The sequence below is a fragment of the Rhizobium sp. P1_E1 genome, from assembly GCF_056406015.1.
Map to the genome: position 1 here is coordinate 1 of NZ_JBFUAY010000004.1, position 56310 is coordinate 56310.

Annotated in this window: 54 protein-coding genes and 2 pseudogenes (1 of these 56 only partly in view); 32 read left to right on the top strand and 24 right to left on the bottom strand. The window is 61.5% G+C overall.

Going from position 1 to position 56310, the window contains the following annotated elements; genetic code table 11:
* Both AC1D1Z_RS03070 and AC1D1Z_RS03075 read right to left on the bottom strand, forming a co-directional pair.
* Nucleotides 1-530, bottom strand: a pseudogene (locus AC1D1Z_RS03070) (autotransporter outer membrane beta-barrel domain-containing protein); the annotation flags it as partial.
* 837 nt (nt 531-1367) lie between these two features.
* Nucleotides 1368-1841 (bottom strand): DUF2306 domain-containing protein, encoded by a 474-nt coding sequence (locus AC1D1Z_RS03075; protein WP_130652815.1) that lies wholly within the window; start codon nt 1839-1841, stop codon nt 1368-1370.
* Nucleotides 1842-1888: 47 nt separating this feature from the next.
* Here AC1D1Z_RS03075 and AC1D1Z_RS03080 point away from each other — a divergent pair, with 47 nt between their 5' ends.
* Together AC1D1Z_RS03080 and carB are read left to right on the top strand one after the other, a co-directional pair.
* Nucleotides 1889-2665, top strand: a complete 777-nt coding sequence (locus tag AC1D1Z_RS03080) for a LytTR family DNA-binding domain-containing protein (protein ID WP_130652816.1) — start codon at nt 1889-1891, stop codon at nt 2663-2665.
* A 269-nt stretch (nt 2666-2934) separates the two neighbouring features.
* Complete coding sequence (gene carB / locus AC1D1Z_RS03085) at nt 2935-6423, top strand: carbamoyl-phosphate synthase large subunit (protein WP_477849465.1); 3489 nt, start codon at nt 2935-2937, stop codon at nt 6421-6423.
* Between the two features lie 77 nt (nt 6424-6500).
* Here carB and AC1D1Z_RS03090 read toward each other — a convergent pair whose 3' ends face one another.
* Both AC1D1Z_RS03090 and AC1D1Z_RS03095 read right to left on the bottom strand, forming a co-directional pair.
* Nucleotides 6501-7955 (bottom strand): UdgX family uracil-DNA binding protein, encoded by a 1455-nt coding sequence (locus tag AC1D1Z_RS03090; protein WP_477849467.1) that lies wholly within the window; start codon nt 7953-7955, stop codon nt 6501-6503.
* On the bottom strand, nt 7955-9187 hold the full coding sequence (locus AC1D1Z_RS03095; RefSeq protein ID WP_028732917.1) for a putative DNA modification/repair radical SAM protein: 1233 nt from the start codon (nt 9185-9187) through the stop codon (nt 7955-7957). Before AC1D1Z_RS03095 ends, AC1D1Z_RS03090 begins: the two co-directional genes overlap by 1 nt.
* 253 nt (nt 9188-9440) lie before the next feature.
* Between AC1D1Z_RS03095 and greA the strand changes: the two genes are divergently transcribed.
* Nucleotides 9441-9917, top strand: a complete 477-nt coding sequence (greA, locus tag AC1D1Z_RS03100) for a transcription elongation factor GreA (protein ID WP_003541639.1) — start codon at nt 9441-9443, stop codon at nt 9915-9917.
* A 27-nt stretch (nt 9918-9944) separates the two neighbouring features.
* Entirely contained in the window at nt 9945-11003 is a 1059-nt protein-coding gene (locus AC1D1Z_RS03105) for a glycosyltransferase family 4 protein (protein WP_130652818.1), read from the top strand.
* Between the two features lie 73 nt (nt 11004-11076).
* On the opposite strand, the gene AC1D1Z_RS03110 is transcribed toward AC1D1Z_RS03105, so the two are convergent.
* The gene (locus AC1D1Z_RS03110) at nt 11077-12411 is read right to left on the bottom strand and encodes a dicarboxylate/amino acid:cation symporter (protein ID WP_477849471.1); all 1335 of its coding nucleotides are present in this window, start codon (nt 12409-12411) and stop codon (nt 11077-11079) included.
* A 224-nt stretch (nt 12412-12635) separates the two neighbouring features.
* Here AC1D1Z_RS03110 and AC1D1Z_RS03115 point away from each other — a divergent pair, with 224 nt between their 5' ends.
* Both AC1D1Z_RS03115 and AC1D1Z_RS03120 read left to right on the top strand, forming a co-directional pair.
* Nucleotides 12636-14504 (top strand): ATP-binding protein, encoded by a 1869-nt coding sequence (locus AC1D1Z_RS03115; protein WP_130652819.1) that lies wholly within the window; start codon nt 12636-12638, stop codon nt 14502-14504.
* A 4-nt stretch (nt 14505-14508) separates the two neighbouring features.
* Complete coding sequence (locus tag AC1D1Z_RS03120) at nt 14509-15855, top strand: sigma-54-dependent transcriptional regulator (protein WP_130652820.1); 1347 nt, start codon at nt 14509-14511, stop codon at nt 15853-15855.
* Nucleotides 15856-15887: 32 nt separating this feature from the next.
* Here the strand turns inward: AC1D1Z_RS03120 and AC1D1Z_RS03125 are convergent, their stop codons facing one another.
* Nucleotides 15888-16355, bottom strand: coding sequence for an Lrp/AsnC family transcriptional regulator (locus AC1D1Z_RS03125; protein ID WP_003541645.1), 468 nt, complete (start codon nt 16353-16355; stop codon nt 15888-15890).
* Nucleotides 16356-16586: 231 nt separating this feature from the next.
* On the opposite strand from AC1D1Z_RS03125, the gene trxB reads away from it, so the two are divergent.
* Entirely contained in the window at nt 16587-17561 is a 975-nt protein-coding gene (trxB, locus tag AC1D1Z_RS03130; protein ID WP_130652821.1) for a thioredoxin-disulfide reductase, read from the top strand.
* A gap of 22 nt (nt 17562-17583) precedes the next feature.
* Entirely contained in the window at nt 17584-18480 is an 897-nt protein-coding gene (locus AC1D1Z_RS03135) for a LysR family transcriptional regulator VtlR (RefSeq protein WP_018446649.1), read from the top strand.
* 26 nt (nt 18481-18506) lie between these two features.
* Here AC1D1Z_RS03135 and AC1D1Z_RS03140 read toward each other — a convergent pair whose 3' ends face one another.
* Nucleotides 18507-18815 carry a hypothetical protein gene (locus AC1D1Z_RS03140; RefSeq protein ID WP_130652822.1) on the bottom strand — a complete coding sequence of 103 codons (309 nt, stop codon included), beginning with the start codon at nt 18813-18815 and terminating at the stop codon, nt 18507-18509.
* A gap of 218 nt (nt 18816-19033) precedes the next feature.
* Here AC1D1Z_RS03140 and AC1D1Z_RS03145 point away from each other — a divergent pair, with 218 nt between their 5' ends.
* From AC1D1Z_RS03145 to AC1D1Z_RS03160, 4 genes are all read left to right on the top strand, one after another.
* Complete coding sequence (locus tag AC1D1Z_RS03145; RefSeq protein ID WP_018484589.1) at nt 19034-19327, top strand: ArsR/SmtB family transcription factor; 294 nt, start codon at nt 19034-19036, stop codon at nt 19325-19327.
* Between the two features lies 1 nt (nt 19328).
* Entirely contained in the window at nt 19329-20495 is a 1167-nt protein-coding gene (locus AC1D1Z_RS03150) for an MFS transporter (protein WP_130652823.1), read from the top strand.
* A 25-nt stretch (nt 20496-20520) separates the two neighbouring features.
* Nucleotides 20521-21645: an alkene reductase gene (locus tag AC1D1Z_RS03155; RefSeq protein WP_018243004.1), complete on the top strand. Its 1125-nt coding sequence runs from the start codon at nt 20521-20523 to the stop codon at nt 21643-21645.
* A gap of 74 nt (nt 21646-21719) precedes the next feature.
* The gene (locus tag AC1D1Z_RS03160; protein WP_477849480.1) at nt 21720-22520 is read left to right on the top strand and encodes an aminoglycoside phosphotransferase family protein; all 801 of its coding nucleotides are present in this window, start codon (nt 21720-21722) and stop codon (nt 22518-22520) included.
* On the opposite strand, the gene AC1D1Z_RS03165 is transcribed toward AC1D1Z_RS03160, so the two are convergent.
* Complete coding sequence (locus AC1D1Z_RS03165) at nt 22517-23539, bottom strand: NAD(P)H-binding protein (RefSeq protein ID WP_130652824.1); 1023 nt, start codon at nt 23537-23539, stop codon at nt 22517-22519. The genes AC1D1Z_RS03160 and AC1D1Z_RS03165 overlap by 4 nt on opposite strands.
* 94 nt (nt 23540-23633) lie before the next feature.
* Between AC1D1Z_RS03165 and AC1D1Z_RS03170 the strand changes: the two genes are divergently transcribed.
* On the top strand, nt 23634-24533 hold the full coding sequence (locus tag AC1D1Z_RS03170; protein WP_018243007.1) for a LysR family transcriptional regulator: 900 nt from the start codon (nt 23634-23636) through the stop codon (nt 24531-24533).
* 95 nt (nt 24534-24628) lie between these two features.
* Complete coding sequence (locus tag AC1D1Z_RS03175) at nt 24629-25144, top strand: GrpB family protein (protein WP_130652825.1); 516 nt, start codon at nt 24629-24631, stop codon at nt 25142-25144.
* A 2-nt stretch (nt 25145-25146) separates the two neighbouring features.
* Here AC1D1Z_RS03175 and AC1D1Z_RS03180 read toward each other — a convergent pair whose 3' ends face one another.
* Nucleotides 25147-25428 (bottom strand): DUF2188 domain-containing protein, encoded by a 282-nt coding sequence (locus tag AC1D1Z_RS03180; protein ID WP_017965291.1) that lies wholly within the window; start codon nt 25426-25428, stop codon nt 25147-25149.
* Between the two features lie 232 nt (nt 25429-25660).
* On the opposite strand from AC1D1Z_RS03180, the gene AC1D1Z_RS03185 reads away from it, so the two are divergent.
* The gene (locus AC1D1Z_RS03185; RefSeq protein ID WP_130652826.1) at nt 25661-26758 is read left to right on the top strand and encodes a calcium:cation antiporter; all 1098 of its coding nucleotides are present in this window, start codon (nt 25661-25663) and stop codon (nt 26756-26758) included.
* A 110-nt stretch (nt 26759-26868) separates the two neighbouring features.
* On the opposite strand, the gene AC1D1Z_RS03190 is transcribed toward AC1D1Z_RS03185, so the two are convergent.
* From AC1D1Z_RS03190 to AC1D1Z_RS03200, 3 genes are all read right to left on the bottom strand, one after another.
* A complete protein-coding gene (locus tag AC1D1Z_RS03190) occupies nt 26869-27738 on the bottom strand; it encodes a 3-deoxy-manno-octulosonate cytidylyltransferase (protein ID WP_130652827.1) in 870 nt (289 codons plus the stop codon).
* A 47-nt stretch (nt 27739-27785) separates the two neighbouring features.
* Nucleotides 27786-28691 (bottom strand): glycosyltransferase family 8 protein, encoded by a 906-nt coding sequence (locus AC1D1Z_RS03195; protein WP_130652828.1) that lies wholly within the window; start codon nt 28689-28691, stop codon nt 27786-27788.
* Between the two features lie 270 nt (nt 28692-28961).
* Entirely contained in the window at nt 28962-30164 is a 1203-nt protein-coding gene (locus AC1D1Z_RS03200) for a pyridoxal phosphate-dependent aminotransferase (protein WP_018243012.1), read from the bottom strand.
* A gap of 384 nt (nt 30165-30548) precedes the next feature.
* On the opposite strand from AC1D1Z_RS03200, the gene AC1D1Z_RS03205 reads away from it, so the two are divergent.
* The 3 genes from AC1D1Z_RS03205 (at nt 30549) to AC1D1Z_RS03215 (ending at nt 34956) form a co-directional block, all read left to right on the top strand.
* On the top strand, nt 30549-32936 hold the full coding sequence (locus AC1D1Z_RS03205) for a marine proteobacterial sortase target protein (protein WP_130652829.1): 2388 nt from the start codon (nt 30549-30551) through the stop codon (nt 32934-32936).
* Nucleotides 32926-33645 (top strand): class GN sortase, encoded by a 720-nt coding sequence (locus AC1D1Z_RS03210; protein ID WP_130652830.1) that lies wholly within the window; start codon nt 32926-32928, stop codon nt 33643-33645. Before AC1D1Z_RS03205 ends, AC1D1Z_RS03210 begins: the two co-directional genes overlap by 11 nt.
* Before the next feature lie 168 nt (nt 33646-33813).
* Nucleotides 33814-34956, top strand: a complete 1143-nt coding sequence (locus AC1D1Z_RS03215; RefSeq protein WP_477849486.1) for a PQQ-dependent sugar dehydrogenase — start codon at nt 33814-33816, stop codon at nt 34954-34956.
* A gap of 4 nt (nt 34957-34960) precedes the next feature.
* Here AC1D1Z_RS03215 and AC1D1Z_RS03220 read toward each other — a convergent pair whose 3' ends face one another.
* Nucleotides 34961-35431: a hypothetical protein gene (locus AC1D1Z_RS03220; protein ID WP_026230701.1), complete on the bottom strand. Its 471-nt coding sequence runs from the start codon at nt 35429-35431 to the stop codon at nt 34961-34963.
* A 100-nt stretch (nt 35432-35531) separates the two neighbouring features.
* Between AC1D1Z_RS03220 and AC1D1Z_RS03225 the strand changes: the two genes are divergently transcribed.
* From AC1D1Z_RS03225 to AC1D1Z_RS03235, 3 genes are all read left to right on the top strand, one after another.
* Complete coding sequence (locus tag AC1D1Z_RS03225; RefSeq protein WP_130652832.1) at nt 35532-36422, top strand: DMT family transporter; 891 nt, start codon at nt 35532-35534, stop codon at nt 36420-36422.
* Between the two features lie 487 nt (nt 36423-36909).
* Nucleotides 36910-37125, top strand: a complete 216-nt coding sequence (locus AC1D1Z_RS03230; RefSeq protein ID WP_003561293.1) for a cold-shock protein — start codon at nt 36910-36912, stop codon at nt 37123-37125.
* Between the two features lie 141 nt (nt 37126-37266).
* Nucleotides 37267-37722: a BA14K family protein gene (locus AC1D1Z_RS03235; RefSeq protein WP_183619175.1), complete on the top strand. Its 456-nt coding sequence runs from the start codon at nt 37267-37269 to the stop codon at nt 37720-37722.
* A 60-nt stretch (nt 37723-37782) separates the two neighbouring features.
* On the opposite strand, the gene AC1D1Z_RS03240 is transcribed toward AC1D1Z_RS03235, so the two are convergent.
* Nucleotides 37783-38649 (bottom strand): oxidoreductase, encoded by an 867-nt coding sequence (locus AC1D1Z_RS03240; protein ID WP_130652834.1) that lies wholly within the window; start codon nt 38647-38649, stop codon nt 37783-37785.
* Nucleotides 38650-38682: 33 nt separating this feature from the next.
* Between AC1D1Z_RS03240 and AC1D1Z_RS03245 the strand changes: the two genes are divergently transcribed.
* Nucleotides 38683-39141: a winged helix-turn-helix transcriptional regulator gene (locus tag AC1D1Z_RS03245; protein ID WP_018243020.1), complete on the top strand. Its 459-nt coding sequence runs from the start codon at nt 38683-38685 to the stop codon at nt 39139-39141.
* Between the two features lie 101 nt (nt 39142-39242).
* Here the strand turns inward: AC1D1Z_RS03245 and AC1D1Z_RS03250 are convergent, their stop codons facing one another.
* The 3 genes from AC1D1Z_RS03250 to AC1D1Z_RS03260 are packed head-to-tail and all read right to left on the bottom strand — an operon-like array spanning nt 39243 to nt 41837.
* On the bottom strand, nt 39243-40619 hold the full coding sequence (locus tag AC1D1Z_RS03250) for an ATP-binding protein (RefSeq protein WP_047618532.1): 1377 nt from the start codon (nt 40617-40619) through the stop codon (nt 39243-39245).
* A gap of 24 nt (nt 40620-40643) precedes the next feature.
* Entirely contained in the window at nt 40644-41345 is a 702-nt protein-coding gene (locus AC1D1Z_RS03255; RefSeq protein WP_003581129.1) for a response regulator, read from the bottom strand.
* Entirely contained in the window at nt 41346-41837 is a 492-nt protein-coding gene (locus AC1D1Z_RS03260; protein ID WP_026230704.1) for a MarR family winged helix-turn-helix transcriptional regulator, read from the bottom strand.
* A gap of 328 nt (nt 41838-42165) precedes the next feature.
* Here AC1D1Z_RS03260 and AC1D1Z_RS03265 point away from each other — a divergent pair.
* Nucleotides 42166-42369, top strand: a pseudogene (locus tag AC1D1Z_RS03265) (branched-chain amino acid aminotransferase); the annotation flags it as partial.
* 148 nt (nt 42370-42517) lie between these two features.
* Here the strand turns inward: AC1D1Z_RS03265 and AC1D1Z_RS03270 are convergent.
* Nucleotides 42518-42787 (bottom strand): hypothetical protein, encoded by a 270-nt coding sequence (locus AC1D1Z_RS03270; protein ID WP_003541697.1) that lies wholly within the window; start codon nt 42785-42787, stop codon nt 42518-42520.
* Between the two features lie 182 nt (nt 42788-42969).
* Nucleotides 42970-43587 (bottom strand): DUF1236 domain-containing protein, encoded by a 618-nt coding sequence (locus tag AC1D1Z_RS03275; RefSeq protein WP_047618539.1) that lies wholly within the window; start codon nt 43585-43587, stop codon nt 42970-42972.
* Nucleotides 43588-43875: 288 nt separating this feature from the next.
* Between AC1D1Z_RS03275 and AC1D1Z_RS03280 the strand changes: the two genes are divergently transcribed.
* The gene (locus AC1D1Z_RS03280; RefSeq protein WP_047618542.1) at nt 43876-44571 is read left to right on the top strand and encodes an MBL fold metallo-hydrolase; all 696 of its coding nucleotides are present in this window, start codon (nt 43876-43878) and stop codon (nt 44569-44571) included.
* Between the two features lie 113 nt (nt 44572-44684).
* Here AC1D1Z_RS03280 and AC1D1Z_RS03285 read toward each other — a convergent pair whose 3' ends face one another.
* The 4 genes from AC1D1Z_RS03285 to AC1D1Z_RS03300 form a co-directional block, all read right to left on the bottom strand.
* Nucleotides 44685-45026: a tRNA-binding protein gene (locus AC1D1Z_RS03285; RefSeq protein ID WP_047618545.1), complete on the bottom strand. Its 342-nt coding sequence runs from the start codon at nt 45024-45026 to the stop codon at nt 44685-44687.
* 10 nt (nt 45027-45036) lie between these two features.
* Nucleotides 45037-45864, bottom strand: coding sequence for a pyrroline-5-carboxylate reductase (proC, locus tag AC1D1Z_RS03290; RefSeq protein ID WP_018243027.1), 828 nt, complete (start codon nt 45862-45864; stop codon nt 45037-45039).
* Nucleotide 45865: 1 nt separating this feature from the next.
* Nucleotides 45866-46366 (bottom strand): type III secretion system chaperone family protein, encoded by a 501-nt coding sequence (locus AC1D1Z_RS03295; RefSeq protein ID WP_003541709.1) that lies wholly within the window; start codon nt 46364-46366, stop codon nt 45866-45868.
* 389 nt (nt 46367-46755) lie between these two features.
* Nucleotides 46756-47016: an accessory factor UbiK family protein gene (locus tag AC1D1Z_RS03300; protein WP_003541711.1), complete on the bottom strand. Its 261-nt coding sequence runs from the start codon at nt 47014-47016 to the stop codon at nt 46756-46758.
* Nucleotides 47017-47217: 201 nt separating this feature from the next.
* Between AC1D1Z_RS03300 and lgt the strand changes: the two genes are divergently transcribed.
* The 6 genes from lgt (at nt 47218) to AC1D1Z_RS03330 (ending at nt 53200) form a co-directional block, all read left to right on the top strand.
* A complete protein-coding gene (lgt, locus tag AC1D1Z_RS03305; protein ID WP_047618549.1) occupies nt 47218-48066 on the top strand; it encodes a prolipoprotein diacylglyceryl transferase in 849 nt (282 codons plus the stop codon).
* A gap of 19 nt (nt 48067-48085) precedes the next feature.
* Entirely contained in the window at nt 48086-49186 is a 1101-nt protein-coding gene (locus AC1D1Z_RS03310; RefSeq protein ID WP_018243029.1) for a class I SAM-dependent methyltransferase, read from the top strand.
* A 111-nt stretch (nt 49187-49297) separates the two neighbouring features.
* Nucleotides 49298-50092: a peptidoglycan editing factor PgeF gene (pgeF, locus tag AC1D1Z_RS03315; RefSeq protein WP_018243030.1), complete on the top strand. Its 795-nt coding sequence runs from the start codon at nt 49298-49300 to the stop codon at nt 50090-50092.
* 5 nt (nt 50093-50097) lie between these two features.
* Complete coding sequence (locus AC1D1Z_RS03320) at nt 50098-51249, top strand: M24 family metallopeptidase (protein ID WP_018243031.1); 1152 nt, start codon at nt 50098-50100, stop codon at nt 51247-51249.
* Between the two features lie 91 nt (nt 51250-51340).
* Complete coding sequence (locus AC1D1Z_RS03325; RefSeq protein WP_018243032.1) at nt 51341-52162, top strand: hypothetical protein; 822 nt, start codon at nt 51341-51343, stop codon at nt 52160-52162.
* Between the two features lie 105 nt (nt 52163-52267).
* Nucleotides 52268-53200, top strand: coding sequence for a ribose-phosphate pyrophosphokinase (locus tag AC1D1Z_RS03330; protein ID WP_018073974.1), 933 nt, complete (start codon nt 52268-52270; stop codon nt 53198-53200).
* Between the two features lie 222 nt (nt 53201-53422).
* On the opposite strand, the gene AC1D1Z_RS03335 is transcribed toward AC1D1Z_RS03330, so the two are convergent.
* Nucleotides 53423-54970, bottom strand: coding sequence for a hypothetical protein (locus tag AC1D1Z_RS03335; protein ID WP_047618557.1), 1548 nt, complete (start codon nt 54968-54970; stop codon nt 53423-53425).
* A gap of 403 nt (nt 54971-55373) precedes the next feature.
* Here AC1D1Z_RS03335 and AC1D1Z_RS03340 point away from each other — a divergent pair, with 403 nt between their 5' ends.
* Together AC1D1Z_RS03340 and AC1D1Z_RS03345 are read left to right on the top strand one after the other, a co-directional pair.
* Entirely contained in the window at nt 55374-55982 is a 609-nt protein-coding gene (locus AC1D1Z_RS03340) for a 50S ribosomal protein L25/general stress protein Ctc (RefSeq protein ID WP_018243034.1), read from the top strand.
* Between the two features lie 184 nt (nt 55983-56166).
* On the top strand, nt 56167-56310 hold the 5' end (the start) of the coding sequence (locus AC1D1Z_RS03345) for a putative bifunctional diguanylate cyclase/phosphodiesterase (protein ID WP_047618560.1). Its footprint extends 2208 nt past the window's final position; 144 of the gene's 2352 nt are visible here — the first part of the coding sequence; its start codon is at nt 56167-56169; its stop codon lies off the right edge, out of view.

A 56310-nucleotide genomic window follows, 5' to 3' on the forward strand; every position in this document is an offset into this window, starting at 1 on the left:
CCGCCACCCGTGACGGTCAGACCGCCGACGCCGGTGAACCCGGACGCTGCGTCGGTGCCCAGCGCGAAGCCGGCGGTGTCAATCGTCAGCCCGCCGGCGAGCAGATTGAGCTCAGTACCGTTGAAACTGTTGATGAAGGTGGCATTATTGGCCCCCGCGCGCAGAATTCCGTTGTCAAAATTGGCCTGGCTCCCGCCGGGGCCGCCCCGAAGGGACAGCGTCTGCAACGTGCCGCCGCCGCTGATGTTGAGTGTGCCCGACGACACGGCATTGCCACCCAGCACCGTATTGGACCCCGTGGTGACTTGTCCGTCGTTCTCAACGTTGAGCGTGCCGATGCCGAAAAAGCCGACATAAAAAGTTCCGCTTGGTATGTTCCATTGCGATCCAGGGCCGGTGACAGTGACGGTCCCGGCGCTTCCGGCTGGTACCCCAAGCCGGGAGCTGCCCGTGCTGGTCAGACGGCTGCCGTTCTGGATCGTCAAAGTCCCAGGCACAGTAGCGCTCTGGCCGACATTTATAGTACCCACCGAGACGCTGACCGGGCCGGTGACACCGAGGATTGCCGGTGTATTGCCCGGTGCACCCGGCGTACTGATGTTGACGGTTGCACCGGCACCAGGAACGGTGCCTCCCGACCAGTTACTCCCGTCCGTCCAGTCGCTGCTTGTCAGTCCGTGCCAGTCAGCGGTTTGAGCCGCCCCGGCGGATAGGACCACAAGCGCCGCCGCCGATACAGTCGAGAGGTACCGGTGTCGCCGAACTGACCACCGACGCCTTCCCGCGCCACTTACCGCAGTTCTCCTGTTAAATAAGACACCCGCCCGCATTATATCGCCCCTCAAAATACCCTTAGAGATTGACTCTAAACGGGATTCAACCGCAATTAACAACCCAGTCGCGAAAAGAACTAGCGGGTGTTCAGAAATTGTCACAGGCGCGGGTGAAAAATGACACCGGACCGCTCGGCAAGCGGCCGCGAGTTCAGCCGCCATTATCTTGGTGAGCTAAGGTCGTGGGCCCCGACCAAGCGAAAGACTGGCGCGCCCTAGTCGTCTTTTGCCCGCGCTTCAAGGCCTCGTCTTCGGGTCGCTTGAATCTCAAGGGTTTTCTATAAGTGGGGCCGCATTTTCTGCCAATTGAATTTCCGTCCCACTTTCGTTGACCGCATCCCTTAGTTTTCAATGGCTTGCGATTTGAACGCTTGGGCCGGTCAGCCGCTGGCCGCCGTTTAGTGCCGAGATCTTGCGCGCAAACTCTCCGCTCGCTTCCGCCGCTTCCCCCCAAAACCCCTTACAGATCAGACGGTCCCGCGAATTCCCGGTAATTCCCAGATAATACCGGTTAGTGCCATGTGCTCTTGCGGGTTACATCACCGCCGCAGCAAGGGCAGCCGGCCATTCCGCTCCGGTGAAGACGACCGCATGCATGATCCGGCCAGGCACGAAAGTGAACAGGCCGGCAAGGACGATGCCGCCGAAATAAAGGCCGGCGACGATGCGTTTGTGCAGACGGATATCGCCGCGGCGGGCCGCCGCGATCGCATTCCAGCTGCCGAACAATGTTGCGATCGACAAAAGATGGATCGGGCTGAACCCGTAGAAGAGATCGAGTTGGTGAATGAAGAAACTTGATATTGCCGTTACAATCATCAGCACCATCCAGATCCTGCCGAGCAGCCGGTGCAGCGGCGTGCCCTTGGGGCGCAGCAGGATATAGGCGCCGAGAAGGGCCGCCGGCGTAACAGCGGCGACATGGATCTGAACGGCGAGCGGGGCATCGAAGAGCGGTTCGAGGGTCATGAGCGGCATCCGGTTGAATTCGATCGCTCTTTCCGCCAAGACTTCATCTGCCTCAATCCGAACCGCGCGAACGGCAGGAAAACTTCGTGATTCACCCCTTCTTGCAATCCACGCTTCGCGAATTGCAGGTCTTTCTCCACTCCCGGCGCTTCTGGGGAACCTTTGCCGCGATCGTCCTGCTCTTTGCCTTCACCGGCCCCTACGGCACGATGCAAAGCATGGCCTTCGGCGAACGCCTCGCCTATTGGCTGAGCCTGCATGCCCTTGCCTGGGTGATCGCCATCCTCTACGCGGTCGCGGCCGAAAGACTGCTGCGGGAGGTGATCGTTTCCATGTTCGCCCGCATGATGACGGGTTCGCTCGCCGCCGCCCTGCCGATCGGCTTTGCCATCGGCCTCGTCGACTATGTCTTCACCGGCGAAACGACCACGCTGCAAAGCGGCCTGCAGCACGCGCTTTTTGCGGTGCCGCTCTGCGCCGTCTTCTGCCTTTTGACCTATATGGCGATGAGCCAGAAAATCGCCGAAGCCGCAGCACCTCACGAAACCAGCCCCGGCGCCTCGATCCTCGACCGGCTGAAGCCTGAAAACCGTGGCTCGCTGCTGCGCCTTTCCGTCCAGGATCACTATACCGAGGTGGTGACCGGCCGCGGGCGCGAACTGGTGCTGCTGCGTTTTGCCGACGCGCTGAAGGAAACCGCCGCAACGCCGGGCCTTCGCGTTCATCGCTCGCACTGGGTGGCCGACGCCCATGTCGAAAGCCTGAAACGCGACAATGGCAGGCTGCTGATCCTCACCCGCGACGGCACGAGAATCCCGGTTAGCCGCAGCTATGCCGAGGATGTGCGCCGCCGCTTCACCTAAAGAAGACGCGCCAAACACTTGACGGGACTCCCGCTTTCGCTCTTCCGGAAGCAGGGCGGCGGCGAAATCCGGGTTGCGGTCGTGTCTGATGGAAAATAGTCTTTCGCGCCGTGTTGGATTCCTGTCGATTCCGCGATTTATGGGGTTCCGTTTGCAAATACATTTGCCTATAAGCCGCTTCTAGCCTGAAAAGACCCAGCATGCGCGACCCGACCCGGTGATCTCCCACCCTGGCCGGCTTTCTGCGCAGCCAGAAAACGGAAGCACTCATGCCGAAGCGCCAAGATATCAAATCGATCCTCATCATCGGCGCGGGACCGATCGTCATCGGCCAGGCTTGTGAGTTCGACTATTCCGGCACCCAGGCCTGCAAGGCGCTGAAGGAGGAAGGCTACCGCGTCATCCTCGTCAACTCCAACCCGGCGACGATCATGACCGATCCGGGCCTTGCCGACGCCACCTATGTCGAGCCGATTACCCCCGAAGTCGTCGCCAAGATCATCGCCAAGGAGCGCCCGGATGCGCTGCTGCCGACCATGGGCGGCCAGACGGCGCTGAACACCGCGCTTTCGCTGAAGCGCATGGGCGTGCTCGACCGTTACAATGTCGAGATGATCGGCGCCAAGCCCGCCGCCATCGACATGGCCGAGGACCGCGCGCTGTTTCGCGAGGCGATGGCCCGTATCGGGCTGGAAACCCCGCGCTCGATGCTGGCGAACGCCACCGACATCAAGGACCTCGACCGCAAGACGCACGAGGCCGAGCGCAACAAGCTGCGCGAAAGCCTCTCCGGATCCGATCTCGACAAGGCGCTGGACGAGCTGGAAAACCAGTGGAACCTCGGCGAGAGCGACCGCAAGCAGCGTTATATGAGCCATGCCATGGCGATTGCCGCCCAGGCGATCGACCATGTCGGCCTGCCTGCCATCATCCGCCCCTCCTTCACGCTCGGCGGCACCGGCGGCGGCATCGCCTACAATCGCTCGGAATTCTTCGAGATCGTCGGCGGCGGCCTCGACGCCTCGCCGACCACCGAAGTGCTGGTCGAGGAATCGGTGCTCGGCTGGAAGGAATATGAAATGGAGGTCGTCCGCGACAAGGCGGACAACTGCATCATCATCTGCTCGATCGAGAACATTGATCCGATGGGCGTCCACACCGGCGATTCGATCACCGTCGCGCCGGCGCTGACGCTGACGGACAAGGAATACCAGATCATGCGCAACGCCTCGATCGCGGTGCTGCGCGAAATCGGGGTCGAGACCGGCGGCTCGAACGTCCAGTTCGCCGTCAATCCGAAGGACGGCCGTCTCGTCGTCATCGAAATGAACCCGCGCGTCTCGCGCTCGTCGGCGCTCGCCTCGAAGGCCACCGGTTTCCCGATCGCCAAGATCGCCGCCAAGCTCGCGATCGGCTATACGCTGGACGAACTGGATAACGACATCACTGGCGGCGCAACGCCTGCCTCCTTCGAACCGTCGATCGACTACGTCGTCACCAAGATCCCGCGTTTCGCCTTCGAGAAATTCCCCGGCGCCTCGCCGGTGCTGACGACCGCGATGAAATCGGTCGGCGAAGTCATGGCGATCGGCCGCACCTTCGCCGAATCGCTGCAAAAGGCGCTGCGTGGCTTGGAAACCGGCCTGACGGGCCTCGACGAGATCGAGATCCCCGGCTTTGAAGAGGGCGAATCCAGCCAGAACGCCATCCGCGCCGCAATCGGCACACCGACGCCCGATCGCCTGCGCATGGTCGCCCAGGCGCTGCGCCAGGGCATGAGCGAAGCCGAAGTCCACGAGGGCTGCAAAATCGATCCCTGGTTCATCGCCGAACTGAAGGCGATCGTCGAGATGGAGGCCCGGATTCGCGAGCACGGCCTGCCTGATGATGCCGCTAACCTGCGCATGTTGAAGGCCATGGGCTTTTCCGACGCGCGCCTGGCGACGCTAACCGGCAAGCGCCCGAAGGAAGTCGCCGAATTCCGCAACAGCCTGAACGTCCGGCCTGTCTTCAAGCGCATCGATACCTGTGCGGCCGAATTCGCCTCGCCGACCGCCTATATGTATTCGACCTATGAGACGCCTTTCGTCGGCGCCGCTCGCTCCGAAGCTGAAGTGTCGGACCGCAAGAAGGTTGTTATCCTTGGCGGCGGCCCGAACCGTATCGGCCAGGGCATCGAGTTCGACTATTGCTGCTGCCACGCCGCCTTCGCGCTCAAGGATGCGGGTTATGAGGCGATCATGATCAACTGCAACCCGGAAACCGTCTCGACCGACTACGATACGTCGGACCGCCTCTATTTCGAGCCGCTAACGGCCGAAGACGTGATCGAGATCCTGCGGGCAGAACAGGAAAAGGGCGAAGTCGTCGGCGTCATCGTCCAGTTCGGCGGCCAGACGCCGCTGAAGCTCGCCGAGGCCCTCGAAAAGAACGGCATCCCGATCCTCGGCACCGCGCCCGACATGATCGACCTTGCCGAGGACCGCGACCGCTTCCAGAAGCTGTTGATGAAGCTCGACCTCAACCAGCCGAACAACGGCATCGCTTATTCGGTCGAGCAGGCCCGCATGGTTGCCACCGAAATCGGCTTCCCGCTGGTCGTGCGTCCCTCTTACGTGCTCGGCGGCCGCGCCATGCAGATCCTGCATTCGGAAGGCCAGTTGCAGACCTACCTGCTCGATACCGTGCCTGAACTCGTGCCTGAGGATATCAAGCAGCGCTATCCCAACGACAAGACCGGCCAGATCAACACCCTGCTCGGCAAGAACCCGCTGCTCTTCGACAGCTATCTCAGCAACGCCATCGAAGTCGATGTCGACTGCCTCTCCGACGGCACCGATGTCTATGTTGCCGGCATCATGGAGCATATTGAGGAAGCCGGCATCCATTCCGGCGACAGCGCCTGCTCGCTGCCGCCGCGGTCGCTGTCGGTCGAACTGCTCGACGAGCTGGAGCGCCAGGCCAAGGCCATGGCCAAGGCGCTCAATGTCGGCGGCCTGATGAACGTTCAGTTCGCCATCAAGGATGGCACCGTCTACGTTCTCGAAGTCAATCCGCGCGCCTCGCGCACCGTGCCCTTTGTCGCAAAGACCATCGGCGCGCCGATCGCCAAGATCRCCGCCCGCGTCATGGCCGGCGAGAAACTCGATGCGACCTTCGCCGCCTATGGGCAAAAGCCCGATCCGCGCAAGCTGAAGCACATCGCTGTCAAGGAAGCCGTCTTCCCCTTCGCCCGCTTCCCCGGCGTCGACACGCTGCTCGGCCCGGAAATGCGCTCGACGGGTGAAGTCATCGGCCTCGATACCGATTTTGCGCTGGCTTTCGCCAAGTCGCAGCTTGGCGCCGGCGTCGAGCTGCCGCGTGACGGGACGGTCTTCGTCTCCGTCCGCGACGCGGATAAGCCGCGCGTGCTGCCGGCGATCCGCATCCTCGTCGAGCAGGGCTTCAAAGTGCTGGCGACCGGCGGCACTGCCCGCTTCCTTGGCGAAAACGGCATCACCGCTACCAAGATCAACAAGGTGCTCGAAGGCCGTCCGCACATCGAGGACGCGATCCGCAACCGCCAGGTCCAGCTCGTCATCAACACCACCGATGGCAACAAGGCGATCTCGGACTCCAAGTCGCTGCGCCGTGCGACGCTGATGCAGAAGGTGCCCTACTACACGACGATGGCAGGCGCAGAGGCCGCCGCCCAGGCGATCAAGGCGCTGAAAGCCGGCAATCTGGAAGTGCGGCCGCTGCAGAGCTATTTCGCCTGAGATACGGAACGCCATCGCTCGATGAGCGATGGCGCCAGCCTTGCCGCTGAGGCATCGCCGGAGGCTTCGGAATCAGTTTATGCAGCCGCCAGCATAAGGCGCTGAATTGTCAGCATATCTTCGCGAAATCGTGCCAGTTCATCCGCTTTCAGCCGCTCGTCGGGAATACGCAGCAGATAGGATGGATGCACCGTCACGAAGAGCGTTCGCCTCTCGTCGATCGCGACCGCTTTCCCCCTGACATCCTGCAGCCGCTGTTTCGTATCGGTCAGCGCCGCGAGCGCAGTCGCCCCCATCGCAACGACCAGCTTCGGCTTGATCAGCGCCATCTCCAGATCGAGCCACCAGCGGCAATGCTTCACCTCGCCCATATTAGGCTTCTGATGGATGCGACGCTTGCCGCGCGGCTCATATTTGAAATGCTTGACGGCATTGGTGACGTAAAGCGATGAGCGGTCGATGCCCGCTTCTTTGATCACTTGATCGAGGAGCCTGCCGGCAGGACCGACGAAGGGGCGCCCTGATATATCCTCCTGGTCGCCCGGCTGCTCGCCGACGAACATCACCTCGGCATCGCGCGGCCCCTCCCCGAATACGGTTTGCGTCGCCTTCGCATGAAGCGGACAACGGGTGCAGACGGCAGCTTCCGCGCGCAGTGCTTCCAGCGTGCCCGCCGGCGCTTCGGGCGCGGCAGGAATAGTGCGCGCGGCTTCCTGCAGGCGATCGTGAAAGGGCAACGATTGGGTCGCCTCCCRCGCGGCCATGGCCCGCACCTTGCTCTCCGCCGATGCGATCAGCCCGGGGATGAGATCGGCTTCCGCCAGGTTCTTCCAGTATTTTTTCGGCATCTCCGCCTGCATCGCCTTCAGCTTCAACCGCGCCGGATTGAAAATGCTGGCGTAGTAGGTGCGCCAAAGTTCATCGGCAGCATCGGTGAGATTGGGTTTTTCGCACGGCTCGTCGCTCATCGTCAGCCGCTCGCCGTCCCAGGCGGCCGAACCCTTGGGCGTGGCGATCAGCCAGTCCATGTCGGTGAAGCGCCGTTGGAAGAAGGGCGCTGTGCGCCTGACGATATGATGATCCGGCTCGAACCAGGCGAGGAATTTTCGACGGTCCGCCGATACCGCACCGACCTCCTTGAAGCGGACGAAGGCCGTCATCTTGTGCGCGTCGCGTCGAACGTTTTTCGCCATCAGCCTGGCATGGGCAACGTCCTCGTCGGAAGCCACTTCCAGCAGTTGCCGGTCCAGTTGCAGCCGCCAGAGCAGACGGTAAAGCAGGGAAAAGCGCGCCGGGTCGGTATGGCAGAGAACTGTCTGCGCGAGCTCGATGAAGGCGGGCGGCACCGTCATCGGCTTACGTGCCGTGACAGGCGCCGGCGGCATGGCGTCGCGTTGAAACGCAAGGTCCGCCTCCGCGCCTTTTTCGCGCCAATCGATCTCTTCCGGCAGGATGCCCGCAGCCGCGAAAGCGCGCGCGGCGTCACGCCATTCGGCAAGCTCCCCTCGTCCTGCAAGCACGACCCGGCGCATCACAGCAACGACAATTGTTCAGGTTGCGGTTCGAACATGGCGCGAAGGTCGGGGCGCTCGATCAATCGGCGCGGCGACCAGCCTTCCGCCGAGATGAAGGATTGGACCTTCTTGATCGAAATGCCGAGCCGCTGGAGATCGTCCAACCGCAACCGGCGAAACCGCCGAGCCGAAACGATCGCTTTGACCGTCTTGGTGCCGAGCCCCGGCACGCGCAGCAACCGTTCACGCTCGGCCCTGTTGATATCGACGGGAAACTCGGCCCGGTTGGCGAGCGCCCAGGCAAGTTTGGGGTCGAGCGTGAGATCGAGCATGCCACCCGCCTGGTTCGCGGTGATCTCGTCGATGCCGAAACCGTAGAATCGGTAGAGCCAATCGGCCTGATAGAGCCGGTGCTCGCGCATCAGCGGCGGCTTGATCAGAGGCAGATTTTTCGACGAGTCCGGGATGGGGCTGAAGGCGGAATAATAGACGCGCTTCAGGCCGTAGCTGCTGTAAAGCCGGCCGCTGGTCGCAAGAATCGTCGCATCGTTCGCCCCGTCGGCGCCGACGATCATCTGCGTGCTCTGGCCGGCCGGCACGAAACGCTGACGCTTCTTCGTCCGCAGCGTCGGTTCGCTGGCGGCCTCGATCTTCAGCCTCAGATCTCCCATCGATCGCCGGATATTGGCAGGCTTCTTTTCCGGCGCGAAGCGGGTGATGCCGTTATCCGTCGGCAACTCTATATTGAGCGACAGCCTGTCGGCATGAAGCCCCGCCTCCTCGATCAGACGCGGTGACGCCTCGGGGATCGATTTCAGATGGATATAGCCACGGAAATTATGGGTCACACGCAGTTCGCGGACGATGCGGACCATCTCTTCCATCGTGTAATCGGACGAACGAATGATGCCGGAGGAAAGGAACAGGCCTTCGATATAGTTGCGGCGGTAGAATTCCAGCGTCAGCCAGATGACCTCCTCGGGCGTAAAGCGCGCCCGTTCGACATTGCTCGACGAGCGATTGACGCAATAGGCGCAGTCGTAGATGCAGAAATTGGTCAGCAGTATTTTTAGAAGCGAAATGCACCGCCCGTCCGGTGCATAGGCATGACAGATGCCGGATCCCTCGGTCGAACCGAGCCCGCCACTTGCCCGGGAATCACGTTTCACCGTGCCGCTGGAAGCGCAGGAAGCGTCATATTTCGCGGCATCGGAAAGGATGGCCAAGCGTTCTGTGAGCGACTTCTTCATTAGTATGTTCACTATATGTTCTCTTGTGCGGAGTCAATCGGGACGATCGGATTTCTGCCCATTCTCAAGGCGCACCACCTGATATCGGGGCGGGCGGCGTTTCTCTTATGCGAATTTTCTGGAAATCGGCCGTGGCGATCTGCTATAAGCGTCCGACTAAGATTGTGGCACGGTTCCGAAGCTCCCCTTCGGGACCTGTTTTCTTTTGTGTTCGCCGCTGATTGTGCGGATACGAGGATTGAAGGACAGAAAAATGGTTGAAAAGGTACCGATGACACCGGGCGGTTTCGTCAAGCTGCAGGAAGAGCTGCGCTGGCGCCAGCAGGAGGAGCGCCCCCGAATCATCGAGGCGATCGCCGAAGCCCGTGCTCATGGCGACCTTTCCGAAAACGCCGAATACCACGCCGCCAAGGAAGCCCAGAGCCACAATGAAGGCCGCATCAGCGAGTTGGAAGACCTGACGGCGCGCGCCGAGGTCATCGACCTCACCAAGATGTCGGGCGACAAGATCAAGTTCGGCGCCAAGGTGAAGCTCATCGACGAGGACACCGAGGAAGAAAAGACCTACCAGATCGTCGGCGACCAGGAAGCCGACGTCAAGGCCGGCCGCATCTCCATCTCCTCGCCAATCGCCCGTGCGCTGATCGGCAAGGAAGTCGGCGATTCCATCGAGGTCAACGCGCCGGGCGGCTCCAAGGCCTACGAAATCCTCCAGGTTTCCTGGGGCTGATCGCCCGCGAGCCGCGAGACCCCTCCCTTGCCTGATATCCGTGACGTCGAGATCATTGCGCCCAATTTCAAGCGCCGGCTCTCCGGCGTCACGTCGACGATCGTCCAGCTCATCCCGTGCCAGATCCGGCTCGGCATCAAGATCGCGACACTCGGCCCCGGCCTGCCGGAGGACCTGCCGAAACTGAAGTGGCGGCAGCTCCTCGGCCTTTGGCGCCCGCCGGCGCGCCCGCGCCGGCGTGTCTGGCACGCTCGCCGCAACAACGAGATGGCCGTCGGCATCCTGCTTCGCCATCTCACGCGCATGCCGCTGAAGCTTCTCTTCACCTCGGCCGCGCAACGCCGCCACACCGCCTATACGAAATGGCTGATCCGTCGCATGGACGCCGTTATCGCGACCAGCGACCGTTCCGGCTCGTTCCTCGAGGTGCCGCACACGGTCATCCAGCACGGCGTCGACCTTGCTCTGTTCCATCCGCCGGAAACCGCAGAGGACGGCATCGCCGCCACCGGCCTGCCCGGCCGCCATCTCGTCGGCTGCTTCGGCCGTGTGCGCCATCAGAAAGGCACTGATCTTTTCGTGACGGCGATGATCGAACTCCTGCCGCAGCATACTGAGTGGACGGCAGTCGTCTCCGGCCGCGTGACGGCGGAGCACGTGGCATTCGCAGACAAACTCAAGGCGGACGTCGCCGCCGCCGGACTGAGCGACCGTATCCTCTTTCTCGGCGAAGTGCCTGACATCAAGATCTGGTATCGCCGCCTGACGCTTTATGTCGCCCCCTCCCGCAACGAGGGCTTCGGCCTGACGCCGCTCGAAGCCATGGCCTCGCGAACCGCGGTGGTGGCATCGGATGCGGGCGCCTATGCCGAGCTCATCGTCACGGGCGAGACAGGTTCGGTCGTCGCCGCCGGCGATGGCGAGGCGCTGACGCGGGCAATCGCGCCCTATATCGCAGATCCCGTTCTGGCGCTCGCGCATGGCGAGAATGCGCTGCGGCATGTCAGGGCGAATTTCGCGCTGGAGAAGGAAGCAAGTGCGATCGGCGCCGTTTATAACAGTCTTCTCGGCGACAATCGCAGCTGAAGCCGAAAAGAGAAACGGCCCGTTGGATGACGGGCCGCTGCAGGGTTTCTAAGGATAAGGGGATAGCGGCTGACTATTCGGCCGGCTGCAGCCCGGCAGCCGAAGTATCCTCTCCGGTCTGGCCGCCCAGTGCTGCGGCGAGTTGCACCGTATCCAGCTCGTTTTCCCAACGTGCCACGACGATCGTCGCCACCGCATTGCCGACGAGGTTGGTCAGCGCCCGGCATTCCGACATGAAGCGGTCGATGCCGAGAATGAGTGCCATGCCAGCGACCGGCACGGATGGGACGACGGAGAGCGTTGCGGCAAGTGTGATGAAGCCGGCGCCGGTGATGCCTGCGGCACCCTTCGAGCTCAGCATCGCCACCAGCAGCAGCAGGATCTGGTCACCCCAGGAGAGATGGATGCCGGTTGCCTGAGCAATGAACAGCGCTGCCAGCGTCATGTAGATGTTGGTGCCGTCAAGATTGAAGGAATAGCCGGTCGGGATGACGAGGCCGACGACCGAGCGCTTGCAACCGGCCTTTTCCATCTTGTTCATCAGCCCCGGAAGTGCGGCTTCCGAAGACGAGGTGCCGAGGACCAGCAGCAGTTCTTCCTTGATGTAGCGCAGCAGCGCCACGATCGAGAAGCCGTTGTAGCGGGCAACAGCACCGAGAACGATGAAGACGAAGAGCAGAGACGTGATGTAGAAAGTGCCGATCAGCATGGCAAGGTTGGCGATCGATCCGACGCCGTACTTGCCGATGGTGAATGCCATGGCGCCGAAGGCGCCGATCGGGGCAGCCTTCATGAGGATGGCGACGAGCTTGAACACGGGAGCCGTCAGGGAATTGAGGAAGTTGACGACCTGCTCGCCCTTTTCGCCGACCATGGCGAGCGCGATGCCGAAGAGCACCGAGAAGAACAGAACCTGCAGAATATCGCCATCGGCAAAGGCGCCGACAATCGTCGTCGGGATGATGTTGGTGAGGAAGCCGACGATGCTCTGCTCATGCGCCTTGGCGGCAAAGGTGGCGACGGCGGCCGGATCCAGCGAGGCCGGATCGATGTTCATGCCGGCGCCTGGCTGGACGACATTGGCGACGATCAGGCCGATGATGAGCGCCAATGTCGAGAAGGTCAGGAAGTACAGCATCGCCTTGCCGGCGACGCGGCCGACCTTCTGCAGGTCGCTCATGCCGGCAATGCCGGTCGCAACCGTCAGAAAGAKCACCGGCGCAATGATCATCTTGACGAGCTTGATGAAGGCATCGCCGAGCGGCTTCAGCTGGGTGCCGAGTTCGGGATAGAAATGACCGAGAAGGATACCCGCAGCGATGGCCACGAGAACCTGAACGTAAAGATGGCTATAAAAGGGCTTCTTGCCCTTGCTGCCTGCGACTGCATCGAGTGGTGCTGCGATCATGATGTCCTCCTAGTGGCTCGTCCGGAACGAACTCCGGCCTCCCGAGCCGTTCGCTTCAAGTCCAACAGCTCAGCCGTTGTTGCCACCTCCTTCGCAATCGCCGTGCCAGTTTTAAGCCGCCAACCAACCGATTGAATTTATTAATGAAAAATTTACGAGACTGCTGACAACTCATTAATCAATGCGGAAATCCGCACAAATCCATTTGCGTTTCGTGCAGAACAATGCACAAATCCGCCATGTCCGTGTCGCAGAAATTGTGGCCTTCCCTGCCCCTGCAACACCGCATCCGCCGGATGTGGTGGGCCTATGCCGCGCTCGCCTTCCTCGCCGTCGTCGCAAGCCTTTGGACCAGCGGCGAGATCGGCCAGCACCGGGCGGAGGCTGCCCTCGAGGAGCAGGCCCGCATGGATGTGACGCTGAATGCGGCGTTGCTGCGCACGGTCCTCGAAAAATACCGGGCGCTTCCCTTCGTGCTGTCGCAGGACACCGCGCTCGCCGCGGCGCTGGTGGGAAACGATGCCGGCACGTTCGAGCGGCTCAGTCAGAAGCTGGAAATGCTGGCGGCGGGCACGAAGGCCGCCGTCATCTATGTCATCGACAAGGACGGCATCGCGGTTTCGGCCAGCAACTGGCGCGAGCCGACGAGCTTCGTCGGCAATGACTACCGCTTCCGGGAGTATTTTCAGGGGGCGGTCGAACGAGGACAGGCCGAGCACTTCGCGCTCGGCACGGTCAGCAAGAAACCGGGTCTTTATATCTCGCAGCGGATTTCGGGCAGCAATGGCTTGCTGGGTGTCGTCGTGGTCAAGGTCGAATTCGACGACGTCGAGGCGGATTGGAACGCCTCCGGCACCCCGTCCTACGTCGTTGACGAGCGTGGCATTGTCCTCATCACCAGTCTTCCATCATGGCGGTTCATGACGATCGGCCGGATCGCCGAAGACCGGCTGACAGCGATCCGCGAAAGCCTCCAATTCGGCGCTGCGCCACTTCAACCCCTGCCCCTCGACATGGTCCGAAACCTCGGCGAAGGGCTCGATGTCGTCGAGATCGTCATGCCCGGCGATGCCGGGAAAACCAGGTTTCTCGATGTCGCAACGTCGGTGCCGGCGACCGGATGGCATTTGCAGCATCTGGTGGCGCTGGGGCCGTCCGTCGATGCGGGGATTCGCGAAGCCCGCATGCTGGCATTGCTCATACTCTTGCCACTGCTGGCCGGAGCAGCCTTCCTCTTGCGCCGCCGCCATACGATCGCCCTGCGGATCTCGAGCGAACAGCAAGCACGAGAGGAACTGGAACGGCGGGTAGTCGAGCGGACGCTGGATCTCAGCCAGGCGCGGGACCGGCTGCAGGCTGAAATCATCGGCCACAAGAGCACCGAGCAAAAGCTGCAGGCGGTGCAGCAGGATCTGGTGCAGGCCAATCGGCTGGCCATCCTGGGCCAGGTGGCCGCCGGCGTCGCTCATGAGATCAACCAGCCGGTGGCGACCATCCGTGCCTATGCGGATAACGCCCGCACCTTCCTCGATCGCGGCCAGACTGCGCCTGCCGGCGAAAATCTCGAAAGCATTGCGGCGCTGACGGAGCGCATAGGTTCGATCACCGAGGAGCTGAAGACCTTTGCCCGCAAGGGCCGCGGCAGCGCCGAACCAACAGGATTGAAGGACGTCATCGAGGGCGCGGTGATGCTGTTGCGCAGCCGGTTTGCCGGCCGCATGGACACGCTCGACATCGACCTGCCGCCCGACGAACTGCAGGTGATGGGAAACCGGATTCGTCTCGAGCAGGTCCTCATCAACCTGCTTCAGAACGCCCTGGAGGCGGTGGCGCCGAAGGCCGGAGAGGGTCGCGTCGAGATCAGAACATCAACTGACGCGGGGATGGTAACGGTGACAGTCGCCGACAACGGCCCCGGCATTCCCCCGGAAATCCGTAAAGGCTTGTTCACGCCGTTCAATACCTCGAAGGAAAGCGGTCTCGGCCTTGGCCTCGTCATCTCCAAGGATATCGTCGGCGACTACGGCGGCCGGATGGACGTTGCAAGCGACAGCGGTGGTACCCGGTTCATCGTTCAGCTGAGGAAGGCTTGAGGTCATGGACACACTGATGCCCGTTGCGCTGATCGACGACGACAAGGATCTGCGCCGTGCCACCGCGCAGACGCTCGAACTCGCCGGATTTTCCGTTTCCGCCTACGACGGTGCGAAAGCCGCGCTGGCGGACCTGCCGGCGGACTTTGCCGGCCCCGTCGTCACCGATATCCGCATGCCCGAGATCGACGGACTGCAGTTCTTCGCCACGCTGCAAGGGATGGACGTCGACCTGCCGGTGATCCTGATGACCGGCCACGGCGATATTCCCATGGCCGTTCAGGCGATCCAGGACGGCGCCTATGATTTCATCGCCAAGCCCTTCGCAGCCGATCGGCTCGTGCAGAGCGTGCGTCGCGCAAGCGAAAAGCGTCGGCTTGTTCTGGAGAACCGCATGCTGCGCAAAGCAGCCGAAGATGCGCAGGAGAATTTGCCGCTGATCGGCCAGACGCCTGTGATGGAAAACCTCAGAAACATTCTTCGCCACATCGCCGATACCGATGTGGATGTGCTCGTCGCCGGCGAAACGGGCAGCGGTAAGGAAGTGGTCGCCCAGATCCTGCATCAATGGAGCCACCGCCGGAAGGGCAATTTTGTGGCGCTGAACTGCGGCGCCCTGCCCGAAACCGTCATCGAAAGCGAGCTGTTCGGCCACGAGGCCGGCGCCTTTACCGGCGCCCAGAAGCGCCGCACGGGCCGCATCGAACATGCAAGCGGCGGCACGCTGTTCCTCGACGAGATCGAAAGCATGCCGGCCGCTACGCAGGTCAAGATGCTGAGGGTGCTGGAGATGCGCGAAATCACGCCGCTCGGCACCAATGAGGTGCGCCCCGTCAATCTTCGCGTCGTCGCGGCTGCCAAGATCGACCTCGGGGATCCCGCGGTTCGCGGCGATTTTCGCGAGGATCTCTATTACAGGCTGAATGTCGTGACGATCTCCATTCCGCCGCTGAGAGAACGGCGGGACGATATTCCGCTTCTGTTTTCCCACTTCGCCGCTCGCGCCGCGGAGCGCTTCCGTCGCGATGTCCCGCCGCTTTCACCTGATGTACGGCGACATCTGGCCTCGCACACATGGCCAGGCAATGTCCGCGAGCTCTCGCATTATGCCGAACGCGTGGTGCTTGGCGTGGAAGGCGGCGGAGCGGCAGCGGTCCCTCCTCAGCCGACGGGTGCGACACTCCCCGAACGGCTGGAACGCTACGAGGCGGAGATCATCCGCGACACGCTGTCAGCCAATGACGGCGACGTGCGCCGCACCATCGAGGCGCTCGGCATTCCGAGAAAGACGTTTTATGACAAACTTCAGCGCCACGGCATCAACCGGGGCGGCTATAGCTCGCGCAAGTAATCCGTGACGACGATTAACCTGCCAAGGTCGTTTTAGACTTCGACCAGTCCCAGCTTCTTCACCTGCCGGATCGTCAGCATGGTGCGCACGGTATCGACATGTTCGTTCGCCGTCAGCACCTCGATGACGAAATCCTGAAAGCGGGTGAGGTTCTCCGCCACGCAATGCAGCAGGAAATCGCTGTCGCCCGAGACCATCCAGGCCTGGCGCACCAGCGGCCATTCGGCGGTGGCAGCGGCGAAGGCCTTGAGATTGCCTTCCGACTGGTGCTTGAGGCCGACCATGCAGAAAGCGACGAGGTCGAAGCCGAGCTTCGGGCTGTTCAGCATCGCGTGGTAGCCCTCGATGATGCCGGCTTCCTCGAGCTTGCGCACACGGCGCAGGCAAGGCGGCGCCGAGATGCCGACGCGATCGGCGAGCTCCACATTGGTCATGCGGCCATCGGCCTGCAGTTCCCGGAGGATCTTTATATCGATGACGTCGAGTTCCGCACGCCCCACATCATTGCCTTTCTTTAATTCTCCGCGGGGAGCTTCTATATAAAGCCGCGGAATACGCAAGAAAGTTTCACGCCGATGACGGATTCTTGCACATCTGGGCGATTTGCCTTGTTGGTAACGCAAGGCTGCCCTTGAATAAAAGCATTGGACGTTCATAAATGGCGCATGGACCGCGAAACGGCCGCAATCGCCACTTAGCCGCCGCCCTCCTGCCAGTCGAAAGGAAATGACATGCCCGCCCGCCACACCAAGGTGCTCATCATCGGTTCCGGACCCGCAGGCTATACTGCCGCGGTCTATGCCGCGCGCGCCATGCTGAAACCGGTTTTGATCGCCGGTCTCGAACAGGGCGGACAGCTGATGATCACCACTGATGTCGAGAACTATCCGGGCTTTGCCGATCCGATCCAGGGTCCCTGGCTGATGGAACAAATGCTGCAGCAGGCAAAACATGTCGGCGCCGAAATCGTCAACGACCTCGTGACCGAAGTCGACATGAATCAGCGTCCGTTCGTCGCCCGCACCGACAGCGGCCAGGTCTGGACCGCCGATACGCTGATCATTGCCACCGGTGCCAAGGCCAAATGGCTCGGCATCGAGAGCGAGCAGCATTTCCAGGGCTTCGGCGTTTCGGCTTGCGCCACGTGCGACGGTTTCTTCTATCGCAACAAGGACGTGATCGTGGTTGGCGGCGGCAACAGCGCCGTCGAGGAGGCGCTCTATCTCTCCAACATCGCCAAGTCGGTTACATTAGTGCACCGGCGCGACTTCTTCCGAGCCGAGAAGATCCTGCAGGAACGCCTGTTCTCCAAGGAGAATGTCAAGGTGCTGTGGAATACCGAAGTGGCCGAAATAACAGGCACACCGGCCAAGCCGCCAATGCCGCAATCCGTATCCGGCGCGCGCCTGCGTGACGTCAGAACCGGCACGATCACCGACATGGTGATCGATGGCGTCTTCGTCGCGATCGGCCATGCGCCGGCAACCGAACTCTTCAAGGAAAAGCTGAAGCTGAAGGACAATGGCTATCTCTGGACCGCGCCGGATTCGACCGCGACCAGCCTGGACGGGGTCTATGCCGCGGGCGACGTGACGGATGATACGTTCCGCCAGGCGATCACTGCCGCCGGCCTGGGGTGCATGGCTGCACTTGAAGCCGAGCGATATCTGACGGGCCACATGCCCGTCGCCGTGGCCGCGGAGTAAGATCGGCATGAGGGGTGGGGGAATGCCATTGGATTGGGACAAGCTGCGTATTTTTCACGCAGCTGCCGAGGCGGGTTCGTTCACGCATGCGGCGGATAAACTGCATCTGTCCCAATCCGCCATCAGTCGCCAGGTCAGCGCGCTGGAGCAGGATGTCGGCACCAAGCTGTTTCACCGCCATGCACGCGGCCTGATTCTGACGGAACAGGGCGAACTGCTTTACCGCACCGCCCATGACGTGCTGCTGAAGCTCGAAACCGTGAAGATGCAGCTCACCGAGACGACCGAGACGCCATCCGGCAAGCTGCGCGTCACGACGACGGTCGGTCTCGGCCAGGGCTGGCTGACCGACAAGATCCAGGAGTTCCTGCAGCTTTATCCCGATGTGCAGATCCAGCTGATCCTCGACAACGAGGAAGTGGATGTGAACATGCGTCATGCCGACTGCGCGATCCGCCTGCGCCAGCCGCAGCAATCCGACCTCATCCAGCGCAAGCTCTTCACCGTGCACATGCACGTCTATGCGGCCCCGTCCTACATCAACCGCCACGGCGAGCCGCAGAAGGTCGAGGATCTCGACAATCACCGCATCATCACCTTCGGTGAGCCGGCGCCGAGTTACCTGCTCGACGTCAATTGGCTTGAGGTCGCCGGCCGCTCCTCCGACAACAAGCGCATCCCGCATCTGCAGATCAACAGCCAGACCTCGATCAAGCGCGCCGCCCTGCTCGGAATCGGCGTCGCCTGCCTGCCGGATTACATCGTCGGTCGCGACCCCGGCCTGATTCAGCTGGCGATCAATGCCGACGTCCCCTCCTTCGACACCTATTTCTGCTATCCAGACGAGATCAAGAACGCCGCCAAGCTGAAAGCCTTCCGCGATTTTATCGTCAGCAAGGCCAGAAACTGGAACTTTTGAGCCCGGTTTTATTGATGAATCGTCGACTATGCAGAACGTGCATGACTGGCATGCACAAATGAGGGTTGCCGTTTGCCCAATAAACCACCATATCGCACATAGCTGATGCACATGGTGGCTTTTCCTCCCAGTTCCACCGCATTAGCTGTTCCCCTCTGGAGGTTTTTGACCTTCACACTTATAAGGGCCCTGGTTTTCCAGTGGCCCTCTTTTTTTGCCCTTACTTCCTCGATAAATGCCGCACCGCAAAAAAATTGTGCGGCGCATAGCAGACATGCACAAAAAAGCATTGAAACCTGCTCAAGGAAGCACCATATCTCTCTGAGCTGATGCATCTTGTGGTTTCTCTCCCAGTACCACCGCATTAGCTGTTCCCCTCTGGAGGTTTTTGACCTTCACAATTACAAGGGCCCTGGTTTTCCGGTGGCCCTCTTTTTTTGCCCAAAATTTGCGCACTCACTAAAAACCACGGCCTCACGCCTCCGTGATTTGCATATCGAAACCTGCCGATCATTATATCGATTAAACACGATTTATAGTTCGGCGAATGACGATGGACAAAGACGAAATTATCAAGGCCCTCGCCCATCCCACCCGGATGGACATTCTGAGCTGGCTGAAAAACCCCGAGGAACACTTCCCCTCGCAGGAGCATCCTTTCGAAATGGGCGTCTGCGCCAGCCAGTTCGAGCGCTGCGGCCTGTCGCAGTCGACCGTTTCGGCCCATCTCGGCACGCTGCATCGCGCCGACCTCGTCACCACCAAACGCGTCGGCCAGTGGATCTTTTACAAGCGCAACGAAGAAACGATCGCCGCCTTCCTCAAGCAACTGACGCAGGATCTTTAGAATGCCCCTCGCCCTCCTCGTCCTCGCCTTGAGCTCGTTTGCGATAGGCACCACCGAATTCGTCATCATGGGTCTGTTGCCGGAGGTGGCTGCCGATCTCTCGGTCAGCATCCCGCAGGCCGGGTGGCTGGTCACCGGTTATGCCCTGGCGGTCGCGATCGGCGCCCCTGTGATGGCCGTTTCGACTGCGAAGCTGAAGCGCCGTACCGCCCTGATTGCGCTGATGGCATTCTTCATCGCCGGCAACCTGCTTTGCGCTCTGGCGAGCGATTATTGGGTGCTGATGATCGCCCGAGTCGTTACGGCACTCTGCCATGGCGCCTTCTTCGGCATCGGCTCGGTGGTTGCCGCCGGCCTCGTCGCCGAGGATCGCAAGGCCCGCGCCGTCGCGCTGATGTTCACCGGCCTGACACTTGCCAATGTTCTTGGCGTGCCGCTCGGCACCGCGATCGGCCAGGCCTATGGCTGGCGCGCCACCTTCGGCGTTGTCACCGTCATCGGTATCGTCACCATATCAGGCCTGATCGCCATCCTGCCCAGGGATAAGCAGCAAAAGAACGGCAGCATCCTGCGTGAGATCGCAGCCCTCAGGAATGGCCGCCTGTGGCTGGCACTCTCCACCACCGTCTTCTTCGCCGCCTCTATGTTCGCTCTCTTCACCTATATTGCGCCGCTGCTGCGCGACGTCACCGGCGTTTCGCCGGAAGGCGTCACCTGGACGCTGTTTCTGATCGGCCTTGGACTGACCATCGGCAACCTCGTCGGCGGCAAGCTTGCCGACTGGCGGCTCGGCGCGACGCTTGCCGGCGTCTTCGCCGCGATCGCCACGACCTCGATCGCCTTCAGCTATACGAGTCGCTTCTTCATCCCGGCTGAAATCACCCTCTTCCTCTGGGCGATGGCAAGCTTTGCCGCCGTGCCGGCGCTTCAGGTCGGCGTCGTCGGCTTCGGCAAAGACGCTCCGAATCTCGTCTCGACGATCAACATCGGCGCCTTCAACACCGGCAATGCGCTCGGCGCTTGGGTGGGCGGCGTGGTCATCGACGCCGGTTTCGATCTCACCCGCGTTCCGCTCGCCGCAGCCTTGATGGCCCTGATAGGCCTCGGCGCGACGGCACTCACCTATCTCTCCGCCAGGGGCCGGGCCGCCCTCGCCCCTGCCGAGTGATCCTCCCGCAAAAGAAAGGACCATCATGGCCAAGCTTTTCGAACCCACGAAAGTCGGCGACATATCAGTCAAGAACCGCATCGTCATGGCGCCACTCACCCGCAACCGATCGCCGGGCGCAATTCCCAACGACCTCAACGTCGAATATTACCGCCAGCGCGCCACATCAGGCCTGATCATCACCGAAGCAACCGCGATCACCCATCAGGGCCAGGGTTATGCCAACGTGCCTGGTCTCTACACCAAAGAGGCTCTCGACGGCTGGAAGCGCGTCACCGACGCGGTCCATGCATCAGGCGGCAAGATCGTCGTCCAGATGTGGCATGTCGGCCGCATCTCGCACACGACATTGCAGCCGAACGACGGCAAGCCGGTTTCATCGACCAATCGTGTCGCCAAGGCCAAGACCTATCTGGTCAATGCCGACGGCACCGGCAGCTTTGCCGACACCTCCGAACCACGCGCGCTCGAAACCGCMGAAATCCCCGGCATCATCGAGGATTACCGCAAGGCCGCACGGGCGGCGATCGACGCCGGCTTTGACGGTGTCGAGATCCACGGCGCCAACGGTTACCTGCTCGACCAGTTCATCCGCGACGGCGTCAATGACCGTACTGATGCATATGGCGGCTCGATCGAAAACCGCACCCGCCTGACTTTCGAAGTCGTCGATGCCGTGGTGAAGGAAATCGGCGCCGGCCGCACGGCGATCCGCATCTCACCGGTGACGCCGTCCGGCGAAAGCTACGATTCCAACCCGCAGGCGACCTTCACCCATGTCGTCGAGGGACTGGCCAAACACGACCTGGCCTATATCCATGTCATCGAAGGCCAGACCGGCGGCGAACGGGACTATAAGCAGGGCGACAATCCCGCCTTCGATTACAAGGGACTGCGCCAGACTTACGAAAAGGCTGGCGGCAAGGCCGACTGGATGGTCAACAATGGCTATGATCGCGATCTGGCGATCGACGCCGTCGCAAGCGGCCGCGCCGATCTCGTCGCCTTCGGCAAGCCTTTCATTGCCAATCCCGATCTCGTCGAGCGCCTGGTACACAATCTGCCGCTCAACACGCCCGACCAGTCGACCTTTTACGGCGGCACCGGCAAGGGCTATATTGACTATCCCGTCCTCGAAAAAGTCGCCTGAACCTTTCACACGCGAATGGGAATCCCGCCGAAAGGCGGGATTCCCATTTTCACGACCTCTCAGTAAGTTGCACCATGTTTAGTCCCCATCTTGATCGCTGGTCGCTGATATCAGACGGTGAACCCATCATCACCCATTCCAGCCGCCTGCTGCCGGTCCGCTGGCAGGGCAGGCCAGCCATGCTGAAAGTGGCGGCCGATATCGACGAACGTTATGGCGCGCTATTGATGCAATGGTGGGACGGCGACGGCGCAGCCTATGTCTACGCCCATGAGGGCGACGCCGTGCTGCTGGAAAGGGCGACGGGAAAACGCTCATTGCTTGCCATGGCGATGAACGGCGAGGACGACGAGGCAAGCCGCATCCTCTGCCGGACAGCGGCACGGCTGCATGCGCCGCGCGAAAAACCGCTTCCCGATCCCATACCCCTCACCCGCTGGTTCCRCGATCTGGAGCCGGCAGCAGGCAAGCATGGCGGCACGCTTACCGATTGCTCGGCGATCGCCAACACCCTCCTTGCCGATCAGCGTGAAGTCACCATCCTCCACGGCGACATCCACCACGACAATATCCTCGATTTCGAGGCACGCGGCTGGCTGGCAATCGATCCGAAGCGGCTCCATGGCGAACGCGGCTTCGATTTCGCCAATATCTTCGCCAACGAGGAACTGCCAACGATCACCGATCCCGCCCGTTTCCGCCGCCAGCTCGCCATCGTCTCAGCAGAGGCGAAACTGGAGCCGAAGCGGCTGCTGCGATGGATCGCCGCCTATTCCGGTCTTTCCGCCGCCTGGTTCCTCGGCGATCCGAATATTCAGCAGGCAGAGACAGCCCTGACGGTCGCCCGGATCGCGCTGGCCGAACTCGAGAGCTAACCCGCGTTCTGCGACGGGTGCCCGATAAGGGCGGCCGCGGCTTGACGGTGCGGTTCGGGCAGGCAGCCAAGCGCCACGAGCGAAGCCCTGACCGCCTCGTCGATCGGCGTCTGCGGCTCCTTGCCGAGTTCGGCCGTAAGCCTGGTATTCCGCATCCGCACCGGCACCTTCCAGAGATAGCGCATCTCCTTGATCTCCCGCATCACGGGAACGAAAGGAGCGGTCAGCGGCACGATCCACCAAGGGAAGTTGCCGATCTTCGCCCTACCGCCGACGACGCGCTTGATCGCTTCGGCCATCTGCATGCCGTCCGCATCCCAGAAGCCCTCCATGTGATAGACGGCGAAAGGCGGCAGTCGATCGGCCCGCTCGACGAGTTGGGCAATGGTTTCTGCCATGTCGGGCAGGTAGGCCCATTGATGGCCGATGCCACGCCGTGCCGGGTTCCTGATCGTGCCGACCGGCTTGCCTGGGGTCACGAGGCCGGACGAAAACCAGCTATTGGCCGTCGTGCCTGGACCGAAGAAATCCCCTCCCCTGACGATGATGGCGCCGGCGCCGGACTGCGACGCCGCCTTCAGCCGCTTCTCCATTTCGACGCGGATCGCCCCCTTCTTCGTCACCGGATTCTGTGGGCTTTCTTCCGTCGGCGCCGGCTGGGCATCGGGACCAAAATTATAGACGTTGCCCGGCAGCACGACGCGCACGCCGACTACGCGAGCAGCGGCGATGGTATTGTCGAGCATCGGCAGCACCAGCGTTTCCCAGTCGCGATAACCGGGCGGATTGACAGCATGGACGATCAGGCCGACGCCTTCAGCCGCCCTCAGGACGTCGCCGGCATTCATCGCATCGCCCTGCACCCATTCGAAAGCCGGCTCGTTCCTCGACGCTTTGGCGGCGTCACGGTTCAGCGCCCGGATGCGCCAGCCGCGCGCAAGCAGCTTGCGGGCAACCGCGCCGCCGATACCGCCTGTGGCGCCGAGAATGAGGGCCGTCGTCTTCATTTTGCTGCTCATGACAATCATCTCCTTCGATCGGATGAGAGGATCATGCCCCCAGAAGGGAATAAACGAAATTGACGAAATAAATGCATCTGCTATACAAAAATATATGAGCGTCGAACCAAGCTGGGATTTCTACCGCAGTTTCCTGACCGTGCTCCAGCAAGGGTCGCTGTCAGCCGCCGCCCGCGAACTGGGGCTGACTCAACCGACCATAGGCCGCCATGTCGACGCCCTGGAACTGGCGATCGGCGCCGAACTCTTCACCCGCTCACCGAACGGCCTGCTGCCGACCGACGCCGCACTGGCGCTCAAGCCCTATGCCGAAACGCTGGCGGCAACCACCGCCGCCCTTTTGCGCACAGCATCCGGCCAGCGCGATTGCGTGACGGGAACGGTCAGGGTCAGCGCCAGCGAGGTCATCGCCGTCGAAGTACTGCCTGCGATTCTCGGACCGCTGCAGGAGACTTATCCGGAACTTCAAATCGAGCTCTCGGCTTCCGATACGATCGAGGACCTGGTGAACCGCGAAGCCGATATTGCCGTGCGCATGGCCGAACCGCAGCAGGACGCACTCGTCGTGCGCCGAATCGGCGATATCCCGCTCGGCTTTCACGCCCATCGCCGCTATCTCGAACGATACGGCATTCCGCAGACCCTGGCTGACCTCGCAAACCACCGGCTCATCGGCTTCGACCGGCAGACGGCCTATGTCCGCATGGTGATGAAACGTTATGCGGTGCCTGGCATCGAGTTCTCCTTCCGCTCCGACAGTAACCTTGCCCAACTTTCGGCGATCCGTGCAGGCGTTGGCATCGGCATCTGCCAGACAGGGCTCGCGCGTGAAAATCCAGACCTTGTTCACATCCTGCCTGATGCCTTCAGCATTCCGCTCGGCACGTGGGTGGCGATGCATGAGAGCCTGAAGTCTTCGCCGCGCTGCCGCGCTACCTTTGATGTATTGGTCAAGGGACTTCAGGACTATCACCGATATTCGACCAGCGCATAATCGCGAAAATCAGAATCGATTTTCGCAAAGAATCATGCGCAAATTTCGAAGCGATAGAGCCTCCTTAACGCGTCGAGCACCACAGCGGGATGAAAATGATAACGCACAGCCCGGTTGAACTCGTGCCTCACGATCCGCAATGGCCGCAAGCCTTCCAGCGCATCCGCAACAGGCTGCTGACCTTGCTGCCGCAGGCGCTCTCCATCGATCACATCGGCAGCACGTCCATACCGGGCATGACAGCCAAGCCGCTTATCGATATCGACATTGTTCTTCCCGACCTCGGGCATATCGAGGGCGCCACACGCGTGCTCCTGGTAGAAGGCTACGAGCCACGCGGCAACCGCTATGACGACGAGGTTTGGGCTTTTCTATCGAGAGGTTCAGTGCCGGCGGAACGGGTCTACCTTTGCCCTTCCGGCAACGGCACGCATCGAAACAGGCTGGCTTTCCGGGATTATCTCATCGCGCATCCGCAAGCGGCGGCCGATTATACCGCGCTCAAACGCAGGCTGGCAGCCGAATTCAGGATGGACGGCGACCGCTACACTGCGCATAAGCGCGAATTCGTCGATGCGATCGTCGCGCGGGCATTGACGGGCGATGCTTAGCTTCAAATGCCTTGCGAGGCCTCGGCCGTACGGTCCTTCCACAGACCGTCCACCACTTCGGTTTCCGGCCGGTCGCCGCCCTCGGCATATTCCTCATGCCATTTGCCGTTCTCGTCCTGCCAACTGATCTCGGCGGAATCGCCGCCGACCTGCTGTTCGGCCGCGACGATGCGCGCAGCTTCGAGCGCCTCGGCATGGGTCGGGAATGCCTCGGAATAGACACCTCCCAGCCTGTAGGCCCAGCCGCCGTCATGTGGCACGACTTCGTAGACCACCTTGATCATGCATCCGTCTCCTCATCTTCTTGTTGCGCATTCGCACGCTTCCGGACAGGATCCGGATCATCGCGGCCGCTTGACGAGAATTCGAGGACGCCGCGATCTGCTTTCCGGCCCCGATGACGTTCAGTATTCCATTAAACGCCGAAGACTGCAAATGGCACTCGACCGGAGCTCGCTTGATAGGCGAAATCAGCGACTTAGATAAAAATGCGTGAATCTGGACAGGAGGTGAGGCTTGAGGATCGCGTCACGCTTTAAAGAAGAAAAGTTTCTGGTCGCCGCACTTGTCGTTGCAGCGATCGCCTATCTCTTGGAACACGCCGTGATTGGGATGGGGCGCGGGGTCGCGCTGATCGCAGCCGTCGTCCTGGTCGGCACCATCGTGCTCGCCTCGATCCGCGTCGCCCATCATGCCGAACTGCTCGCCGTCAAGGTCGGTGATCCCTATGGCACGATGATCCTGACGCTCTCGGCTGTTGCCGTCGAAGTCATCATCCTCGCCATCATGATGGGCGGCGAGAGTTCGCCGACGCTGGTGCGCGACACGATCTACTCGGCCCTGATGCTCGATATCAACGGCATTCTCGGCCTTGCCGCCCTGCTCGGCGGCCTCAAGCACGGTGAACAGCCCTATAACGACAATTCCGGCAAGACCTACGGCGTGATGATCCTCACCGCCATGGGCATCTCGATGATCGTGCCGGAATTCGTGCCGAGCGACAAATGGCACTATTATTCCGCCTTCACCATCGTCGCGATGATCGCGCTCTACGGCCTCTTCCTGCGCATGCAGGTTGGCCAGCACAGCTATTTCTTCAGCTACAGCTACCCGCGCTCCGAACGGAAGAAAGAAACTCCGGACGAGCATGGCGCCGACGAGTCGACTGCAATCTCGATCGCCACCATTCTCGTCGGCGTCGTCATCATCGGCCTGCTGGCGGAGTTCATGGCGGCCTTCATGACCGAAGGCCTGCGCGACAGCGGCGCGCCGATCGCCGTGACCGCCGTCGTCGTCGCAGCGATTTCGGCGGCCCCCGAGATCCTGACCGCATTAAGGGCGGCACTCAGGAACCGCATGCAGGCGACGGTCAACATCGCCATGGGCGCCTCGCTGTCGACGGTCATCCTGACGGTGCCCGTCATGGAGGCGATCGCGCTCTATACTGGCCAGCCCTTCATCATGGCGATGACCCCGGTGCAGACGGTGATGGTGGCGATCACGCTGATTGCCGCCGCGATCAACCTCAACGACGGCGAGACCAACGCCATCGAGGGCATGACGCATTTCATCCTCTTCGCCACCTTCGTCATGCTGACGGCGCTGGGACTTTGAGGGCTCCCCTTCTCCCCGACAGGGGAATGGAGAGCAGCCATCCGCGCGCGGAACGTTAGCTCAAAGACAGCTTTCTCGACAGCCTCGCCTTTGGGGAGGGCTTTCGACAGTCATTCCTTCGACTTTTCGAGGAAACGCTGCTTGCGGGTTTTCGGCTTGAAGCGCCGGAAGAAACCCTCAATGGCGCGGATCGATTTGGTGACGGACATCAGCCTGTCGATCTGGCCGTTCGCATTGTGGAGCCGTTCCGACAGAACTTCAGCCGCAGTCATCGCGATCTCGATCGGCGGCACCTGTGGGAAGCGTTTGGCGAGTGCCGCATAGGGGCCGGCGTCCACGCCGCCCATCATCGAGATCGTGCCCATCCTGGCAAAGAGACGCAGGAAGATCTGCTCGAACGTCCAGTCGTGCACGTCGAAGACCTTCCACTTCTCGCTCCTCTTGGCCGAAAAGCCGGCGAGCAGGATCTTGCCCGGCAGTTGCAACTCGGCAAGCCAAAGCGCCATCGCAAAGCCGCTCGTCGCGATTTTGCCTGTCGGATAGAGGTCGCCGAGCACTTGCGTCAGATCGAGATGGCGGGTTCTGGCGCCCTTGAAGCCGCTCGCGTCACTGAAGTTCTCCTCCGGGGAGACGCGAATGTTGACGACGCCCAGAAAATCGTCGCCGGCAAAGAAACGCAGGACATCCACCACCTCGCGCCGGTGAACGATATTGGCGCCCATCACGCCGCTGCGGGCAATCAGCACCGCATGGCCGGCGAAGGGTTCGTCGAGCACCTTATAAACATTGTTGAAGAACACGTAGAGCGCTGTCTCCGGCAATTCGCTTCGCAGCCGTCCGAAATCGACCGCCTCGCTGTTTGCCACCAGCACGACGTGGGAATAGGGGGACAGCAACGCCTTCCACGCCTCCGGCATCAGGACGTTGAAGCCGCCATCTGCGGCGGCGGCACTCTGCGTATCACTGGGGATTGCTTCCATACCGGCTCACATGCACTTTCCAAGGACGATGCGCTCTGCCCGCCTTACTAGCTGTTGCTGAAATAGGCGCGCGTTCGTGCCAGCCGCGTCAGCCCGCCGATGCGCTTTCCCAAATGCGAGAAGAAACCCGCAACTCGACCCGCCATTGACGGCTGCCCGCAGAAAGAGGCCCACGGTGTGTTGCTGAGATCCTCGATATAGTGCTTGGCCATCCGCCGGTGCACCCAGGGCACGGTGGCCTGCCACGGCTTTTTCCGGCCGGTGAAATGAAGGATCGCCGGCCGGTCGACGAAGGGCAGCAGGCCCGTCTGCGTGTTCCAGCGCGGACCGAGCACCAGCCAGTCGCCGTCGAAGATGACATTCAGCGCATCCTGGTCGTTATTCTCGAAAAGATGCGACCGCTCCTCGAAGATCTCCCGTGTCCTCGCAAAAAGCTCCCTCTCCCGGCAGGCCGACCAGTCGAACAGCAGCACGCCGGCATTGAAATAGCGGCCGCCCTCGCGCATGCCGATCTTCCGCTGCCGGGCACCGGCCTTTTCAGGAAAGGCCATGACATAATCGTCGACCGCAGCCAGCGCTTTGCCTTGAAAATTTCTCGTGAAGAGTTCGTCGACCGGCGAAACCGCCAGCACATCGGCGTCGAGATAGAGCAGGCGCTCGATATGATCGGGTATATGCAGATCCATGTAGAGTCGCGCCAATGTCGCGCCCGACCAGCGGCCCCGCGCCTGCAGCGCCGTATCCGGCGTATTGTAGGGCAGCACCCTGATCGCCATGTCATGCAGCCGCGCGAAATTTCCCACCTCGGCGATCTCGTTCGGCTTGAGGTCGATGCCGAGAAGCAGGAACTCCACGGCAGGACCTGAGAGATTGCGCTTGACGGAAAGCAGGGTGCAGCAGGCGGCAGGCAGCATGTTGACATCCGAACAGACGATCACGGCACTCTGCTGCAAAATCCCGGCCTCCCGAAGCGGCACTTAAACTTGATGCCGGATATCTAGTTGGTTTGATGGCAACCCGCAACCGCAGATCACCCGCCGGACCGTCACTCTGCCGTCACGTTTTGAATCGGATTTCAACGACTTGAGAGGCAAAGCGGAATCAACTCCGCAGCATGTTGAATCGGGATGTGAGCGATAATCGCAGCGCCAGCCCAACGTCGCCGCAAACAAAAAGGCCCGCCGTCGCCGGCAGGCCTTCGATCGGTGTTTTTGAAAACCCGCTTACTTGCAGGCGCCGCAGAAGCGCTGGATGCGGCGGCAGGCTTCCTCGAGCTGCTCTTCCGAAGTCGCATAGGAGATACGGAAGTTCGGGCCGAGGCCGAAGGCCGAACCGTGAACAACGGCAACGCCTTCCGATTCCAGAAGTTCAGAGACGAAATCCTCGTCCGTCTCGATGACCTTGCCGGAGGGCGCGGTCTTGCCAATCAGACCCTTGCACGAGGGATAGACATAGAAGGCGCCCTCCGGCACCGGGCAGACAATACCCTTGGCCTGATTCAGCATCGAAACGACGAGATCGCGGCGGCCTTCGAAGATCTTCTTGTTCTCGGGGATGAAGTCCTGCGTGCCGTTCAGCGCTTCGACAGCCGCCCACTGGGCGATCGACGTCGCACCCGAGGTCTGCTGACCCTGGATCATGTCCATGGCCTTGATGAGCTGGATTGGGCCGGCCGCATAGCCGATACGCCAGCCGGTCATCGCATAGGCCTTGGAGACGCCGTTCATCGTCAGCGTGCGGTCGTAAAGCTGCGGCTCGACTTCCACAGGCGTAACGAACTTGAAGTCGCCATAGGTCAGGTGCTCGTACATGTCGTCGGTCAGCACCCAGACCTGCGGATTCTTCATCAGCACATCCGTCAGCGCCTTCAGCTCGTCATGCGTATAGGCGGCCCCCGTCGGGTTGGACGGCGAGTTGAAGATGAACCACTTGGTCTTCGGCGTGATCGCCTTTTCGAGATCGGCCGCCTGAAGCTTGAAGTTATGCTCCTGGGTGGCAGAAACGAAAACCGGCGTGCCGCCGCACAGTGCCACCATCTCAGGATAGGAAACCCAGTAAGGCGCCGGAATGACGACTTCGTCGCCGGGGTTCAGCGTTGCCATGAAGGCGTTGAAAAGGATCTGCTTGCCGCCGGTGCCGACGATGGTCTGCTCCCAGGAATAGTCGAGGCCGTTCTCGCGCTTGAACTTGGCGGCGATCGCCTTGCGCAATTCCGGGATACCGGAAACCGGCGTGTACTTCGTTTCGCCGCGGTTGATCGCGTCGATGGCCGCCTTCTTGATATTATCGGGCGTATCGAAATCCGGCTCACCGGCGCCGAGGCCAATGACGTCACGTCCTTTTGCTTTCAGCTCGCGCGCTTTCTGGGAGACGGCGATGGTGGCTGAAGGCTTCACACGGGAAAGAGCATCGGCAAGGAAAGCCATGATAACGGTCCTAATGGTTGAAACGGGCAGAAAGCCGGGACCGGAGTTCTGCGGTTAGCTCTATGTCCAATGTATGGCGGCATTTCAAGCGGAAAGGCGTCATGGTGGCATGATTCTTATTGATCGGTTCGCCGCACCATCAGCCCGGCATGCCGCGCCCTTGGGAGAGGCTTGCGTCACCTGGTCGAAACGCCATGCGCAGATCTTGAATCAATCTCTGACGTCATCCGGATTTATTCCCTGAAATCAGTGGCATCGCCGAATTTGGCCATCGCCACGAATAAGCCGCAACAAATGCCGCGCCGCGCCGCAATTCGGTCGCGAGCGCGCCGAGATCGAAGCCGCATCATCCGGCATCCGAAATTGGTTATTGAGGGTATGCCAATGTTTCTGGAAGATGAGTTTGCCATAGGGCGCATTCGCGCGCGCCGAATTTCCGTTTCAGTCCTTGTTGCATTCACTATCTTTGCGGCCTGCATCACCGCGGTGCTGGGACTTGCCTCCGCCGCCCGCGCGGCCGAGACGCCGCAGGCATCCGCTGAGCTCGCAGCACTTGTCCGGCCGAACGACGTCCGCAGCGGCTCGCTGCTCTTTCCGTCGAAGGAGCCGGGCTTCTATGTCGAAGCGCCGCGGCTGAAGAGTGATGTCGCCATCGATGTCTCCGGCCCGATCGCCAGGGTGAAGGTGACGCAACGCTTCCAGAATCCGAGCCAGGGTTGGGTCGAGGGCACCTACGTCTTTCCGCTGCCGGATAATTCCGCCGTCGACACCCTGAAAATGCAGATCGGCGAACGCTTCATCGAAGGCCAGATCAAGCCGCGCCAGGAAGCCCGCGAGATCTACGAGCAGGCCAAGGCCGAGGGCAAGAAGACGGCGTTGCTCGAACAGCAGCGGCCGAACATCTTCACCAACCAGGTCGCCAATATCGGTCCCGGCGAAACCATCGTCGTCCAGATCGAGTATCAGCAGATGATCCACCAATCGGGCGGCGAGTTCTCGCTGCGCGTCCCGATGGTCGTCGCCCCGCGCTACAATCCGGCGCCGATCGTCCAGACCGTCGAGTTCAACAACGGCGCCGGTTTTGCCACACCGCGCGACCCGGTGGAAAACCGCGACAAGATCGAAGCCACCGTGCTTGACCCGCGTGAGAACGCCAGGATCAATCCGGTTTCGCTGACCGTCGATCTCAAGGCCGGTTTCCCGCTCGGCGACGTCAAATCCTCCTTCCACGCGGTCGATATCAGCCAGGACGGCGACCAGGCGAGAACGATCAGCCTGAAGGCGGACTCCGTTCCCGCCGACAAGGATTTCGAGCTCACCTGGAAGGCCGCCCCCGGCAAGATGCCGAGTGCCGGCCTCTTCCGCGAAGTGATTGATGGTAAGACCTATCTGCTCGCCTTCGTCACCCCGCCCACTGCCCCCGATACGGCAGCGCCGCCGGCGAAACGCGAGGTGGTCTTCGTCATCGACAATTCCGGCTCCATGTCCGGCCCGTCGATCGAGCAGGCAAGGCAGAGCCTGGCGCTTGCGATCTCCAAGCTGAACGCCGACGACCGCTTCAACGTCATCCGTTTCGACGATACGATGACCGATTATTTCAAGGGTCTCGTCACTGCCACCCCTGACAATCGCGAAAAGGCGATTGCCTATGTCAGAGGCCTGACTGCCGACGGCGGCACGGAAATGCTACCTGCCTTGCAGGCTGCGCTGCGTAACCAGGGACCGGTCGCAACCGGAGCGCTGCGCCAGGTCGTGTTCCTGACGGATGGCGCGATCGGCAACGAACAGCAGCTTTTCCAGGAGATCACCGCAAACCGCGGCGATGCCCGCGTCTTCACCGTCGGCATCGGCTCGGCGCCGAACACCTATTTCATGACCAAGGCCGCCGAAGTCGGCCGCGGCACCTTTACGGCGATCGGCTCGACCGATCAGGTGGCGAGCCGCATGGGCGAGCTTTTCGCCAAGCTGCAGAACCCAGCCATGACCGATATCGCCGCAACCTTCGAAGGCATCGCTGCCGAGGATATCACGCCAAACCCGATGCCGGACCTCTATAGCGGCGAGCCTGTCGTGCTGACCGCGCGACTGCCTGACGATAAGCCCGCCGGCAAGCTGCAGATCTTCGGCAAGACAGGCGAGCAGCCCTGGCGCGTCGAGATGAATATCGCCAATGCCGCCAACGGCAACGGCATTTCCAAGCTCTGGGCGCGGCGCAAGATCGACGATTTCGAGGCGCGCGCCTATGAACGTCAGGATCCGGCCGCGCTCGACAAGGATATCGAGACCGTCGCGCTCGCCCATCACCTCGTCTCCCGCGTCACCAGCCTGGTTGCCGTCGACGTCACCCCGTCTCGCCCGGTCGATCAGCCGCTCGGCTCGACCAAGCTGCCGCTCAACCTGCCGGAAGGTTGGGACTTTGATAAGGTCCTCGGCGAAAACCCTGTCCCTCGTGACGACGCAGAGCGCCATGGCTCGGCTACGCCTACGGGAAGCGCCGGACCGGAGCAGGCTGAGGCCGAAACACAGAAACTCATCGCATCGCCTGAGATCGCAAACATGATGGCTGCAGCCCCGACCGCCAAGGCCGCCACCATGATCGCGCAAAAAAGCACGACCGTGAACCTGCCGCAGACGGCGACGCGCGCCGACGAGCAGATCATCCGGGGGCTGACCATGTTGCTCCTCGCGCTGATGGCGGCAAGCGGGCTGGCCGTCTGGCGGCGGCGCCTCAAGGGCATTATTGCCGTCGGAGCCAAACGAAATGGTCTCTAGGCTCTCTGCAAGCCAGAATGAGGAAGTGGCCGAATTCGAGCCGCTTCCGACCTATCTGGAACTCGCCATGGCCGCCGCCACGGCCTATGACCGACCGAAGATGCGCCAGAAGAAGGGTTTCTTCCTCTGGCGTCTTTCCTCGATCGAAAAAGCAATCGCCTTTGCCATCGCCGGCCTTGCCCTCTATGGCTTGGCGCTGATCGGCGACGGCTTCCTGCTGAAGGCGAAGGCGGAGCTTTCCCAGGTTCTGCTGAAACGCGCCTTCGCCGCCGAATTGCGGGGCGAAGAAACAAAACCCTGGCCCTGGGCGGATTTCACCACGGAGGCCAAGGTACGCGCCCCGCGCCTCGGCAAGGAGGCGATCGTGCTCTCCGGCGCCTCCGGCGAAGCTCTCGCCTTCGGTCCGGCCTGGCTCGTCAACACGCCACAGCCCGGAGAGGAAGGCACCTCCGTGATTGCTGCCCATCGCGACACGCATTTCCGCTGGCTGCAATATATAAGGCCCGGCGATACGATTGAAGTCACGCGCCGCGACGGCAAACTGTTGACCTTCAAGGCCGGCGAGGGCCGCATCGCCCCGTGGGATGCAAGCGGCATCGATTCCACCTCCGATGGCCGCCGCCTGGTGCTGACCACCTGCTGGCCCTTCGACGCGACGGAACGCGGGCCGTTGCGCTACATCCTCGAGGCGGAATTGGTCGATGGCTAGAGCGCCGTGCGTCCTCTTGGACGCACAAAGGACGCTCTACCTCTTTTGAATCTGGACAACGGGATCAGTTCAACCGGTAAACACAAAGCCGTTATTGCAGGTCGAATGAGGGTTGAAGCCCTCCCCTGCCCGCTCCACGTTCAGCCTGAGAGACGACGGGGATGCACGATGAAGAGAATGTCCGCCTTCCATTTCGCCGCAGCGCTGGTTCTGTTCGGCACCGTGTCGGCGGATGCGGCCGACACCATCAACACGCAGGATCTCGCGGTCCGTGTAGACAAGCTCGCCGACGGCCTCCAACATCCCTGGGCGGTCGAGGTCATGCCCGACGGCGCCTATCTCGTCACCGAGCGGCCGGGCCGCATGCGCATCGTCCGCGACGGCAAGCTCTCCGACCCGATCGGCGGCGTGCCTAAGGTCAGCGCCCGTGGCCAGGGTGGCCTGATGGACGTGGCGCTCGCACCGGACTTTGCGACGAGCCGCAAGCTCTATTTCACCGCCGCCATCGCCAACAGCCGGGGCTCCGGCACCGAAGCCTTCAGCGCCACGCTTTCAAATGACGAAAAGACGCTTCACGCCGTGACGCCTGTTTTCACCATGCAGCGCTTCACGTCAGGCAATATCCAGTACGGCTCGCGCATCGCGATTGCCCGTGACGGTTCGCTGTTCATCAGCGTCGGCGACCGCGGCGACCGCGACCGCTCGCAAGATTGGCAGKACGATGCCGGCTCGATCATCCATATCAATGCCGACGGCAGCATCCCTGCCGACAATCCGTTCAAAGACGGCGGCAAGGCGCTGCCGGAAATCTGGTCGAAAGGCCACCGCAACCCGCAGGGCATCACCTTCGACGCCAAGGACGGCAAGCTCTATACCGTCGAGCACGGCGCGCGCGGCGGCGACGAGATCAACCAGCCCGAGGCCGGCAAGAATTATGGCTGGCCTATTATCACCTATGGCCGCGATTATTCGGGTGCCGAGATCGGCGAAGGCACGGCCAAGGAAGGGCTGGAACAGCCGCTGCACTATTGGGATCCTTCGATCGCACCCGGCGCGCTCGTCGTCTATCGCGGCGCCATGTTCCCGGAATGGGACGGCAATTTCATCGTCGCGGCGCTGAAGTTCCAACTGCTCTCGCGCATGCAGCGCGACGACGGCGGCGCCTTCGTCACCGAAGAACGTCTGTTCGAGGGCGAATACGGCCGCATCCGCGACGTCGTCGTCGCACCCGACGGCGCCCTGCTGATGGTGACGGACGAGGACAACGGCGCGCTGCTCAGGATCTCCAGAGCGCAGGCCCGCAACGGCTGAGACGTCACAACGCGCCGCGCAGTTCCTTGCGGATGACGAATTTCAACCCGGACCAGATTTCGTCGACGGCGCAGACCTTGATGTCGACGAGGCCCATCGGAAGCAGAACCTCCCGCAGCACGTCCTCGGTGATATCAGTCGGCACCCTCGAGCTCTTCTTAGGCCAGGAGATCCAGACCATGCCATTCGGCACCAGAACAGGCAGGAGCGCAGGCGCGGTCCGCTCTAGCACGGCCCGTTCGGTCGTAAAGAGATGCACATAGTCGAATACGCGTGCGGGCGTCTCCGGAAGCGCCCGAACGACCGAGGCAAAACCGTCGAAACCATTGATGTCGCCGATCGTTTCGGGAATGCCGAGAAGAGCGGCTGACTGCCCCTGTGCAAGGCCGAGTTTCCTGACGAGCGGCGTGCCGGAATAGCCTGCCGCCCTCGGCGCGGCCACGTCGCCGGCCGGCTTCCGTTCTTCGCCTCGCATGCCTTCACCTCCGTCAACCGGCACGAAGTCTTCACCCTTGCCGAAAGGAAACGCAACTGCTAACCGCTTGCGCACATCTCCCTTCCCCATCGAGGACGACATGACGCGCGTTCAGGCGAACCTCCTCCTATTGCTTGCAGCCGCCATCTGGGGCGGCGGCTTCGTCGCGCAGTCGACGGCGATGAAGGCGATCGGCCCTTTCTGGTTCATCGGCCTGCGTTTTGCCGTCGCCACGCTGGCCGTGCTGCCCTTCGTCCTTTTCGAAGCGCGCAAGGCAAAGGAGAAGACCAGCGCACGCCATGCGAAGCTCTATATCCTGATCGGCCTTGCCCTTTTCGGCGGCGCGGCCACGCAACAGGTCGGCCTGCAGACGACGACGGTGACGAATTCCAGCTTCATCACCGGCCTCTATGTGGTCTTCGTGCCGCTGATCGCCGTGTTCTTCCTGCGCCGTGCCCCGCATTGGGTCATCTGGCCGGGCGCGCTGATGGCGGTCACCGGCATCTATCTTCTGTCCGGCGGCCATCTCTCGGCACTGACCCCAGGTGATCTGCTGACCGTCGTCTGCGCCGTCTTCTGGGCGATCCAGATCACCCTTGCCGGCACGACCGTTTCGGAGACCGGAAGGCCGCTCGCGCTCTCCGCGGTGCAATTCGCCGTCACTGCAGTCTGTGGGCTGGCCGTTGCCGTAGCTGTCGAACCGGTCAGCCTTTCGGCGATCTGGGCCGCGGCGCCGGAGATCCTTTATGTCGGTATCTTCTCCTCGGGCGTCGCTTTCGTCCTGCAGGTGATCGGCCAGCGCTACACGACGCCCTCGCAGGCCGCGATCTTCCTTTCTTCCGAAGCACTCTTTGGCGCCTCACTCGCTGCCCTGCTGCTCGGCGAGACGATGCCGGTAACAGGCTATGCAGGTTGCGCGCTAATGTTTATCGCTATGCTTGTAGTCGAACTCGTGCCGGGACTGACCCGCCGGCGCTTGCCAGCCGCGTGAACACGCGTCCAAATATGGGTGAGTCACGCATCGGAAAAAAAATTCATTTGCCGCGAGAGACGCGTTCACGTTGCATTTTTGGGAAAATCTGCTCGGAACTTATATTGCAGACGATATAAAACGTTAATCATTCCCTATCAGCGAAGGAAATTTTGCGTTTTTTCGCAAATTGGATGTCGGCAGGGGTGTGCCCGGAGCGACACGTTAAAAAACTTTTGCTTGCCAAAATCCTTTAAACGCAGCACTCTCAGCGCGTTCGGGCATTTTGCGAGCATGGGAAGTCCTTAAGTATTTGCGCGCCGGGAACGCTAATATTCCGGTCAGCCGGTTCCGAAAATGGCGGGCGAAAGTCCTGCCTGGAACAGGCCGAGGTAGAGGGGACCTTTTTCTCACATTTCAAGAATTGCCTGCCAACACCTCCCCGCAAGGAGGCAATGCTATGATGCTGCCCGTGTGGATGGCGGGCAGAGAGAAAAGGACCTGAGGCATGGCAGAGACTGGCACTGTAAAATTCTTCAATACCGACAAAGGCTTCGGCTTCATCAAGCCGGACCGGGGCGGCGCCGATATCTTCGTTCACATTTCTGCCGTTCAGGCCTCCGGCCTGGCCGGTCTGACGGAAAACCAGAAGGTAAGCTTCGACACGGAGCCGGATCGCCGCGGCAAGGGCCCGAAAGCCGTCAATCTGCAGATTGCGGGCTGAACCCTTAACAAGGCTGGCGAGTTCGAGTTGAAGCCCGGCAGCAATGCCGGGTTTTGTCGTTCAGCCTTCGTTCAGCTACAAATCTGTACTTCTCTCATCATCGAGAAAGGGGCCGGCGTTCGGTTCCCGGGATTAGGATTTATGCTTATGAAAAGGCTCGCCAAGACCATTCTGCTGACGGCAACCGCTGCCGCACTCACGCTTTCCGCCATCGGTGAAGCGTCGGCCCGCGACCGCCACTGGCGCCACGGCAATCACGGCAACAACGATGCGTGGGTCGGCGGCGCCGTCGGCCTTGCCACCGGCCTGATCGTCGGTTCGGCCATCGCCAACGCCAATAACGGTCCGGTCTACGAAGAACGCCGCTACATCGACCCGGCCTACGAGCCGGATTATTACGAGCCCGCCCCGGTCTATCGCGCGCCCCGCCGCGTCTATGTCGATCAGCCGCAATATTACGCGCCGGTCCGCACGGCGGTGGAGCCCTGGTCGCCGCAATGGGAGCGTTACTGCTCTTACCGCTACCGCTCCTTCGATCCGCGCAGCGGCACCTATGTCGGCAATGACGGCCGCAGCCACTTCTGCACCGCCGGCTGAATCGTCGAATATCCCTGATGCAAAGCGCCGCTTTTTAGCGGCGCTTTTGTTTTGCCTGCGTCAGCCGGTCTTCTTTTCCCAGGGCATGGGCTCGGCCTCAGCATCAAAATCGGTCGAGACACTCACGGTGCGCCACATCCGATCGGCTTCGATACGCGCCGCATCCGCCTTTTCGACATTGCGTACCGCATCGCTGCCAAGCAGCAGCCGGAACGGCGGCTCGTCGAGACCGGCGATGTGGATGACGACTGCCGCCGCTCTGGCAGGATCGCCGGGCTGGCGACCATCGTACTCACGCTGGAAACGCACCGTAGCACCGACCGTCTCCGCATAGTCCTGCCGCCCTTCGGCAAGCACCGTCGAGGAGCCGGCGAAATCGGTCCTGAAGCCGCCGGGCTCGATCACCGTCACCCTGATGCCGAACGGCGCGACCTCTTTCGACAGCACCTCGGAAAAGCCCTCGACACCGAATTTCGCCGCCGAATAAGCGCCGCGCCCGGCGGGTCCGATCCGGCCGCCGACCGATGAGAACTGGATGATGTGCCCCGCCCCCTGCCCGCGCATCAGGGCGATGACAGCCTTGGTCATGATGATGGTGCCGAAGAGGTTGGTCTCGATCTGGGCGCGGAAATCGGCAAGACTGGTATCCTCGATCGAGCCGACATTGCCGTAGCCGGCATTGTTGACGAGCACGTCGATGCGCCCGAACCTCTTCACACCAGCCTCGACTGCTGCCGCTGCCGCCACCTCGTCGGTCACGTCAAGCGCCAGCGTCAGGACCTGATCGCCATACCGCTCGGAAAGATCGGCAAGCTGGCCGGGATCGCGCGCAGTTGCCACCAAATTGTCGCCGGAGGCCAAAACCGCCTCCGCCAGCGCCCGGCCAAGACCGCGCGAACTCCCTGTTATCAACCAGACTCTGAACATCGGAAACCTCCTGCTTTGGTTCCCGGCTCATGTATGGTCTATTGTATCCAATCGAAAGAAGGTACCCGGACGATCTATACACACCTTGAGGTAACTGACTTGACCAGTGACATCTTCGATTTCTGCAGCAGTATGACGGACGAACAGGATGGGCGGGCCCGTGAACTGATCGAGCGGGCGGCGGCGAAATGGCCGCTGCGCATCCTGCACGTACTCTCCGATGCCGGCGCACCCCTGCGCTTCTCACGCCTTATGGAGAGGGTCGAGGGCATCAGCCAGAAAGTGCTGACGCAGACGCTGCGCACCCTCGAAAGAGATGGCCTCATCATCCGCACGCTCTATCCCGAAGTGCCGCCGCGCGTCGAATATGAGTTGACGCCGCTCGGACGCGACCTCCTCATGCAAGTCGTCACGCTCTGGCGCTGGATCGTCGAACACCTGGATGATTTCGATGCGCGCAAAGCCGTAAAGCTGACGGCCGCCGGCGTCTAAAGCCCGTCGCAATCTTTCAGATTCGCTCCTTGCGCTTTATCTCTTTGTTTCTACGCATGTCGTTATCGCAAAACCGCTGCACATTTTTGCGCGAGATGCCTTCAAGCCGGAATGCGGATCGTTGCCCTCAGCCCACCGAGCGGACTGTCGGTGAGCGTGACGTTGCCGCCGTGGCTGCGGGCGATGTCGCGGGCGATCGCAAGGCCGAGGCCGGTGCCCGACGCATCCAGGTTGCGCGCCGTATCCAGCCGGAAGAATGGCTTGAACACGTCCTCGCGGTTCTTCTCAGGAATGCCCGGCCCATCATCGTCGAAGACGACGGTCAGCCATTTGGCGTTGTGCTTGGCTTCGATGTCGAGCCTATTGGCATAACGCCGAGCATTCGAGGCAAGGTTGGTGACGAGCCGCATGAAAGCGTTCGGCCTGACGGATATGTCGTCATCGCCTTCGATGGAATAGCTGAATTTTTTGCCGTGCAGGGCGAAATCGGATTCCAGCTTTGCGAAGATCTCACTGAGTTTCAGCTCGCCGACATCCTCTTCGACCTCGCCGCGTGCAAAGGCCATGTAGGCCTCCAGCATGGTCTGCATGTCGTTGACGTCATCGTTCAGCCCATGCAGGTCGGGATTGTCGCCAGCGAGCGCCAGTTGCAGCTTGAAGCGGGTGAGGATGGTGCGCAGGTCATGGCTGACGCCGGAGAGCATCGCGGTGCGCTGTTCGATCTGCCGTTCGATTCGCTCCCGCATCAGAATGAAGGCAAGACCGGCGCGCCTGACCTCGTCGGCGCCGCGCGGATAGAAATTATCGGGCTTCTGCCCCTTACCGAAGCTTTCGGCCGCGCGCGCCAAGGTCAGGATCGGCCGGATCTGCCCGCGCAGGAAGAGGATCGAGATGCCGATCAGCACCAGCGAGGTGCCGACCATCCAGACGATGAAGATATGGGTGTTCGACGCATAGGTCTGACTGCGTTTGGTCAGCACCCGCAGGATCTTGTTGTCGAGTTTGATGCGGATCTCGACGAGGTTCGAATTTCCGACTGTGTCGATCCAGAAAGGCCGGTGGATCTCGTCGGTGATCTCGTCGCTGAGGATGCCATCGAGAATCGAGAAGAAAGGCTTGACGCGCGGCGGCGGCAGATCGCCGTCCGGCTCGATCGAGATCTGCAGGCTGAGCTGGTCGCGGGCGATGCGGATGATCTCGCTATAGTCCGAGTTCTGCGGATAGGTCTCGATGATTTCGATGATGGCGGCGATGTCACGGGTGACGGCAAGCGACAGCCGCTCCGTCACCATTTGCCAGTGGCGCTCCATGAACACGGCGGCGACGACGGATTGCAAGAGCACCATCGGAATGATGATGATCAGCAGCGAGCGCGCGTAAAGTCCGGTCGGCAGCCGGCGGCGCAGCCACCGGACGATCCAGCGCCAGCCCGGCGCAGAAGTGCGGTCTTCCCGCCGCAAGCTGTCGATCGTCACCATCAGCGCCGGTCCCGAACCTTGAGTTTAGTCGATGCTCAGCCTGTATCCGATGCCGCGCACGGTCTGCAACCAGACGGGATTGGCGGGATCGTCCTCGATCTTACGCCGCAGCCGGTTGATCTGCACGTCGATCGTCCGCTCGCCGACTTCGGTATCGTTGCCGATCAGTTCATGGCGGGGGATCGTGTCGCCGGCGCGCCGTGCAAAGAGCAGCATGATCTCCTGCTCGCGGTCGGTGAGCCGGATCACCTCGCTGGCTTTCTTCAGCTCCTTGCGGGTCAGCGAGAAGGTGTAGGGGCCGAACATCACTTGTTCGATCTTCGGTCCCTCGCCGCCGGCGTTGCGGCGCAGGATGTTGTTGATGCGCAGCACCAGTTCGCGCGGGTCGAAGGGCTTGGAAAGATAGTCGTCGGCGCCCGCCTCCAGGCCTTCAATGCGGTTGCCCGATTCTGCCAGCGCCGTCAGCATGATGATCGGGACGTTCTTGATGGCGCGAAGCCCGCGGGTGACGTCGATGCCGGATTCGCCCGGCATCATCACATCCATGATGATCAGGTCGAAATCGAGACCCGCAAGCTTGCGCTGCGCCTCGGCGCCGTCGGCGGCGACAGTGACGCGGAAGCCGTTCTCGGCGAGATAACGATTGAGCAGCGCGCGGATACGGGAGTCGTCATCGACCACCAGCAAATGCGCCGCATCGTCGGAAATACCTGTCTTGACCGCCATTCAATCCGCCCTCTGTCTGTCCCGCATGCCGCTGAGGAAAGCTTTTACGCCCTCCCGCACCTCCGCAGAAGCCCCTTCGAATGCCCGCTCAATGCGGCGCGATTGCGGCTCGGCAAGGGCAAGCGCCAGCTCTCGTCCCGATTGCGTCGGATAAAGCTTGCGCTGCCGCCGGTCCTCGGGACCTGCCACCTGGCGAATATAGCCTGAATCGATCAGCTGTTTCAGCACCCTTGCGAGGCTCTGCTTGGTGATCTTCAAGGTATCGAGAAGATCAGCCACCGTCATGCCGGGATTGCGGTTGACGAAATGCACGACGCGATGGTGCGCCCGGCCGAAGCCGCTCTTTTCGAGGATGGCATCCGGATCGGAAACGAAGTCGCGATAGGCGAAGAAGAACAGCTCGATGATCTCGAAATCGATGATATCAGTATCTTCCATCGGCGTGCCCAGCGGCTCTGGCTTGCCTACTTTCGGGCCGGTCTGTCGTGACACTCGGCATTCCTTTCTCGTTCCGCGCGCTGCGGGAAACTTTCGCGAAGATATGTCAGCTTTATTGACATAAATTTGGCTGTTAGCTTCCGCGAACTCTGCGGGAGGCCCGCACGGTCTCCTCATTTCCCTGGCACTTCCTGGAAACTAAGGCCCGTCTGGCACTCCGACGCAACACGCGATTTCCCCTTGCGTCTGTGGATAAGACGTAATGGGGACAACAATCAACAGGCATGGCGCGTGAAGCGCCTGAGGAGTTAGGGATGCGCCGGTCGCTTCGGCGACCTGGCCGCGATAATCGAGCACCATAGCATCGGCGTAGCCCTAGGCTGCAAAACGCCGCAGCATCGAGGTGATCGAACGCGCGATCCTGCCGGAGGAACTCCCCGGCTTTAGCGAGTGCTTCTTCACCGGTTCGGCTGCGGAAGTGACCCCGGTTTCCGAAACCGGCCCGTACCGCTTCACGCCGTCGACGATCTCCGAAATGAACGACTACATGAAGGAAGTCTATCCGGCGGTGATCGCCGCCGAATAAGACCCTCAGGAAATCGGCCGGCTACTGCATAATTCCTTAAATCGGAATCGATTGAAGGGTAAAATTATGCAGCAATTTAAAGTGCTACAGCGTTCTTTGCGCGTCTCAAAAGCGCGCGGCGCTGTAGATAAACGCCTGCCGGGCCTTTTTACCTGTGCGCCCGTGCCATGACCAGTCCGGCAAGCGTCGAGAGAATGCCGCCGCCGATCAGGCCGCCGATGCCGTCGGCGATCAGGCCGGTCATAGCCGCTTCCCCACCGACCATGCTGAGCAGCATACCGCCGGCAACGCCGCCGATCGCGCCTGCGATCGTACGGGCGACGACGTTGATCGCCTGCTGCTTCAAAGCGGCGCTCGCGGCGTTGCCGCCGATTGCACCGGCAATCAATTGTGTGATGAGCGGAAGTAGGGCTTCCATGATTTCCTCCTCTGGCGATCTCCCCGATCGCCCGGCTACGCCGATCTTTGGCGTATTAGCATTTTATCATATTTCGGAGGAAAGCGTTAAGAAAAATCAACCGATGCGGGATTAAGGCAGGGAGAAGCGCCCCGAAACGAGGCGGTCCGACGTCCGCCTCGCCTCAGTTTCTGTCGATCACGTCATTGATAGACGTAGACGATCCGGCGCGTACCGGGATCGACCAGCACCGGCCGATCGTTGATCCTCGTATAGCGGTACTCGTAGTCGGGAATCGTCTGGAAGGTAACGTCTGCAGGCACTTCCGCGCCGACGACGACATCGCCGCCAAGCTGCACCGTCTCACCCGGGTTGGTGTCGATATAGGTGCGGACCGTCTCCGGCGGGGTGATAGTCTCGACCGACCCGACGGGGCCGAGCAACTCGTCGCCCGGCGCCGGCTGCGGCTCGGCCGGAACGACACTCGCGGTCGACTCGTAGGTCACGCTGGGAACGCCGATCTCGGAGCGGTGTTGCTCGACGATAACAGAGCTGCCGCCGTGATCGACCTGCAGATAATCGGCATAGACCCAGCCACGCATGCCGTTGACGTCGACACGGCACCAGCGGCTGCCTTCGATGCAGCCGTCGAGGACTGCGGTGGAGCCGCGGGTGGCAAGACCGACCGAGGGATATTGTGGGCCGGGGCCAGCACGGACGTTGAGATCATTGACCGTCGTCGCCATCATCTCCGCCTGCGCAAGACCGGCGCTAGCCATCAGCACCGCGCCTGCCAGCAGAATGTTTCTCTTTAAGGTCATATGAGCGTCTCCTTGGTTTCGATGGGCTGACAACGCACGGGGTTCCACGATGTTCCCCTGTGCTCCGCCGAGCGAAGCACTACTTGCGGGAGATTTCATGCAAATGTTTGGAAGAATTGAGAGAAAAACGATTTTATCACCCTGCGACGATGGCAAAGAGGGGCATAAATTCTTGTTGCGGTCCGTCTTTTTACCGTGAGGCACAGCGCCCATGGCACAAGATTCCGGCTGTCCTTGCCGCGGTTTCGGATTATACCCGAAGCAGCAGAGACACCAAGCGAGGCACTTATGGGCATGCTCCAGGCCGGCATCATTCCGGTGACACCCTTCCAGCAAAACTGCACGATCTTCTTCGATCCCGATACCAAGGAAGGCATCGTCGTCGATCCCGGCGGCGACGTGTCGCTCATCCTGCAGGCGATCGCCCAGAACGGCCTAACCATCAAGGAAATCTGGCTGACACACGGTCATCTCGACCATGCCGGCGGCGCCAGTGAACTGAAGGAAGCTCTCGGCATCGACGTGGTTGGCCCGCATCAGGACGACCTGCCACTGCTGCAGCGGATCGAGACCCAGGCCGCGAAATACGGCATATCAGGATTGCGTAACGTCGTGCCCGACCGCTGGCTGAAAGACGGCGACAAGATCTCTTTCGGCGCCCATGAATTCGAGGTCTATCACACGCCCGGCCATGCCCCCGGCCACGTCATCTATTTCAACCGTGCGCAGAATTTCGCCCATCTCGGCGATGTCCTCTTCAACGGTTCGATCGGCCGCACCGACCTGCCGGGCGGCGATCATCAGCAGCTTCTCGATTCCATCCGCGACAAGGTATTGCCGCTTGGCGACGACGTCGGCTTCATCTGCGGCCACGGCCCGGGCAGCCGCATCGGCGACGAGCGGCGCAGCAATCCATTTCTACGGGAGATCAGACCTCGTGGAGGATCCGATGCCGGCACATCAGGCGAAGCCTTGAACAACTAAAGCATGTCGCCCAAAAGTGCGCAGCGGTTTTGGGCGACATGCATAAAACAAGGACTTAAAGCGCGTCGCATGAATCCGCTTCGACGCGACGCGCTTTAAGTGTGAGCTTGCGCTCACATCATCTTTCGGCCGTTCGGGACCGGCTGTTCGACGGCAGCAAGCACGATCGCGCCGTTCTCGTCCTCGACTCCCAGCGTCAGCACTTCCGAGCGGAATGGCCCGATCTGGCGCGGCGGAAAGTTGACGACGCCGAGCACCTGCCGGCCCAGCAGGCTTTCCGGCGTATAATGCACAGTAATCTGCGCTGAGGATTTTTTGGTGCCGATATCAGGGCCGAAATCGATCACCAGCTTGATCGCCGGCTTGCGCGCTTCCGGAAAGGGACTGGCCTCGATGATCGTGCCGACGCGAATGTCGACACGCTCGAAATCGGCGTAGGTGATCTCTTCGGCCATATGGTCTCCGTCAGCCGGCCAGTTCCTCGGCCCGCTTGCGCGCCGCCGCGAGTGCTGCGTCGAACAAGGGCTGCATGCCGTCTTCGGCCATCAGTACGGCCAGCGCCGCCGCCGTCGTGCCACCGGGAGAGGTTACATTCTCCCGCAGCCGCGAAGCGTCGTCGGGGGACTGGTGCATGAGTTCACCAGCCCCCGCGACTGTTTCCCGCGCAAGACGCATGGCGAGGTCCGCCTGCAGACCGAGTTTACGGCCTGCCTCCGCCATACATTCGACGAGATAGAATACATAAGCCGGGCCGCTGCCCGAAAGCGCCGTCACGGCATCGATATCGGCTTCCGCGGGCACCCATTCGACTGGGCCCGAGACGCGCAGAAGGGAATGGACGCGTTCGCGCTGCCGATCGCTGACCCTTGAATTGGCAAAGGCGCCGGTGACGCCACGCCCGACCATGGCCGGCGTGTTCGGCATGGCCCGCACCATGGCGGCCTTGCCGAGATGTTTCTCGAGGAAACCGAGCGTCTTGCCGGCCGCGACCGAGACGACGACCGTGTCAGGCCCGACGGCGCTCTTCACCGCCGGCAGCACCGTCTCCATCACCTGCGGCTTGACCGCCAGGAACAGCACGCTTGCCTTCAAATCCGTGGGAAGCGCGGTCAGATGGGTGGCGCCAGCCTCGTTGATCGTCGCCAGCATCGCCGGCGACGGACCGGGATCGACGACAATGACGGCCGAGCCCGGAACGCCGCTCTTCAGCCAGCCGGAGAGCATCGCCCCACCCATATTTCCGGCGCCGATCAGTACGACGGGATGTGTCGAGGAGAAAGCCTTCGTCGGCATCTCAAGCCTCGCCGACCGTTTCAAACAGCACGGCTTCCATCGCCTTCGTCGCTTCCATGCCGGACCAGACGACGAACTGGAATGCCTGGAAATAGGCCTCGCAGGTATCAAGCGCACTGGAAAGCAGCACCTCAACCTGGCGATTGGTAGGCTCCGCACCGCCGGCAAGCAGCAGCGATTGGCGGAAAATGACGACATCTTCCTGGCGCCAGAGATCGAAATGACCCATCAGCACCTGCCCGTTGATCGCCGAGAGCAGCTTGACCACCTCGTTGACCCTGATGTCGGGAACTTTGATATCGAAGGCGCAGCCAAGATGCAGCGCCTCGAATTCCTCCATCCAGGAGAAGGAGACGTGGTAGTCCGTCCAGCGCCCCTCGACCGTCATCGCGATCTCGTCCTCGCCGGACCGTTCGAACGACCAGTCGTTGTTGGAGGCAACGTACTCGATCATGTCGACCGGGTTCGACTGACGCTCGACTTCCAATTCCATCAGGTTCATGCAGCACCTTCTTGACCGGAACGAATGCGACCTAACTTGGTGTACGAACACAAGAAAGACACACGCAAATACCGGAAACCACCACTCGGATGATCGTTGAACCGCTGCCAGACTTAACGCAGATAACCTGCCCGGAGCTTACCAAGTCGCTTCGAATCATCATTTAAAATCAGTGTATAGCGCCCCTTGCCCCCTGCCAGCCCCCCGAACGGAAAATAGGACCGGCCACTGTGGAAAGGCTCTTCGAAATTCAATTCAGAAGGGAGAATAAGCGACTCTGCGAATTGGCTTTTTTGGCAGTGTCCACAGGTGGAAAACTCACCTGGTTTTTTTACGGAAGATGCGGCGTGTGGCATGAAGGCAACGCCGCATCTGTGTCGTACTAGGATTTAAGCGCCCTCGCCGGCAAGCTTTGCCTCGAGTGCTGCGATGCGGGCGGCAAGCGCCTCATTCTCGTCGCGTGCCTTGATCGCCATCTCGCGCACAGCCTCGAACTCCTCGCGCTTGACGATGTCCATGCTGTTCAGCCAACGCTCGGCTTGGGCGTTGAAGGCGGTTTCGATCTCCTTGCGGACGCCCTGGGCGGCACCGGCCGCATCGGTCATCAGCTTGGCGAATTCGTCCATGATGCGGTTCGTTCCGGTCGTCATGGCGGTTTTCTCCCTTCGCATGAGGTGAATTCAGCCCTTCAGGGCTTCAAGAGTTGAGGTAGGGCTTCACCATCGACGATGCAAGCGCTTTGCACGGGATAAGCTTGCCGGAACCGGCCGGGAACGAGCCATCACGAACAATGGACTTGACCGTCCGGGATCGCAGCGGCATGTTCCGCGCAACTCAACAGGTGGAAAACCTTGCCGATAACAGCCGATCTCCTTGCCATCATGCCTTTCCCGGATATCGATCCGATCGCCTTTTCGATCGGTCCGCTGGCGATTCACTGGTACGGCCTCGCTTACGTCGCCGGCATCCTGCTCGGCTGGGCCTATGCGCGCCGCCTCGCCGCCAATGAAAGTCTCTGGCCCGGCAACGTCTCGCCGATATCAAGGACGCAGCTCGATGATTTCATCGTCTGGGCAGCGCTTGGCGTCGTCCTCGGCGGCCGTCTCGGCTATATTTTCTTCTATGATCTCCCTGCCGTCCTGCGCAGTCCCGTCCGTGCGCTCGAGATCTGGAACGGTGGCATGTCCTTCCATGGCGGCCTGACCGGCACGACGATCGCCATGATCCTCTTTGCCCGCCGCAACGCCATCCCGATCTGGAGCCTGTTCGACATCGTCGCCACCGTCGTTCCCTTCGGCCTGTTTTTCGGCCGCATCGCCAATTTCATCAATGGCGAGCTCTGGGGCCGGTTGACCGACGTGCCCTGGGCCGTGGTCTTCCCGACTGGCGGCCCGTTCGCCCGCCATCCGAGCCAGCTTTACGAAGCCGGCCTCGAAGGCATCGTTCTGCTCCTGGTGCTGGCCGCCTTGGTCTACGGCATGCGCGCGCTGAAAAGCCCCGGCTTCATTACAGGCGTCTTCGTTTGCGGTTATGCGCTGTCGCGCATCTTCGTCGAATTCTTCCGCGAGCCTGACGCCCAGCTCGGTTATCTCCTCGGCACGAACTGGCTGACCATGGGCATGGTGCTCTCCTCCCCGATGATCCTGCTCGGCCTCTGGGCGATGCTGCGGGCCCGCCGCCAGGCTGCGCTGCAGCTCTGAAAACGGCAGGACGCGCGACATGACCACCGCTCTAGGCGAAAAGATCAAGGCGATCATCCAGGCCAACGGCCCGATCAGCGTCACCGATTATTTCTCGCTCTGCCTCGCAGACCCCGAACACGGCTATTACCGCACCCGCGAGCCCTTCGGGCGTTCCGGTGATTTCGTCACCGCGCCCGAGGTCAGCCAGATCTTCGGCGAGATGATCGGCGTCTTCATCGTCCATGCATGGCAGCGCCACGGCACACCGACGGACGTCCGCCTCGTCGAGATCGGCCCCGGCCGCGGCACCATGATGGCCGACATGCTGCGCGTCATCTCCCGCATCGCTCCACCGCTTTTCGACGCCATGACCGTGCATCTCGTCGAAACCAGCGAGCGCCTGCGCGACGTCCAGAGCCAGACGCTCGAACACCACGGCGAGAAGATCACTTGGCACGATGGCTTCGATGAAGTACCGCCCGGCTTCACGCTGATTGCCGCCAACGAACTCTTCGATGCCATCCCCATCCGCCAGTTCGTTCGCATGCCGACGGGTTTCCGCGAGCGCATGGTCGGCATCGACGCCGATGGCGAGCTGACCTTTGCCGCCGGCGTCGCCGGCATCGACCCCACCTTGCTGCCCGAACCGGTGCAGGACGTGCCGGTCGGCACGCTCTTCGAGATCTCGCCTGCCCGCCAGGCGGTGATGATGGCGATCTGCGAGCGGCTGCGCGCCTTCGGCGGCACGGCGCTTACGATCGACTACGGCCATCTCGTCACCGGCTTCGGCGATACGCTGCAGGCCGTGCGCATGCATGAATTCGACCCGCCGCTCGCCCATCCAGGTGAAGCCGATCTGACGAGTCATGTCGACTTCCAGCAACTCGCCGAAACGGCGCTTGCGGCCGGCCTCCATCTGAACGGCGCCCTGCATCAGGGTGATTTTCTGACCGGTCTCGGCATCCTCGAGCGCGCAACCGCCCTCAGCCGCGATCGCGAGCTGCAAACCCAGCAGGTCATCCAGACGGCGGTCGAAAGGCTCGCCGGCGCCGGTGAAGGCCGGATGGGCGAACTCTTCAAGGTGATGGCGGTCTCCTACCCCGCCATCGATCTCATGCCCTTTCGTCCGGTGGATTGACAGGGCGCACGCGGCTGGTTCAACATCCGCCCGAAACAAGAACTTGAAGCGCGCCGCATATGCGATGCGCTTGGGATCATGACAAACCCCTCGAAAACCCCGGAATCACAGATGCAGGACGCGGCCTCTCCCGCACCGATCGAAAGCGCGCTGCTGAACCAGGCGGCGGGCAGCACGATCCGGCACGGTTATTTCACTCGGGCCGGCGGCGTTTCCGAAGGGCTTTATCGCGGCCTCAATGTCGGCCTCGGCTCCAGCGACGAACGCGACAAGGTCCTGGAAAATCGCCGTCGCGTCGCCGCCTGGTTCGGCTTGCCGGTCGAGCGGCTGGCAACCGTGCATCAGGTCCATTCCCCCGATGTCGTGACGATCGGCGCCGATTATGACGGCATCCGCCCCGACGCCGATGCGATGGTAACGGCAGCCCCTGGTATTGTGCTTGGCGTGCTTGCCGCCGATTGCGGACCGATCCTGTTTGCTGACCCGGACAATCGCGTCATCGGCGCCGCTCATGCCGGCTGGAAGGGCGCATTGACGGGCGTGCTCGAAAATACCGTCGCCGCCATGGAGGCGCTGGGTGCGGACCGCGGCAGCATCGTCGCCTGCCTCGGCCCCTCGATCAGCCAGGCAAGTTATGAGGTCGGTCCCGAATTCGTCGAGCGTTTCGTCGCCGAAAACCCGGACGACGAGCGCTTTTTCGTGCCTTCCGCAACGCCCGGCCACGCCATGTTCGACCTGCCGGCGCTGACCGTCGACCGGCTGGCGAAAGCCGGCGTGCGGGCCGAAAGCCTCGGCCTCTGCACTTATCCGGACAACGAGCGCTTCTTTTCCTACCGCAGGACGACACATCGCAAGGAGCCGGATTACGGCCGCCAGATTTCCGCGATATCAATCAGGGAGACTTGAGCAGAATGGCACTGCACTTCGAAAAGGCCGAATTCGCAAGCCGGCTTGCGCGCCTCACCGAGAAGATGAAGGAAGAAAAGCTCGACGCCTTGCTGCTCTTCGCCCAGGAAAGCATGTACTGGCTGACTGGCTACGACACCTTCGGCTACTGCTTCTTCCAGACGCTGGTCGTCAAGAGCGACGGCACCATGGCGCTGATCACCCGCTCGGCTGATCTTCGCCAGGCCAGGCATACCTCAATCCTCGAGGACATCCATATCTGGGTCGACCGGGTCAATGCCGACCCGACGCTCGACCTGAAGAACCTGCTGGTCGAGATGGATCTGCTCGGCGCCCGCATCGGCGTCGAATACGATACGCATGGCATGACCGGCCGCGTCGCCCGCCTGCTGGACGCGCAATTGACCACCTTCGGCCAGATCGTCGACGCCTCCTACCTCGTCAGCCGCCTGCGCCTGATCAAGAGCCCGACGGAGGTCGCCTATGTCGAGCGCGCCGCCGCTCTCGCCGACGATGCGCTCGATGCTGCGATCCGGCTGACAAAACCCGGCGCCGACGAGGCCGATATCCTCGCCGCCATGCAGGGCGCGATCTTTTCCGGCGGCGGCGACTATCCCGCCAACGAATTTATCATCGGCTCCGGCGCCGACGCGCTGCTTTGCCGCTACAAGGCCGGCCGCCGTAAGCTCGACGCCAGCGACCAGTTGACGCTCGAATGGGCCGGCGCCTATGCGCATTACCATGCCGCCATGATGCGGACGATCGTCATCGGCGAGCCGACGCATCGCCATCGCGAGCTTTACAACGCCTGCCGCGAAACCATCGAGGCGATCGAGACCGTGCTGAAGCCCGGCCAGACCTTCGGCGATGTCTTCGACATGCACGCCAGGATCATCGATGAGCGCGGCCTGGCCCGCCACCGGCTGAATGCCTGCGGTTATTCGCTCGGCGCCCGTTTCTCGCCCTCCTGGATGGAGCATCAGATGTTCCATGTCGGCAATCCGCAGCCGATCGAGCCGAACATGTCGCTCTTCGTGCACATGATCATCGCCGATTCCGATACGGGCACGGCGATGACGCTCGGCCAGACTTATCTGACGACACCGGATGCGCCGCGCGCCTTGTCGCGCCATCCGCTCGATTTCATCGGGCTTTGACCGGTGAGAATCCGGAATTGACAGACGACCGCCCCCACCCGCATAAATTCGGGTGGGGCTGATTGCGATTGTGGGAAGGACGGATCAAGGGATGACGCGAGCTGCGATTGTGCCCACGTTCCTGTTCGTCATGGCTCTGCTGACCGCCTGCAACACCACCGATGCGCTGACGCCGCAGGTCGATATCGGCGATTCCTCCGGCCGCCCGTCGTCGAGCCCGGTAACGCAGAGCGAAGCCGAGCGGTTGGCGGGCACCCGCCAGCCGAGTTTCTCGGCAAGCTCGCAGCAGGGCGGCTACCATCCAGCCTATGATCAGTCACAGCAGGCCTATCGGCCCGGCACCGGCGCGCCGCCGACGACGATGCAGGAGCAGGCAGACGCCCTGTCGAGGAGCAGCTCCTCGCCGGCCGCCTCCGCCCCGATCGACGGACAATCGCTGCCACCGCCGGTGGCCAGTGGTGGGCTTCCCGCACAGTCGGCTCAGCCGGCCGAGGCACAACAGCCGCAGCAGACCGCCGCCCTCCCCTCCAGTTCCTCCTCCGTTCGCGGCAGTACCGTGCGCTTCCTGCCGATCATCGGCGCGCCGGTGCAGGCCGTGACACCGCTCTCGCGCCAGCTCGGCACCGAGGCGCGCGCGCACGGCCTTTCCATCAAGAGCTCGAACGATGCGAGCAGCGATTACATCCTCAAAGGCTATCTCTCCGCCTTCAGCGACGACGGCAAGGTTACCGTCGTCTATGTCTGGGACGTTCTCGACAGCGGCGGCGGCCGCTTGCATCGCATCCAGGGACAGGAAAGCGTGCCGACGGCCGCGGCCGATCCCTGGGCGGGCGTTCCGGCCTCGGTGATGCAGCAAATCGGCTCAAAAACCATCGCGGAATTCTCCTCCTGGCGGCAGACTCAAGGCGGTTAGTCACAAACTTTTTGCAAATATGGAAGCCTGTGGCGCCTTTGCCCTTGCATTCACGGGGAAGCTGACTAAAAAGCGCGGCTATCAGCGCGTAACAGGCGGACCAAAATGAAGGTTTTCGCAGGCAATTCGAACCGGCAACTCGCCGAAGCGATCTGCAACTATCTCAATGTTCCCTTGGGGAAAGCCAGTGTTCGAAGGTTTGCCGATCAGGAAATCTTCGTGGAAATCCAGGAAAATGTGCGCGGTGAGGACGTTTTCCTCGTGCAGCCGACCGCCTTTCCCGCCAACGACCATCTGATGGAACTGCTGATCATGATCGACGCGATGCGTCGTTCGTCAGCCCGCCGCATCACCGCCGTCCTACCCTATTTCGGCTATGCCCGTCAGGATCGCCGGGCCTCCGGCCGCACGCCGATCTCCGCCAAGCTGGTCGCAAACCTCATTACCGAAGCCGGCGCCGACCGCGTCATGACGCTCGATCTCCATGCAGGGCAGATCCAGGGCTTCTTCGATATACCCACAGACAACCTCTTTGCCATGCCCGTGCTGACCCGCGACATCAAGAGCCACTATGACCTCAGCAACGTCGTGGTCGTCTCGCCCGACGTCGGCGGCGTGGTTCGCGCCCGCGCGCTCGCGAAGCGCCTGGACTGTCTTCTGGCCATCGTCGACAAGCGTCGCGATCGGCCGGGTGAATCCGAAGTCATGAACATCATCGGCGACATTGCCGGCAAGGACTGCCTGCTGATCGACGATATCGTCGATTCGGGCGGCACGCTCTGCAACGCGGCCGACGCGATGCTGGCCAAGGGCGCATCCAGCGTCACCGCCTATATCACCCACGGCGTTCTCTCCGGCGGCGCGGTCACCCGCGTCACCTCCTCGAAGCTGCGCGAACTCGTCATCACGGATTCCATCCAGCCGACCACGGCCGTCCTCTCGGCCCACAATATCCGCGTCGTAACGACGGCGCCGCTGATCGGCGAAGCCATCAGCCGCACGGCTCAGGAAGAGTCCGTCTCCAGCCTCTTCGATTAAAAGGAGCCGGCGTTCGACCGGCTCTTTCAATCTCTACTTCAGATGGACCAAGCTATTGCCGGGCATGCTCTCCGAGCCGCATGAATTGCTGGCCGTTGATTGTCGCGGAGCCGCGTCGCAAACCGCCGTCCCGATCGTTGGTCTCCGCAGGGCTTGTGACGCAAGACGCAAAAGGCCGGCACAAGGCCGGCCTCTTTCACTTCTGATGCCAATTGATAACGCTCAAGGTTGCTGCGGCGGCGCAGGTACCGCGTCCTGACCCTGATCCGGTTCCTGCTGGTCTGGCTCCAGCTCCTGATCTTGATCCTGATCAGGACCATCCGGACCCTTGATCTGCTGGCCATTGATCGCCACGGAACCATCGCGACTGATGCTGATGTCCCAGCGCGAGCGGCCATCTGCATCGGTCTTGGCAAAGCCCTTCACCATCATGATGCCGAAGGAGACCTGGTTGAGGTCGGGATCTGTCTTGGCAAGCTCCTGAACCGCGGCGATCGTCTTGTCGAGATCGCGGGCAAGGATGGTCGCCTCCATCGAATAGTCTTTCTGAGTATCGACGCGTCCCTCGATCTTGCCCGTCATGTCGACGTCGTAGACATCGGACTTGGCGCTGACCTTCGGAAACTCGACGGTGAGCCGGCCATCGCGGAAGAGCTTTTTCGCCATCTCGTCGCCGCTTTGCTCCGGCGGCTTGGCGTTGAAATCCATCGCCATGAGCGCGTCGCCGAAGGTTGCGAAATCCAGATTCGGAATGGCGAGTTGCAGATCGAAATTGGTCGGCACGAAGGGCGAATAACTTGCCGGCATCGCCGGGCTGTCGAGGCTGATGTCCTGAGCGTCGATACCGAAGCCGAAACGCATGGCATCGCTCGGCCCATCGATGGCCAGGTTGTAACCGAACGCCTTGACGCCGCCATTGCCTACCTGGCTGCTGATGGTCAGGTTATTGACCCCGATTGTCTCGCTGAACGAGGCAAGAATCGGAAAGGCTTGCTTGAGCATTCCCTTTATCTTGTCGCTGTTCTCCGGGCTTAGTTCCTTCTCCTCGAGATGGTCGAGAATGAAAAGGACGATCTCGCGGATTTGCTTGGCCGGCAGGCCGTTCACCTTGGCATCGAAATCAATGGAGTCGGCACGGATTTCAACAGGCGGCATTTGCAGGCCGGAAACCTGCTCGACGAAAGTCGACATCGAGCCGCTACCGGCAAAATCGATACGCCCATTGCCGCCTGCGCTGTCCGTTGAAGTCAGCTTTTGGTCCATCCCGGCAAAGCTGGCATGGACTTCCTCGGTGTCGGATTTGCTGGCGACCTTGATGTCCTTGGCGGTGAAAGTGCCGGAGCGCAGATAGCTGATCGCCGGATCGAAGACGCCGGTGTAGACAAGCGAAGCGATGGAGTAGGAGAAATCCGTTGGCTTCTGGTCGGGGCCTTTGAAATGGCCGGAGACGTTGAGCTTGTTGTCACCCTCAATGTTCCAGAGCCCGCTGTCGAGCGGCGTAGCGAACATCGAGAACGGCGTCAGCCCGTTGATCGCGAATGTCGCCGGATCGGCCTTGGCAAGCAGCTTCGCCAGATCGTAAATGATCTCGTAGCGAGTGCCTGCCGGATTGACGGTAAGCAGGCCGCTCTTCGCAAGATCCTCGGGAAGCAGCTTCGTCAGATTGCCCTTGACCGCATTGGCGCCATCCTGATTGATCTCGACACCCTGAGCCGTGGTGACAAGGCAAAGTGCCAGCAAGCTCGTTGCCGTGACAAGTTTGAGACGCATAGTCCGATTTCTCCTCAGCCCCTTTTTTGAATGCGGCCATCCAAAGATGCGAAGCGCGCCGATGTCAACCTCAGCTGTGGCAGAGAATGGCAATTTCGCCGTTCATACGGCCGCGTATTTCGGACGGGCGAGGATATCGCCTCCTCGTATGCGCCATTCGGCTCGCCGTTGACGATCGACGCAATGCTCGAATGCGGTTTCGGCTTGTCGAAGCGTGTATATCACCGGAAAACAGCCCGAATCCGCAACTTGCGTTTCCGATCGACTTATAATATAGGCCACCGGTCCGTGTAGACACCCTTGGAGGCAACGCGGATGAGGTCGGGTCATACCGCCTCCGGTTCGTCGGAACAAGGCTTTTGCCCGCCGCCGAACTCTCCATATAACCTCGAAAGGAATAGCCATGAGCCAGGAAACTTACGAGCTCAAGGCCGAGGCGCGCGAACGGGTTGGTAAGGGGTCCGCCCGTGAACTTCGCCGCAACGGTTTGATTCCCGCTGTCATCTATGGTGACAAGCAGGCCCCCATTGCCATCGCTCTCAACACCAATGAGGTGACGAAGCGCATTCACGCCGGTGGTTTCATGACCACCGTGGCGACGATCGAAATCGACGGCAAGAAGCACAAGGTTCTGCCGAAGGACTACCAGCTCGATCCGGTCCGTGACTTCACGTTGCATGTCGATTTCCTGCGCGTCTCCGGCAACACCCAGGTGACCGTCGAAATCCCCGTTCACTTCATCAACGAAGAGAAGTCCCCGGGCCTCAAGGTCGGCGGCGTTCTGAACATCGTTCGCCATGAAGTCGAAGTTCATTGCCCGGCCGATGCGATCCCTGAGTTCTTCAACATTGACCTCAGCGGCAAGAAGATCGGCGACAGCATCCATATCTCGGAAGTCACCCTGCCGAAGGGCGTGACCCCGGTCATCGACCGCGACTTCACGATCGCGACGATTATCGCTCCGGCTGCCGGCATCGACGAGAGCGCCGCGGAAGGCGAAGCCGAAGCCTGATCGCTTCGACCAATTTATAAAGCATATGGCCCGCTTTCCCCTGGAAGGCGGGCTTTTCATTGCCCGGAAATGCCCCGTTTCAGCAACATTTAACAAATTCGTGAAAGCATGATCCGTCAGCTGCGAAGAAGCCCGCCTCAACGCGCGACAGCAAATATGGTCGGCCTGGGGAGTAGACGGAACCATGAACAATTCCGTTGAGAACAGATTTTTTGCGATAGTTTGCGGAGCGCTGCTCGTTTTTGTCGCTCCCCTCTTTGTTCTCTTCCTTTTTCTTTCCTCGGAACGGGCCGACAAGGAAATACGTGACCATATCTCCGTTCTTCTT

Bases quoted from the DNA above. Each gene is read 5' to 3' on its own strand.
- AC1D1Z_RS03285 (WP_047618545.1), bottom strand. From the start codon at position 45,026: ATGGCCGAAGAGATCACCTACGCCGATTTCGAGCGTGTCGACATTCGC.
- AC1D1Z_RS03225 (WP_130652832.1), top strand. From the start codon at position 35,532: ATGACGCGCGTTCAGGCGAACCTCCTCCTATTGCTTGCAGCCGCCATC.
- AC1D1Z_RS03140 (WP_130652822.1), bottom strand. From the start codon at position 18,815: ATGCATCAGCTCAGAGAGATATGGTGCTTCCTTGAGCAGGTTTCAATG.
- AC1D1Z_RS03150 (WP_130652823.1), top strand. From the start codon at position 19,329: ATGCCCCTCGCCCTCCTCGTCCTCGCCTTGAGCTCGTTTGCGATAGGC.
- AC1D1Z_RS03235 (WP_183619175.1), top strand. From the start codon at position 37,267: ATGCTTATGAAAAGGCTCGCCAAGACCATTCTGCTGACGGCAACCGCT.
- AC1D1Z_RS03250 (WP_047618532.1), bottom strand. From the start codon at position 40,619: ATGGTGACGATCGACAGCTTGCGGCGGGAAGACCGCACTTCTGCGCCG.
- AC1D1Z_RS03175 (WP_130652825.1), top strand. From the start codon at position 24,629: ATGATAACGCACAGCCCGGTTGAACTCGTGCCTCACGATCCGCAATGG.
- AC1D1Z_RS03190 (WP_130652827.1), bottom strand. From the start codon at position 27,738: ATGGAAGCAATCCCCAGTGATACGCAGAGTGCCGCCGCCGCAGATGGC.
- AC1D1Z_RS03145 (WP_018484589.1), top strand. From the start codon at position 19,034: ATGGACAAAGACGAAATTATCAAGGCCCTCGCCCATCCCACCCGGATG.
- AC1D1Z_RS03270 (WP_003541697.1), bottom strand. From the start codon at position 42,787: ATGGAAGCCCTACTTCCGCTCATCACACAATTGATTGCCGGTGCAATC.
- AC1D1Z_RS03220 (WP_026230701.1), bottom strand. From the start codon at position 35,431: ATGCGAGGCGAAGAACGGAAGCCGGCCGGCGACGTGGCCGCGCCGAGG.
- AC1D1Z_RS03255 (WP_003581129.1), bottom strand. From the start codon at position 41,345: ATGGCGGTCAAGACAGGTATTTCCGACGATGCGGCGCATTTGCTGGTG.
- AC1D1Z_RS03180 (WP_017965291.1), bottom strand. From the start codon at position 25,428: ATGATCAAGGTGGTCTACGAAGTCGTGCCACATGACGGCGGCTGGGCC.
- AC1D1Z_RS03320 (WP_018243031.1), top strand. From the start codon at position 50,098: ATGGCACTGCACTTCGAAAAGGCCGAATTCGCAAGCCGGCTTGCGCGC.
- AC1D1Z_RS03340 (WP_018243034.1), top strand. From the start codon at position 55,374: ATGAGCCAGGAAACTTACGAGCTCAAGGCCGAGGCGCGCGAACGGGTT.
- proC (WP_018243027.1), bottom strand. From the start codon at position 45,864: ATGCCGACGAAGGCTTTCTCCTCGACACATCCCGTCGTACTGATCGGC.
- AC1D1Z_RS03230 (WP_003561293.1), top strand. From the start codon at position 36,910: ATGGCAGAGACTGGCACTGTAAAATTCTTCAATACCGACAAAGGCTTC.
- AC1D1Z_RS03240 (WP_130652834.1), bottom strand. From the start codon at position 38,649: ATGTTCAGAGTCTGGTTGATAACAGGGAGTTCGCGCGGTCTTGGCCGG.
- AC1D1Z_RS03300 (WP_003541711.1), bottom strand. From the start codon at position 47,016: ATGACGACCGGAACGAACCGCATCATGGACGAATTCGCCAAGCTGATG.
- AC1D1Z_RS03135 (WP_018446649.1), top strand. From the start codon at position 17,584: ATGCCATTGGATTGGGACAAGCTGCGTATTTTTCACGCAGCTGCCGAG.
- AC1D1Z_RS03325 (WP_018243032.1), top strand. From the start codon at position 51,341: ATGACGCGAGCTGCGATTGTGCCCACGTTCCTGTTCGTCATGGCTCTG.
- trxB (WP_130652821.1), top strand. From the start codon at position 16,587: ATGCCCGCCCGCCACACCAAGGTGCTCATCATCGGTTCCGGACCCGCA.
- AC1D1Z_RS03170 (WP_018243007.1), top strand. From the start codon at position 23,634: ATGAGCGTCGAACCAAGCTGGGATTTCTACCGCAGTTTCCTGACCGTG.
- AC1D1Z_RS03275 (WP_047618539.1), bottom strand. From the start codon at position 43,587: ATGACCTTAAAGAGAAACATTCTGCTGGCAGGCGCGGTGCTGATGGCT.
- AC1D1Z_RS03330 (WP_018073974.1), top strand. From the start codon at position 52,268: ATGAAGGTTTTCGCAGGCAATTCGAACCGGCAACTCGCCGAAGCGATC.
- AC1D1Z_RS03205 (WP_130652829.1), top strand. From the start codon at position 30,549: ATGTTTCTGGAAGATGAGTTTGCCATAGGGCGCATTCGCGCGCGCCGA.
- AC1D1Z_RS03210 (WP_130652830.1), top strand. From the start codon at position 32,926: ATGGTCTCTAGGCTCTCTGCAAGCCAGAATGAGGAAGTGGCCGAATTC.
- AC1D1Z_RS03165 (WP_130652824.1), bottom strand. From the start codon at position 23,539: ATGAGCAGCAAAATGAAGACGACGGCCCTCATTCTCGGCGCCACAGGC.
- greA (WP_003541639.1), top strand. From the start codon at position 9,441: ATGGTTGAAAAGGTACCGATGACACCGGGCGGTTTCGTCAAGCTGCAG.
- AC1D1Z_RS03310 (WP_018243029.1), top strand. From the start codon at position 48,086: ATGACCACCGCTCTAGGCGAAAAGATCAAGGCGATCATCCAGGCCAAC.
- AC1D1Z_RS03280 (WP_047618542.1), top strand. From the start codon at position 43,876: ATGGGCATGCTCCAGGCCGGCATCATTCCGGTGACACCCTTCCAGCAA.
- AC1D1Z_RS03095 (WP_028732917.1), bottom strand. From the start codon at position 9,187: ATGAAGAAGTCGCTCACAGAACGCTTGGCCATCCTTTCCGATGCCGCG.
- AC1D1Z_RS03295 (WP_003541709.1), bottom strand. From the start codon at position 46,366: ATGAACCTGATGGAATTGGAAGTCGAGCGTCAGTCGAACCCGGTCGAC.
- AC1D1Z_RS03335 (WP_047618557.1), bottom strand. From the start codon at position 54,970: ATGCGTCTCAAACTTGTCACGGCAACGAGCTTGCTGGCACTTTGCCTT.
- AC1D1Z_RS03200 (WP_018243012.1), bottom strand. From the start codon at position 30,164: ATGGCTTTCCTTGCCGATGCTCTTTCCCGTGTGAAGCCTTCAGCCACC.
- AC1D1Z_RS03115 (WP_130652819.1), top strand. From the start codon at position 12,636: ATGCACAAATCCGCCATGTCCGTGTCGCAGAAATTGTGGCCTTCCCTG.
- AC1D1Z_RS03120 (WP_130652820.1), top strand. From the start codon at position 14,509: ATGGACACACTGATGCCCGTTGCGCTGATCGACGACGACAAGGATCTG.
- pgeF (WP_018243030.1), top strand. From the start codon at position 49,298: ATGCAGGACGCGGCCTCTCCCGCACCGATCGAAAGCGCGCTGCTGAAC.
- AC1D1Z_RS03245 (WP_018243020.1), top strand. From the start codon at position 38,683: ATGGTCTATTGTATCCAATCGAAAGAAGGTACCCGGACGATCTATACA.